General features: G+C 39.8%; 55 protein-coding genes, 1 tRNA gene, 1 pseudogene and 1 riboswitch (2 of these 58 cut by a window edge). Of the genes and pseudogenes, 25 read left to right on the top strand and 32 right to left on the bottom strand.

The window, feature by feature from the left end; genetic code table 11:
- The 3 genes from FD725_RS13525 to FD725_RS13515 all read left to right on the top strand — a co-directional run.
- Positions 1 to 1,199: the 3' portion of an NAD(P)/FAD-dependent oxidoreductase gene (locus FD725_RS13525; RefSeq protein WP_179048600.1), read on the top strand. The gene continues 505 nt to the left of window position 1, outside the view; the window shows 1,199 of its 1,704 coding nt (coding positions 506-1,704); the start codon falls outside the window, past its left edge; the stop codon is at positions 1,197 to 1,199.
- A 198-nt stretch (positions 1,200 to 1,397) separates the two neighbouring features.
- Positions 1,398 to 2,885 carry an NAD(P)/FAD-dependent oxidoreductase gene (locus tag FD725_RS13520; protein ID WP_179048599.1) on the top strand — a complete coding sequence of 496 codons (1,488 nt, stop codon included), beginning with the start codon at positions 1,398 to 1,400 and terminating at the stop codon, positions 2,883 to 2,885.
- A gap of 820 nt (positions 2,886 to 3,705) precedes the next feature.
- Complete coding sequence (locus FD725_RS13515; protein WP_218653167.1) at positions 3,706 to 4,566, top strand: PEP-CTERM sorting domain-containing protein; 861 nt, start codon at positions 3,706 to 3,708, stop codon at positions 4,564 to 4,566.
- A gap of 233 nt (positions 4,567 to 4,799) precedes the next feature.
- Here the strand turns inward: FD725_RS13515 and FD725_RS13510 are convergent, their stop codons facing one another.
- Positions 4,800 to 6,587, bottom strand: a complete 1,788-nt coding sequence (locus FD725_RS13510; RefSeq protein WP_179048598.1) for a DUF1565 domain-containing protein — start codon at positions 6,585 to 6,587, stop codon at positions 4,800 to 4,802.
- Between the two features lie 211 nt (positions 6,588 to 6,798).
- On the opposite strand from FD725_RS13510, the gene FD725_RS13505 reads away from it, so the two are divergent.
- The 9 genes from FD725_RS13505 to FD725_RS13465 all read left to right on the top strand — a co-directional run bounded on the left by FD725_RS13505 (position 6,799) and on the right by FD725_RS13465 (position 15,143).
- Entirely contained in the window at positions 6,799 to 7,254 is a 456-nt protein-coding gene (locus tag FD725_RS13505) for a hypothetical protein (RefSeq protein ID WP_179051531.1), read from the top strand.
- 177 nt (positions 7,255 to 7,431) lie between these two features.
- Positions 7,432 to 8,337 carry a nucleotidyl transferase AbiEii/AbiGii toxin family protein gene (locus FD725_RS13500; RefSeq protein WP_179048597.1) on the top strand — a complete coding sequence of 302 codons (906 nt, stop codon included), beginning with the start codon at positions 7,432 to 7,434 and terminating at the stop codon, positions 8,335 to 8,337.
- A 28-nt stretch (positions 8,338 to 8,365) separates the two neighbouring features.
- Complete coding sequence (locus FD725_RS13495; RefSeq protein ID WP_179051530.1) at positions 8,366 to 9,235, top strand: polyphosphate kinase 2 family protein; 870 nt, start codon at positions 8,366 to 8,368, stop codon at positions 9,233 to 9,235.
- A 73-nt stretch (positions 9,236 to 9,308) separates the two neighbouring features.
- Positions 9,309 to 9,602, top strand: a complete 294-nt coding sequence (locus FD725_RS13490) for an HNH endonuclease (RefSeq protein WP_179048596.1) — start codon at positions 9,309 to 9,311, stop codon at positions 9,600 to 9,602.
- 95 nt (positions 9,603 to 9,697) lie between these two features.
- Positions 9,698 to 11,716 carry a pectinesterase family protein gene (locus tag FD725_RS13485; RefSeq protein WP_179048595.1) on the top strand — a complete coding sequence of 673 codons (2,019 nt, stop codon included), beginning with the start codon at positions 9,698 to 9,700 and terminating at the stop codon, positions 11,714 to 11,716.
- 128 nt (positions 11,717 to 11,844) lie between these two features.
- Entirely contained in the window at positions 11,845 to 12,324 is a 480-nt protein-coding gene (bcp, locus tag FD725_RS13480; RefSeq protein ID WP_179048594.1) for a thioredoxin-dependent thiol peroxidase, read from the top strand.
- Between the two features lie 375 nt (positions 12,325 to 12,699).
- On the top strand, positions 12,700 to 13,314 hold the full coding sequence (locus FD725_RS13475) for a type I restriction endonuclease (RefSeq protein WP_179048593.1): 615 nt from the start codon (positions 12,700 to 12,702) through the stop codon (positions 13,312 to 13,314).
- A 33-nt stretch (positions 13,315 to 13,347) separates the two neighbouring features.
- Positions 13,348 to 13,974, top strand: coding sequence for a restriction endonuclease subunit R (locus FD725_RS13470; protein ID WP_179048592.1), 627 nt, complete (start codon positions 13,348 to 13,350; stop codon positions 13,972 to 13,974).
- 2 nt (positions 13,975 to 13,976) lie between these two features.
- Positions 13,977 to 15,143: a cysteine desulfurase family protein gene (locus FD725_RS13465; RefSeq protein WP_179051529.1), complete on the top strand. Its 1,167-nt coding sequence runs from the start codon at positions 13,977 to 13,979 to the stop codon at positions 15,141 to 15,143.
- A gap of 128 nt (positions 15,144 to 15,271) precedes the next feature.
- Here FD725_RS13465 and FD725_RS13460 read toward each other — a convergent pair whose 3' ends face one another.
- The 4 genes from FD725_RS13460 to lepA form a co-directional block, all read right to left on the bottom strand.
- Positions 15,272 to 16,249: a cyanophycinase gene (locus FD725_RS13460; RefSeq protein ID WP_179048591.1), complete on the bottom strand. Its 978-nt coding sequence runs from the start codon at positions 16,247 to 16,249 to the stop codon at positions 15,272 to 15,274.
- A 25-nt stretch (positions 16,250 to 16,274) separates the two neighbouring features.
- Positions 16,275 to 16,409, bottom strand: coding sequence for a hypothetical protein (locus FD725_RS32465; protein WP_256871909.1), 135 nt, complete (start codon positions 16,407 to 16,409; stop codon positions 16,275 to 16,277).
- A gap of 4 nt (positions 16,410 to 16,413) precedes the next feature.
- Positions 16,414 to 17,601, bottom strand: coding sequence for a glycosyltransferase family 4 protein (locus FD725_RS13455; protein ID WP_179048590.1), 1,188 nt, complete (start codon positions 17,599 to 17,601; stop codon positions 16,414 to 16,416).
- A gap of 495 nt (positions 17,602 to 18,096) precedes the next feature.
- Entirely contained in the window at positions 18,097 to 19,908 is a 1,812-nt protein-coding gene (gene lepA, locus FD725_RS13450) for a translation elongation factor 4 (protein WP_179048589.1), read from the bottom strand.
- Between the two features lie 653 nt (positions 19,909 to 20,561).
- Here lepA and FD725_RS13445 point away from each other — a divergent pair.
- Both FD725_RS13445 and FD725_RS13440 read left to right on the top strand, forming a co-directional pair.
- Complete coding sequence (locus tag FD725_RS13445; RefSeq protein ID WP_179048588.1) at positions 20,562 to 20,798, top strand: hypothetical protein; 237 nt, start codon at positions 20,562 to 20,564, stop codon at positions 20,796 to 20,798.
- A gap of 181 nt (positions 20,799 to 20,979) precedes the next feature.
- A complete protein-coding gene (locus tag FD725_RS13440) occupies positions 20,980 to 22,737 on the top strand; it encodes an ATP-binding protein (RefSeq protein WP_179048587.1) in 1,758 nt (585 codons plus the stop codon).
- A 107-nt stretch (positions 22,738 to 22,844) separates the two neighbouring features.
- On the opposite strand, the gene FD725_RS13435 is transcribed toward FD725_RS13440, so the two are convergent.
- The 4 genes and pseudogenes from FD725_RS13435 to cobG form a co-directional block, all read right to left on the bottom strand.
- Positions 22,845 to 23,117 (bottom strand): DUF1877 family protein, encoded by a 273-nt coding sequence (locus tag FD725_RS13435; RefSeq protein ID WP_179048586.1) that lies wholly within the window; start codon positions 23,115 to 23,117, stop codon positions 22,845 to 22,847.
- Positions 23,118 to 23,131: 14 nt separating this feature from the next.
- Positions 23,132 to 23,836, bottom strand: a complete 705-nt coding sequence (locus FD725_RS13430) for a precorrin-2 C(20)-methyltransferase (protein WP_179048585.1) — start codon at positions 23,834 to 23,836, stop codon at positions 23,132 to 23,134.
- Between the two features lie 2 nt (positions 23,837 to 23,838).
- On the bottom strand, positions 23,839 to 24,465 hold the full coding sequence (locus FD725_RS32970) for a precorrin-8X methylmutase (RefSeq protein ID WP_306296907.1): 627 nt from the start codon (positions 24,463 to 24,465) through the stop codon (positions 23,839 to 23,841).
- A gap of 78 nt (positions 24,466 to 24,543) precedes the next feature.
- Positions 24,544 to 25,866, bottom strand: a pseudogene (gene cobG / locus FD725_RS32965) (precorrin-3B synthase); the annotation flags it as partial.
- A gap of 97 nt (positions 25,867 to 25,963) precedes the next feature.
- Positions 25,964 to 26,120, bottom strand: a riboswitch (cobalamin riboswitch).
- Positions 26,121 to 26,286: 166 nt separating this feature from the next.
- Here cobG and FD725_RS13420 point away from each other — a divergent pair.
- Together FD725_RS13420 and cbiE are read left to right on the top strand one after the other, a co-directional pair.
- Entirely contained in the window at positions 26,287 to 27,069 is a 783-nt protein-coding gene (locus FD725_RS13420) for a class I SAM-dependent methyltransferase (RefSeq protein WP_179048583.1), read from the top strand.
- 25 nt (positions 27,070 to 27,094) lie between these two features.
- The gene (cbiE, locus tag FD725_RS13415) at positions 27,095 to 28,312 is read left to right on the top strand and encodes a precorrin-6y C5,15-methyltransferase (decarboxylating) subunit CbiE (protein ID WP_179048582.1); all 1,218 of its coding nucleotides are present in this window, start codon (positions 27,095 to 27,097) and stop codon (positions 28,310 to 28,312) included.
- A gap of 1 nt (position 28,313) precedes the next feature.
- On the opposite strand, the gene FD725_RS13410 is transcribed toward cbiE, so the two are convergent.
- Both FD725_RS13410 and FD725_RS13405 read right to left on the bottom strand, forming a co-directional pair.
- Positions 28,314 to 28,868, bottom strand: coding sequence for a peroxiredoxin (locus tag FD725_RS13410; RefSeq protein ID WP_179048581.1), 555 nt, complete (start codon positions 28,866 to 28,868; stop codon positions 28,314 to 28,316).
- A 61-nt stretch (positions 28,869 to 28,929) separates the two neighbouring features.
- Positions 28,930 to 30,156 (bottom strand): lipopolysaccharide assembly protein LapB, encoded by a 1,227-nt coding sequence (locus FD725_RS13405; protein ID WP_179048580.1) that lies wholly within the window; start codon positions 30,154 to 30,156, stop codon positions 28,930 to 28,932.
- A gap of 161 nt (positions 30,157 to 30,317) precedes the next feature.
- Between FD725_RS13405 and FD725_RS13400 the strand changes: the two genes are divergently transcribed.
- Positions 30,318 to 30,914: a chromophore lyase CpcT/CpeT gene (locus FD725_RS13400; protein WP_179048579.1), complete on the top strand. Its 597-nt coding sequence runs from the start codon at positions 30,318 to 30,320 to the stop codon at positions 30,912 to 30,914.
- 56 nt (positions 30,915 to 30,970) lie between these two features.
- On the opposite strand, the gene cpdA is transcribed toward FD725_RS13400, so the two are convergent.
- A complete protein-coding gene (cpdA, locus tag FD725_RS13395; RefSeq protein ID WP_256871908.1) occupies positions 30,971 to 31,801 on the bottom strand; it encodes a 3',5'-cyclic-AMP phosphodiesterase in 831 nt (276 codons plus the stop codon).
- 350 nt (positions 31,802 to 32,151) lie between these two features.
- Between cpdA and FD725_RS13390 the strand changes: the two genes are divergently transcribed.
- Positions 32,152 to 32,223, top strand: a tRNA-Cys gene (locus FD725_RS13390).
- Between the two features lie 63 nt (positions 32,224 to 32,286).
- Positions 32,287 to 32,409, top strand: coding sequence for a hypothetical protein (locus FD725_RS32460; RefSeq protein ID WP_256871907.1), 123 nt, complete (start codon positions 32,287 to 32,289; stop codon positions 32,407 to 32,409).
- Positions 32,410 to 33,199: 790 nt separating this feature from the next.
- Here the strand turns inward: FD725_RS32460 and FD725_RS13385 are convergent.
- Positions 33,200 to 33,844, bottom strand: coding sequence for a hypothetical protein (locus tag FD725_RS13385; protein ID WP_179048577.1), 645 nt, complete (start codon positions 33,842 to 33,844; stop codon positions 33,200 to 33,202).
- Positions 33,845 to 33,986: 142 nt separating this feature from the next.
- Positions 33,987 to 34,568: an NADPH-dependent FMN reductase gene (locus FD725_RS13380; protein WP_179048576.1), complete on the bottom strand. Its 582-nt coding sequence runs from the start codon at positions 34,566 to 34,568 to the stop codon at positions 33,987 to 33,989.
- A gap of 329 nt (positions 34,569 to 34,897) precedes the next feature.
- Between FD725_RS13380 and FD725_RS13375 the strand changes: the two genes are divergently transcribed.
- Positions 34,898 to 35,587: a hypothetical protein gene (locus FD725_RS13375; RefSeq protein ID WP_179048575.1), complete on the top strand. Its 690-nt coding sequence runs from the start codon at positions 34,898 to 34,900 to the stop codon at positions 35,585 to 35,587.
- Between the two features lie 89 nt (positions 35,588 to 35,676).
- Here FD725_RS13375 and FD725_RS13370 read toward each other — a convergent pair whose 3' ends face one another.
- The 7 genes from FD725_RS13370 to FD725_RS13340 all read right to left on the bottom strand — a co-directional run bounded on the left by FD725_RS13370 (position 35,677) and on the right by FD725_RS13340 (position 39,999).
- Positions 35,677 to 36,201: a tetratricopeptide repeat protein gene (locus FD725_RS13370; protein WP_179048574.1), complete on the bottom strand. Its 525-nt coding sequence runs from the start codon at positions 36,199 to 36,201 to the stop codon at positions 35,677 to 35,679.
- 122 nt (positions 36,202 to 36,323) lie between these two features.
- The gene (locus tag FD725_RS13365; protein ID WP_179048573.1) at positions 36,324 to 37,148 is read right to left on the bottom strand and encodes a transporter substrate-binding domain-containing protein; all 825 of its coding nucleotides are present in this window, start codon (positions 37,146 to 37,148) and stop codon (positions 36,324 to 36,326) included.
- A 12-nt stretch (positions 37,149 to 37,160) separates the two neighbouring features.
- Positions 37,161 to 37,517 (bottom strand): 50S ribosomal protein L20, encoded by a 357-nt coding sequence (gene rplT / locus FD725_RS13360; protein WP_179048572.1) that lies wholly within the window; start codon positions 37,515 to 37,517, stop codon positions 37,161 to 37,163.
- Positions 37,518 to 37,544: 27 nt separating this feature from the next.
- Positions 37,545 to 37,742 carry a 50S ribosomal protein L35 gene (gene rpmI / locus FD725_RS13355; RefSeq protein WP_179048571.1) on the bottom strand — a complete coding sequence of 66 codons (198 nt, stop codon included), beginning with the start codon at positions 37,740 to 37,742 and terminating at the stop codon, positions 37,545 to 37,547.
- 76 nt (positions 37,743 to 37,818) lie between these two features.
- Entirely contained in the window at positions 37,819 to 38,547 is a 729-nt protein-coding gene (locus FD725_RS13350) for a hypothetical protein (RefSeq protein WP_179048570.1), read from the bottom strand.
- A 459-nt stretch (positions 38,548 to 39,006) separates the two neighbouring features.
- Complete coding sequence (locus tag FD725_RS13345; RefSeq protein WP_179048569.1) at positions 39,007 to 39,255, bottom strand: helix-turn-helix domain-containing protein; 249 nt, start codon at positions 39,253 to 39,255, stop codon at positions 39,007 to 39,009.
- 294 nt (positions 39,256 to 39,549) lie between these two features.
- Positions 39,550 to 39,999: an Hsp20/alpha crystallin family protein gene (locus tag FD725_RS13340; protein ID WP_179048568.1), complete on the bottom strand. Its 450-nt coding sequence runs from the start codon at positions 39,997 to 39,999 to the stop codon at positions 39,550 to 39,552.
- 725 nt (positions 40,000 to 40,724) lie between these two features.
- On the opposite strand from FD725_RS13340, the gene FD725_RS13335 reads away from it, so the two are divergent.
- The 4 genes from FD725_RS13335 (at position 40,725) to FD725_RS13320 (ending at position 47,458) form a co-directional block, all read left to right on the top strand.
- Entirely contained in the window at positions 40,725 to 41,045 is a 321-nt protein-coding gene (locus FD725_RS13335) for a multidrug efflux SMR transporter (protein WP_179048567.1), read from the top strand.
- Between the two features lie 637 nt (positions 41,046 to 41,682).
- Complete coding sequence (locus FD725_RS13330) at positions 41,683 to 46,899, top strand: caspase family protein (RefSeq protein ID WP_179051528.1); 5,217 nt, start codon at positions 41,683 to 41,685, stop codon at positions 46,897 to 46,899.
- Positions 46,900 to 46,987: 88 nt separating this feature from the next.
- The gene (locus tag FD725_RS13325; protein ID WP_256871906.1) at positions 46,988 to 47,230 is read left to right on the top strand and encodes a hypothetical protein; all 243 of its coding nucleotides are present in this window, start codon (positions 46,988 to 46,990) and stop codon (positions 47,228 to 47,230) included.
- A 36-nt stretch (positions 47,231 to 47,266) separates the two neighbouring features.
- Positions 47,267 to 47,458: a hypothetical protein gene (locus tag FD725_RS13320; RefSeq protein ID WP_179048566.1), complete on the top strand. Its 192-nt coding sequence runs from the start codon at positions 47,267 to 47,269 to the stop codon at positions 47,456 to 47,458.
- Between the two features lie 29 nt (positions 47,459 to 47,487).
- Here FD725_RS13320 and FD725_RS13315 read toward each other — a convergent pair whose 3' ends face one another.
- Genes FD725_RS13315 through FD725_RS13305 form a run of 3 tightly spaced genes read right to left on the bottom strand, consistent with a single transcriptional unit; the run spans position 47,488 to position 51,001 of the window.
- On the bottom strand, positions 47,488 to 48,879 hold the full coding sequence (locus FD725_RS13315; RefSeq protein ID WP_179048565.1) for a serine/threonine-protein kinase: 1,392 nt from the start codon (positions 48,877 to 48,879) through the stop codon (positions 47,488 to 47,490).
- Between the two features lie 17 nt (positions 48,880 to 48,896).
- A complete protein-coding gene (locus FD725_RS13310; protein WP_179048564.1) occupies positions 48,897 to 50,624 on the bottom strand; it encodes an ankyrin repeat domain-containing protein in 1,728 nt (575 codons plus the stop codon).
- Between the two features lie 35 nt (positions 50,625 to 50,659).
- The gene (locus tag FD725_RS13305) at positions 50,660 to 51,001 is read right to left on the bottom strand and encodes a dynamin family protein (RefSeq protein ID WP_179048563.1); all 342 of its coding nucleotides are present in this window, start codon (positions 50,999 to 51,001) and stop codon (positions 50,660 to 50,662) included.
- 418 nt (positions 51,002 to 51,419) lie between these two features.
- On the opposite strand from FD725_RS13305, the gene FD725_RS13300 reads away from it, so the two are divergent.
- Entirely contained in the window at positions 51,420 to 52,085 is a 666-nt protein-coding gene (locus tag FD725_RS13300) for a hypothetical protein (RefSeq protein ID WP_179048562.1), read from the top strand.
- 105 nt (positions 52,086 to 52,190) lie between these two features.
- Here FD725_RS13300 and FD725_RS13295 read toward each other — a convergent pair whose 3' ends face one another.
- The 8 genes from FD725_RS13295 to FD725_RS13260 all read right to left on the bottom strand — a co-directional run.
- Positions 52,191 to 53,762, bottom strand: coding sequence for a ThiF family adenylyltransferase (locus FD725_RS13295; protein ID WP_179048561.1), 1,572 nt, complete (start codon positions 53,760 to 53,762; stop codon positions 52,191 to 52,193).
- Positions 53,763 to 53,887: 125 nt separating this feature from the next.
- Positions 53,888 to 54,337, bottom strand: coding sequence for an E2/UBC family protein (locus FD725_RS13290; protein WP_256871905.1), 450 nt, complete (start codon positions 54,335 to 54,337; stop codon positions 53,888 to 53,890).
- Positions 54,334 to 55,403, bottom strand: a protein-coding gene (locus FD725_RS13285) for an ISKra4 family transposase (protein WP_179047673.1) whose coding sequence is annotated in 2 segments (ribosomal slippage) — positions 54,334 to 55,247 and positions 55,247 to 55,403 — 1,071 coding nt in all. Because the reading frame shifts where the segments join, the coding sequence is not laid out codon by codon here. Before FD725_RS13285 ends, FD725_RS13290 begins: the two co-directional genes overlap by 4 nt.
- Positions 55,390 to 55,554: a hypothetical protein gene (locus tag FD725_RS13280; RefSeq protein WP_179046228.1), complete on the bottom strand. Its 165-nt coding sequence runs from the start codon at positions 55,552 to 55,554 to the stop codon at positions 55,390 to 55,392. The genes FD725_RS13285 and FD725_RS13280 overlap by 14 nt, the downstream gene beginning before the upstream one ends.
- Before the next feature lie 116 nt (positions 55,555 to 55,670).
- Positions 55,671 to 55,895: a hypothetical protein gene (locus FD725_RS13275; protein WP_179048560.1), complete on the bottom strand. Its 225-nt coding sequence runs from the start codon at positions 55,893 to 55,895 to the stop codon at positions 55,671 to 55,673.
- A gap of 40 nt (positions 55,896 to 55,935) precedes the next feature.
- Positions 55,936 to 56,259: a hypothetical protein gene (locus FD725_RS13270; RefSeq protein ID WP_179048559.1), complete on the bottom strand. Its 324-nt coding sequence runs from the start codon at positions 56,257 to 56,259 to the stop codon at positions 55,936 to 55,938.
- 47 nt (positions 56,260 to 56,306) lie between these two features.
- Positions 56,307 to 56,879 (bottom strand): NYN domain-containing protein, encoded by a 573-nt coding sequence (locus tag FD725_RS13265; protein ID WP_179048558.1) that lies wholly within the window; start codon positions 56,877 to 56,879, stop codon positions 56,307 to 56,309.
- A 392-nt stretch (positions 56,880 to 57,271) separates the two neighbouring features.
- Positions 57,272 to 57,671 carry the 3' portion of a hypothetical protein gene (locus FD725_RS13260; protein WP_179048557.1) on the bottom strand. Its footprint extends 56 nt past the window's final position, so the window shows 400 of its 456 coding nt (coding positions 57-456); the start codon falls outside the window, past its right edge; the stop codon is at positions 57,272 to 57,274.

The following is a 57,671-nucleotide window of genomic DNA, read 5'->3' as shown; positions in this document are numbered from 1 at the left end:
ATGCTGACGCTTCTGGTCATGTAGGTATATTACGCAAGGCTTTGGGTGTACAAACAGAATGTCCTACACAACTACAGAATATTGCCATCTGGGACTATTGGAATAATGCAGATTGGGCTGTAGAAATTGGTGTCGGTGGTACACGCATCCAAATCATGAGCTTGGGCTATGGGTGGATTTGGTTTATTCCATTAGGTCCAACCCGTACTAGCGTTGGCTTTGTCTGTCCCGCCAGCTATTACAAGGAAGCGAAAAAGTCAGCCGCAGAGATTTATCAAGACGCGCTCAAGCAAGAGCCATTGATTTCCAAATTACTGGCTAATGCTACTAGTAGAGACAAAATCGAGATTACGAAAGATTGGTCATTCTTAGCCGAGAGAACCGTTGGGGAAAACTGGTTTTTAGTAGGAGAAGCCGCCGGTTTTGCCGATCCGATTTTATCTGCTGGATTGACATTAACTCATGTTGGTGCTAAAGAACTAGCCTACACATTACTAGATTTACACAAGGGCGAACATGATGTTAATTGGTTGAAAAATCAATACGACCAAAATCAGCGTCGTCGTGTGCAACAACATATCCGCTTTGCTGATTATTGGTACGCGGCTAATGGGCAATTTACAGATTTATACGCCCATTGCCAAACCATTGCTAAAGAAGCTGGACTCAATCTCAGTCCCCCAGAGGCTTTTCGTTGGTTAGCTCAAGGTGGTTTCACCAATGATATCGTTGGTCAAGCGGTGATTGGTGGGTTTGACCTGGGAGCCATGAAACAGATGGTACAGCGTTTTGCCAAAGAAGAGTTACCTTGGGAAATCAGTGGGTATAATGTTTTCCAACTTGACTTGGCAGACACCACAGAAGATTTTGTCGCTGTTTACACTCATGGGAAGATTGACCAAGTTAAATGTTACCTCAAACAAAACGGCGATCGCTTACCGATTACAGGTCTTTACGGTCTACTCATCGATGTTCTCAGTCGTACCTCAGATATAGAGCAAATCTATCAATATCTGATTGCTTTGTTTAAAACCCGCGTTCCACCTGAACATCTACGTATCGCTATCCAGCACACGATGTTTTGTCTAGAGGTGATGACTTTAGAAGGTTGGGTCAAACCATCATTAAATCCAGACAAACCACCTCTGACAATTTCTATGCCAGTAGAAGGTCAGCTACACTACAGTGGGCGTAGTTAATTTCACTGCCTCAGATTATCTGATGAGATAGTAGCTTCCGGCTGCTGAAGAATCAGGTGTAAGACCTATCATTGAGCCTCTAGTAGGGGTGTACGTCCGTACGTCCCTACAATCATCAAGGAAAATTCTTGGACGATTGACAAAAAAGTATGAAAAATCTGTGATGTATGCAGGGGAAGTCTACAAAGGGTTATGTAAATGGTAATAGAGAAGCAGGTATGTATTGTTGGTGCGGGTATTAGTGGTTTGGTTGCTGCTAAGACTTTTCTAGAAGCAGGATACAACGTCAGTGTATTTGAAAAACAAACAGCTTTAGGTGGTGTTTGGGAAAAATCTCGTACTTACCCCGGACTCACTACCCAAAACCCCCGTGATACCTATGCTTTCTCTGATTATCCTATGCCATCTACTTATCCAGAGTGGCCTAGTGCAGCACAAATGCAAGCTTATTTAGAGTCTTACGCACAGCATTTTGGTGTCACACCAAAAATTCGTTGGCAAACGGAAGTAATCAAAATTGACAGGAAAATTGGTGCAGATCAAGGATGGGTAGTTAGCATTAATTGTCAGGATGATGATACTAATCAAACAAAACAAGAAATACATGAGTTTGATTTTGTACTGATTTGTAATGGTATTTTTAATATTCCCCATCAGCCATTATTACCTGGTCAAGAAGCATTCATCGCGGCTGGTGGTAAAGTATTGCATTCAACTGAGTTTAATGATATTTCGGATATTCAAGGCAAACGATTGCTGATAGTAGGTTTTGGTAAATCAGCTACTGATATTGCCACTATGGCTGTAAATATAGCGGCTGAATGTACCCTCATCTTTCGCAGAATATCTTGGAAAGTTCCTAAGTTTTTTCTTGGTTTGATTAATGTTAAATATATTCTCTTAACTCGCTTTGCTGAGATTTGGATACCTTATCGACATTTGCAAGGTGTAGAGTTATTTTTACACACTATCGGTAAACCGATAGTCCGGTTATTTTGGTGGCTATGTGAAAGGATTTTGCGTTTACAATTTAAGCTAGATGCTTGTGGGATGTTACCTGATAGACCTTTGCATCAATCTCTTGATTGTAGTGGCGTGAGTATTGCACCTACAGACTTTTACAAGTATGTGCGATCGCAAAAAATTCGGACTGTAAAAACAGCGATCGCTCAGTTTATTCCCAACGGTGCAAATTTAGAAAATGGTCAACAGTTATTAGCAGATGTCGTAATTTTCGCTACAGGGTTTCGGCAAAATATCTCATTTTTAGCAGAAAAGTATTATCAATTAATCATCAACTATCAAGGTAATTTTCACCTGTATCGCCATCTGATTCATCCTGATATTCCCCAATTGGGTTTTGTTGGTTATAACTCCAGTTTTTATTGCCAGTTAACATCAGAAATTGCTGCTAAATGGCTAGTTGAATATTTTCAAGGTAATCTAGTCTTACCTTCTCCTGGGGAAATGCACCAGGAAATAATTGCAGAATCGCAATGGAGGCAAATGCAATCGTACTATAATCAAGATAACGGTACTTGTATTGCACCATTTCACCTACATCACATTGAACAACTGATTAATGATATGGGTGTAAAAAGACCGAAAAAAATCTGGCAACGGATTGCAGAGATCATGTTACCAGTTGATCCTTCTGCTTATAAAATATCTGGCGTTGCTGAATGAAATACAGTGATACTGGCAAATGCCATTAAATAATACTATAACTTCGTTGGCTGTAAAATAGCGTTCTTGTTCTGTCGCCAGAGATTTGATGACAGCACCCATTAAATTTCGGGAACATAGCCAGAATATTTAGTATTGTAACAACATTTTTAATATTTTTTAACTTTTAAATTTATCAAAAATTATTTTAAATAAAGCATTTTTGTGTATTATAATTTTATTTACTGGAATAATTAAAGTTTAGGTAAATTTTACTGGTTTTATATAGACAAGTATCTGTAAAGCCTATGAGATGTTGTACTGTAAAAAACAACAAGCAAACGCTTAAGAGCATCTTTTAAAAGTTCCCTACTCCTGAAATAGGAGAAATGCGATTAGCGCCAAATTTCTCCAGAAACTTAACATAATCAGCCATCATTTAACAACTTAAATAAAGGTGCTATTTGAGTACCTAGTTGGTAAAACATGACCAACTAAAAATTCGGCTATAGCTTTAGTTAAATAAAACTTGCTGTAACCTTCTATCTAATGTATTAGAAGGCTGAAAGCTTGGTCTATCTACTTGAAAAATCCATTTTGAGTGCATTGTCACTGAATGGATCATATCTGCATGAATGAAAACTTGAGAGCGATCGCATATTGTAATCGCCTTCACAGCTACGCAATACCTAGCTGAGTTTTAGGAATAGAGTATTTTGGGCTTTAATATCGTTTTTGGTGTTGGGTGGCGCTGTTTTTGACCAAGGTATAAGAGGGTCGAGTTAACAAGATAGAAGATACCTCATATTACCTTTTCTCTAACATTTAAGGAGTAATGAATATGTTTCAATATAAATTATTAAGCAACAACTTTTTAAAAAATTTTGTATCAGGAGTATTACGGGGAGGACTAATTGCTCTAGTTAGTTGTCTTAGTATCAGCGTACAATCTAAATCTGTTGAAGCTAGTCAAATATTTAGAGATCAATTTGACAATGGTATTGTCGATACATCTCTATATTCTTCTATTAATAATGCTGTTATATCTGAATCAAATGGAAGAATGGATGTTGCAATGAATAACGTCGGAGACGGAATGTTAATTTCTCTCGATAATACTAATTTTGCAGTCAATTGTTTTGAATTGTTTTTTGAAGCAGATTTATTTAGTGTAGGGCAAGGAATTAATATTGATTTTCTTTTATCTGGAGTACAAGAAGGTGACGATCTAAATGTTTCATTTTCCATAACTAAAACTGCTTCAATAGTTGCTCAAGTAGTTATTATAGATAAAGATGGAAAGATTATTGGAGTAAGTGCCAAAAAATTTCCGGATTTAAATATAAACGGAGTACATACCGTAAGGTATGATCCTAAAATATTTAGTGCTGGTTGGAAAGTAGATGATAAAGGTGGTGCGCCTGTGGATGTTTTGGAATTTTTTAAAAATTTTTTAAATCAAAATATCTCCGATCAAGATATAAAAGATAAAAGAATTAAACAAGTTGTTATCGATTTAATATCAACAACAAATCGAGATCCAATTATTAGTATAGATACGCTTCAAGTAGAGGATACTCATCCTGTCCCTGAACCCAACTCCAGCCTAGCTTTCCTCCTTCTGCTAGGCGCAGCTTCAACCCTCAAACGCAAACTAAAGCCCTTTAAATCCACTGTGAGAGAACTAGAAAAAGCATCCTAATTTTCTGTTGCAAAATTTCCAGTTCCAACAAATGCGATGACTGTAGACTATTGGCTCGGCTTTCCAAAAACTCCAAAGAAAGGTCTACTTCAATTTTTATCTCTGAGTCTCCGTGTCTTTGTGGTTAAATAAATTATTTGTTCACCACAAAGACATAGAGGAATTCATCACTAGAAATTAGGATTGGAGCATTCACCTTGATAGGATTAATCCCTACACTTACCGCTTATTAATCAAGCAGAAACAATATAAGGTGAGTCAATCGCCGCTACACGATTTGCATCTACCAAAGCTTGATAAACGATCGCTACTACTTCCCCGCGTGTAGCATCTCGTGTAGGATTAAGTTGTTTGAGAGTTGGATAATTGACGATAATTTCCTTCTCTATGGCCTTAGCTACCTCATCTTTGGCATAATCCGGAATTTTCGCTTGATCCGCAAACACTTTCAGGGCTTTAGCAACATCGGCAGATAAGCCCAATCCTAATCCATTGACGAGGGAGACTATCACCTGCACACGCTGAATATTCTGATTAGGATGGAAGGTGTTATCAGGATAACCAGACAGAAATAAACCTTGATACGCCTGTAAAATAGCTTTCGCTGCCCAAAAGTTTTCTGGTACATCTTTAAATTTAATCACAGCCCGATTTGGTGATGGGTTGAAGGCTTTGACGATTAAAGCAGCATATTGCGCCCTCGTCATTGTTGCATCGGGTTTAAATGTGCGATCTGGAAAACCATTAACTATTCCCTGTCTGACTAGTTCCCGGATAAAAGGTGCAGCCCAGTGATTACCAATATCTTTTAAGTCTATAGCACTGGGGGTTGGGGTAGGCGTGGGTGTTGGAGTGGGTACAGGTATGGGAGTTGGTGTTGGTACGGGTATAGGTGTTGGCGTTGGTATAGGTGTTGGTTCTGGTTCGTCAACAGGTATTGTCGGTACTGGTATAGGTGATGGGGTTGGCGTTGGGATGGGTGTTGGGGTTGGCGCTGGTATGGGTGTTGGTGCTGGTATGGGTATAGGTGTTGGGTTTGGCGCTGGTATGGGTGTTGGTGCTGGTATAGGTGTTGGTACTGGTGTTGGTGTTGGGATGGGGGTTGGCGCTGGTACTGGCGTTGGTATAGGTGTTGGCGTTGGTGTAGGAACTTGACTAACAATCAGCTCTACATTGCCGCTAACCTTAGTTGTATCTAACTGATTACCAACAGAAACCAACCTATTAGAACTAACATTTTGTAAATCGAATTTAACGTTGTTACGGAGAACGTTACCGCCTGGGCTACTGTTGCTACCGATATCTGGTGCAGAACTACCAATTACTGTTAAACCATCCTCGGTGTTGTTTTCGATGAGATTGTTCCGCAATATAGGACGCGCACTACCTGAGATGACTATGCCAGAACGGTTTTCATAAATTTTGTTATTGGTGAGTATGGGTGATGCTGTATCACTGATGGCGATACCAAAACCTGTTTTAAAACAGCTATTATCTTGTATCTGCCCTTTAGAATTTTTGGCGATCGCCATTCCGTTAGCGGCGTTCTGTGTAAATATATTACCAATAATCACAGGGTTAGCATCGCCTGTAGCAAATACTCCCTCGCGCTTACAGTTAATAAATGTGGAATTAGCTACGGTGGGGGTAGTTGATTCTATCCAAGCACCACTACCGCGACTGGCGGGGTTTGTCACAGTTACACCGCGAAGTTCGGCATTATTCAGTAAGACAAAAGTGACATTTTGTGCTGCAAAAGTGCGGCTGAGATAGCTACCACCACCTTCTATGAAAATATTGCTGCCTTTGTTCGCTTCATTGCCGATAACTTTAACACCAACAGGAACTGTGAGAGGAAAAACCTCACCACTATCGGTACTGTACTTACCATCTGCCAATTGAATTATCGTGTCAGGTGCGGCAACTTTCAAAGCTTGGGTGATGGTTTTGAATGGTGCTTGTTGATTACCGGGGTTGGTATCGATGCCTGTACCTGGATTTACGTAAAAAGTTTGAGCCATATTTATACTGTTAAAAAATACATAGCCATACTAACGCTAACTGTAGAAATCGCTAGCGATCGCTAAATTTTGCAACATTGACTACCAATTTTTCCTAATCCATTCCCGAAAATCCTCTACAGACGTTGCATACAAGGTTTCTACAATGGGATTGCAACGTCTGTTGGGTATTGCTACGCTATTTGTAATCCTCTCATTTCTCAGGCGTGTTATGGATTTTGAAGACAAAACCATCGCCCCAGCTCACACATTGAGCAAGCCACTAGTATTGTTAAGAGATACTGAAGCTTTACTGCGCCGTCCCACCGTTGCTAGACTGACAACAATTTTGCCATCAAAACTGAGCGATCGCCTACAAGTAGCCTCAAATTTAGCAGATGAATCTTTACAAGAATTAGCAGAAATTAACGTAGAGCAAATTAGCGATCTTGAATTACATCCTGCCAGAATTTTTGTGGGGTTAAGTTTTACTGGTTTTGGTGCATTAATGGTACTGTTATTGCTACTTTACCTCAACACATTGCATCCTGAATTAAACACAGTTGAGCAAATTCACCAATACTGGTATCCATATGTTTTTTGTGTCAATTTAGGTGTAGCAGGAATGTTTATTTTAGGGCGAGAAGCGATGCGTCCTCACATTAAGAAACACAAAATAAAACCCTAACTAAGGAAACAAATCCTCATAATTATAGCGTTTCTTAGTCTACTGAGGTACAAATTTATCTGCGTTTATCTGCGTTTAATTATTCTAGACTGTACCTCGCTGGGGTGAGAAATGCCATATCATTTTCTAACTGCTGGGACAAGCTAGGCTTTCTTTATTTGCCTATTAATATTACCTATGTTAATTAAAAATCAAATCACAATACCAGAAAAATTACCTTTTTTAGAAAGATTATGTTGGCAAAGAGCAGATATAAAAAATCTTACTCTTTTAGAGATGCTCAGGATATATGAAAGAGGATGGCATTACCGAGGAGTATTAGATGATTTAAGCCAGACGGAAGCTTTATTTGTCCAACAATTATCTCAATATTATAATTCATGGTTATTATCGCCAATGCTTACCAGGGATTTTCATCAAAAAATTGTCCATGTACTTCATCAACTAAATGCTAATTTCTTATTAGAATGCGGGGCATATTTTGGTGGTGGAACTCTGGTCAGTTTAAATCATGGCGAATATAGATTGAGTAAAGATATAGATTTTCTCTGTTCTACTGGTACTGGCTACCGTCTGTTACGACAGAAAATTGCCCAAACCCAATATAATAGTCTATTTAAGACTCAAAATAATATTAAATTACCCACAGAAATTAAAGCTGACCAATATGGTGTAAGATTTGCAATTATGGTGGATGAAACTCTCATTAAATTTGAGATTATTATGGAAGGGCGGATCGAATTGGGAAAACCAGATTATCCCAGTTGGTCGCCTGTCCCATGTTTGAATGAAATTGATAGTTTTGCTGAGAAGCTATTAGCGAATTCTGACAGATGGAACGATTCCTCAGTTGCATCCAGAGATTTAATTGATTTAGCTGTACAAAGGCTCAAGTCTCCCATTCCTAGAGAAGCAATTGAGAAGGCAGAAACAGCCTATCCGGTAATTGAACCTTTGAAAAAAGCCATCTCTTTTTTCCAAAATCATCCCAACTATCGAGAGAAATGTTTTACTGCATTGAAGATTGTTGATCACAATAAAATTATTGATGGTATTGATTTATTGGCAGCAGATTTTTGCTAAGAAAAATAGTGAGAATATAATCAACATGATAAAACATGACGCTTTTATTTTTCCCCCAGGTTCAAATGCTTCTTTGCGAAAAAATTATGACCCAGCTTATCAGGATGGCTATCATGAAAAAGCTGATTCTGTCGCAAAATTACAGGCAAATATTCAACAAATAGCCGAGTATCAAGATATTCTTTATGCTCAAAATACTCATGCCTTGCTAATTATCTTTCAAGCAATGGATGCGGCTGGCAAAGATAGCACCATTAAACACGTCATGTCTGGTGTCAATCCCCAGGGATTCCAGGTGTTTAGTTTTAAATCTCCCAGCGAGGAAGAATTAGACCATGACTATTTGTGGCGTAACATGAAAGCACTACCAGAACGGGGACGTATTGGGATTTTCAACCGTTCATATTATGAAGAAGTATTGGTAGTGCGGGTACATCCAGAAATTTTGCAAAAGCAACAACTTCCACCTGATGCTAAAGGTAATCAGATATGGAAACAACGTTTTACAGAAATCAATAATTTTGAACAATATTTAGTTAACAATGGCATTATTGTTCTCAAATTTTTCCTCAATGTTTCTAAATCAGAGCAGAAAAAGCGCTTTTTAGAAAGGATTAAATATCCAGAAAAGAATTGGAAATTTTCTGTGAGTGATGTGCAAGAAAGAGCCTTTTGGGATGATTATATGGCAGCTTATGAAGCAGTCTTTCAGAATACCAGCACTGACCATGCACCTTGGTATATCATCCCTAGCGATCGCAAATGGTTTACACGTCTGATAGTATCTGATATTATCTGCACTAAGTTACAAGCATTAAACCTCAAATACCCCACAGTTAGTGAAGAACATCGGCAACAACTTTTACAAGCTAAGTCTATCTTAGAACAAGAAGATTAATTTTTGTTTCATTTATTTTTACAGCGAAAAAGTATTAAAATCCTACAAGCTCTGCAATATTTAACTGACAATAATGTTCACTTATTCTCTGTATCCAGATAATTGGTCAGAAATTGCCACCTCAGTTAAGCAACAAGCCCAGTGGCGTTGTCAAAAGTGTGGGTTACACTGCATCCCCCCTGGTAAAAATACATCAGAGTTCACACCCAGAAAACGTAGAGCATACACACTTCAAGTTCATCACTGGAACCGCAACCCAAGAGATAATCGACGAGAGAATTTAGTCGCTTTGTGTAGTGCCTGTCACCTTTATTACCATCAAGGGGGAAAATCAAATGTTTCGCCGGGACAGTTATCTTTGTGGTGAATGAGATAGCCCTTAACCCGATTTTAAAAAATTTCATCTGATATTTACACTCACTAACGTTAAACTATCAGATACAAACCTTACTTGCCGAAGCGATGAGCCTCTGCATAAATCCTCAATGCTCACAACCACAAAACCCTGATAACGTCCTATTTTGTCAAACTTGTGGCTCAGAGTTACTCCTAGAAGGGCGCTACCGAGTGCTGAGTATTCTAGGCGGTGGTGGCTTTGGTAAAACATTTGCAGTCAGTGACGCTTACACTCAAACTTCCAAAGTTCTCAAAGTCCTCATTAATAACCATCCCAAAGCAGTAGAACTGTTTCAGCGAGAAGCAGAGGTTTTGACTCGGTTACAACATCCAGGAATACCCAAAGTCGAAGCCAACGGTTATTTTGTCTATTTTCCTCGCAATAGCCAAGAACCAATACACTGTTTGGTAATGGAAAAAATTGAGGGGTTAGATTTATGCGAATATTTGAGACAGAGAGATAATCGCCCCATTGATCAAAAGTTAGCTCTGCAATGGTTAAAAGAAGTTGTCACCATTCTCCAACAAGTCCATCAACAAGATTTGTTCCATCGAGATATTAAACCATCTAATATTATGCTCAGAGCAGATGGACGTTTAGCTCTGATTGACTTCGGTACAGCACGAGCAGTTACAGGAACTTACATTGCCAAACAAGCAATTGGACAAGTCACAGGAGTCATTTCCGCAGGTTACACCCCATCAGAACAAGTTAATGGACAAGCTGTACAGCAGTCAGATTTCTTCGCCTTGGGACGAACTTTTGTCTACTTACTCACAGGACAAGAACCATCTCACCCCAAAATCTACAACAGTTACACTGATGAGTTAAACTGGCGTGATTACCTCAAGCAAAGCAAAACCCATCCCACCAATATCTCTCCCCAGTTTGCAGATTTACTCGATCAAATGATGGCGCGTTTACCTCATCAGCGCCCACAAAATACCCAAGTAATTTTACAACGGTTGGCAGAGATTGACCAAGTTACCCAACCATTTCCACCGCCACCGCCACCACCGCCACCACCAAAGCCAAAAGCATGGACAAGACGACGCATATTTAAGATAGTGGGTTTTAGTACCCTGGGGTTAGCTGGTGCAGCAGTTCTTTCTCAATTACTGCCAAAATCAACTTTAGTTGTGTCTAAATTGGGTGGTGGAGATTACAAAACCATCACTGAAGCGATTAATAATGCTCAACCAGGTACACGCATTCTTGTGCGTCCAGGGGTTTATCAAGAAAGTCTGGTGGTAGACAAAAAATTAACCATTGTTGGTGATGGTGCAAAAGCAGAAATTATTGTTGAAAGTACAGACGCAAGTTGCTTACTTATGCAAACTGATAACGCCGAAGTTAGAGGTTTAACTTTACGTTGTCGAGCTGGAGAACAAAACCAGCAATATTTTGCTGTGAATATTCCCCAAGGACAAGCAATTTTAGCAGACTGTGATATTACATCTGATTCATTATCTAGTGTCGCTATTCATGGCTCTACAGCTAACCCAACCATTCAACAATGTCAAATCCACGATAGTAAACAAAGTGGTATTTATATTTACGACAACGGCCGAGGAATCATCGAAGATTGTGATATTTTCAGGAATACAACCACAGAAATTACGATTGACACCAATGCTCAACCTGTAATTCGTCGTTGCAAAATTCATGATGGTAAAGAAGGTGGTCTTCTCATCCGAGAACGAGGTTTGGGAACTGTGGAAGATTGCGAGATTTTCAACAATACCCTATCAGGTATCGAAATTAAGGAAGATAGTAATCCCACCATTCAACGATGCAAAATTTATGATAGTAAACAGGGTGGGGGACTATTAATTCATAAGAAAGGTCGGGGAACAATTGAAGATTGTGATATCTACAATAATGCTTTATCTGGAGTAGAGATTAGAGAAGGTGGTAATCCCCTAATTCGCCAGTGCCGAATTAATAAAAATAAATATAATGCTTTATACGTTCATGAAAATGGTTTAGGTACAGTGGAAAACTCTGATTTAACAGGCAACCTGCGTCAAACCATTAATATCGATTCTACATCTCAGTTACAGCGTAGTGGCAATGTAGAGTAGTTTTAACCATGTTTCATCTCTTACCTAACTCTGTGGCTCCGTAGTAAAAATAAATCTATGCAACCACAAAGGCACAAAGTTAAGAGTTAGAAAAAATTTCTGCCCTAAAATTCTTACCCAGTAATATCATGAGCAGCATTCCTGAAGTCGGACAACCAGCACCAGCTTTCTCAACACCAGATCAAAATAATAATTTAGTTAGCCTCAATGATTTTGATAGTCAGTGGATTGTGATCTATTTTTATCCTAAAGATAATACACCAGGCTGCACTACAGAAGCTAAAGATTTTACCGAATTAAATCAACAATTTAGTCAACTGGGAGCAAAAGTTTTAGGCGTAAGTCCAGATTTAGGCAAAGCGCACTGCAAATTTATTGACAAGCATAACCTATCAATTACTCTATTAAGTGACCCAGAACACCAACTGATAGAAGCTTATGGTGCTTGGCGTTTAAAAAAGTTTATGGGTAAAGAATATATGGGTGTAGCTCGGTCAACTTTTTTGATTTCACCTGACAAAATTATTGCCTATACTTGGCCTAATGTCAAAGCTAAAGGTCATGCCCAAGCAGTGTTAGCTAAATTACAGGAATTAGCAAATACTTAAATTATTTTTTTCAAGAAATACCAGCGCAGTCAACAATTTTATCCTCCTGCGCTTTACAAAATTTAACAATGTATGCCATAGTATAAAAATTTCACTTACAATAACTAATATATTCACTATTTAATTAAATATGATTCCCATTATTCAAGCTCAAAATATTACATTTGCTTACTTAAATAAAAACTTTGCGTTATACCATTTCACTTTAATAATGATACAAATACGTGAGTCCGTCAGTCCGTCAGGGATTGTAAATCCCTGTCTCATAGCTAAAGTCCTCTCAAAAGGACTGAATATCAGAGTCCATTTTAATGGACTTAAGCTATGAGACCACCGTTTTAACGGTGGGCGGACAATACCCAACGAGTAAGCTATATGTATCAGGATTTTTGTGAATTGGTATTACGAAAGTCTGATGATCAGTATTTCTTTCGAGAAGCAATTGAGAATTTAACTGATATTTCTGAATTAGAAAAACAATATTTAGATAGAGTTAAAAGTAATTACCTTAGCCTACTAGAAAACTCTCCTCTTTTAGAAGATGCAGTTAAATTAGTAGTTTTATCCCCCTTGCTAGATTTGGCTGGCTTTTACCATTCTCCTTTTCATATATCTACAGAAGAAAGTATAGAAATTAGTGAAGAAATAATTATAGAATTTCAAGCGGAAATTAAAGAAATCATCAAAGGTAAAATAGATGTATTAGTTTTGCAAGCTCAATTGTGGCTAATCATAATTGAATCTAAAAGGTCTACCTTTTCTCTAGCTAAAGCAATTCCTCAAGCACTGACTTATATGTTGGCAAATCCTAATGATAATTTTACTGTATATTCATTAGTCATGAATGGAGAAGATTTCCAATTTATTAAATTAAATAAACAAAACCAACCTATGTATGCCTTGTCGGAAAGGTTTACTTTGTATAGAAATGAAAACAAGTTATACACAGTTTTAAAAATATTAAGAAATCTAGGTAAAATCTTGAATTGATGTCTAGATAATTAAGAGTGTAGCTAGGTGAATATGGTTCCAATTATCCAAGACCAAAATATTGGTATCGCCTATTTAGAAGAACGATTTGGCTTACAATTAGCTGAAGAAGAGACGTTTTTTGCAGAATGGGGGGAAAACTTACCAGAACTTACAGATTTAGAAAAGCAAGATTTAGATAGGATTAAAAACAATTTTTTGCGTTTAGTTAAATATCCTCCCCTATCAGAAGAAACTGTTAAGTTAGTAGTTTTATCTCCTTTGCTTGATTTAGCTGGATTTTATGATGAGCCTTTTTTTATCAGAAGTGAGCAATCTATAGAAATTTCTACCGAGGATGAAGGTAAAATTATTAGAGGGAGAATTGATGTTTTAGTAGTTCAACAACAATTATCGTTGTTAATCATAGGATCTAAAAAGTCTAGTTGGTCTTTATTAGCAGCTATACCTCAAGCACTGACTTATATGATAGCTAATCCTGAGCAAAATAAACCTGTATTTGGATTAGTCATGAATGGCAATGATTTTATTTTTATCAAACTAATAAAAAATTCTCAACTAGAGTATGCTTTATCTGATCAATTTACTCTGTGGAAACGAGAAAATGAACTCTATAAAGTTCTGGGAATATTAAAAAAACTCAGTCAAATATTAAGCTAATGATGTCGAATCGTCCTATATATCTAGATTGTCACGCTACTACACCTGTGGATGAGCGTGTGTTATCGGCAATGCTACCTTACTTTACAGAAAAATTTGGCAATCCATCTAGTATTAATCATGTTTATGGTTGGGAAGCAGAGGCGGCTGTTAAACAAGCACGAGAAATATTAGCAACGGCAATTAATGCTACACCTGAAGAAATTGTCTTTACTAGTGGGGCGACGGAAGCGAATAATTTAGCCATTAAAGGTGTGGCTGAAGCTTATTTTCAAAAAGGTCAACATATCATTACTGTAGCCACAGAACATAATGCAGTACTTGATCCTTGTGAGTATTTAAAAACTTTGGGTTTTGAGATTACTATTTTGCCAGTTCAAGCAGATGGATTAATTGATTTAACAGCATTAGCAAAAGCTTTGCGTCCAGAAACAATTTTAGTATCAGTGATGGCTGCTAATAATGAAATTGGGGTGTTGCAACCATTAGCAGAAATTGGGGAAATGTGCCGCGATCGCCATATAATTTTTCATACAGATGCTGCTCAAGCTATTGGTAAAATCCCCTTGGATGTGCAAGCTATGCAGATAGATTTGATGTCTCTGACAGCTCATAAAGTATATGGGCCAAAGGGTATTGGTGCATTATATGTCCGCAGACGTAACCCCAGGGTGCAACTTGCACCCCAACAAAATGGTGGTGGACATGAACGGGGTATGCGTTCGGGAACTTTGTACACGCCGCAAATTGTCGGCTTTGGTAAAGCTGTAGAAATTGCTTTAGCAGAACAAGCCCCTGAAAATATACGTTTAACTCAGCTTAGACAAAGATTGTGGGAACAGCTTGCTCAAATTCCTGGAATCCATCTCAACGGACATCCTACTCAAAGATTAGCAGGAAACTTGAATATCAGCGTTGCAGGTGTAGATGGTACGGCGCTGTTATTAGGCTTACAGTCAATTATGGCTGTTTCGTCTGGTTCGGCTTGTTCTTCAGTCAAAACCGCACCTTCCCACGTCCTCACAGCTTTAGGACATTCGGAAAAGCTAGCTTACGCCTCAATTCGCTTTGGAATGGGACGCTTTAATACAGAAGCGGAAATTGATCTAGTGAGCAAACAGGCGATCGCTACCATTGAAAGTTTACGCCAACAGGCAAGTTTAGTCTAGAAAACACATCAATTCAAAATGGAAGAAGGGGACAAGGAAGGGGACGAGGGGACAAATCAATTCAAAATGAAAGAAGGGGACAAGGAGAAAATACTTGTATAGGTTCTTTCCCCCCATCCCCCCATCCTTCAATAAGGATCGGAATTAAACCTTCCCCTAACTACACTGCGAAAATAATAACCCCTGCTGGGTGGGTTATTCAGATCAAAAGTTTCACCATTGGTGACTCGCCAGATTTTGTAGTCGTGGTAAGTTAAAGGTGTCCGGGGTTTACATACTTCTGGGGGATGATCTCCTAAGACAAAGTATGCTGCATTTCGCCCCATAACTTTTGCTTGACCATATTTATCGACAACCACAGATGTCTCCTCACTAATGGCTATCCCCAAAGCACTGCGAGAAACACCGTCTTGAATTTGTCGGGCGACAAAAGCCATAATTCTCCCCATGCGTTTACGGCTGTCGAAATGGGTATCGATGATAGTTCCTTGCAAATGATGCCAGCGAAAAAAGTTGTAGGTAAAAGTGACATTATAGTAAGGATCTTCCAGAATATCTTTTGTTTCTACAGCCTCTTCACTAGCGCAAGCATCGAAGATAAAATCGCTTAAAATCATTGACCCGGCGCTAGTACCACCAATAGCCCCACCTCTTTGATAAACTGACTGTACAGCCGCCTCTAGTTGTGTATCTTTCCAGCTACGAATATATTGACATTGGTCACCACCAGCAAAAAACACTACCTCAGCATTGCGGATTTTGTTGACAATATCATACCTGTTAGCATCTTGACGATTGCTGACAATCAAAGTCTCTACAGAGTTTACGCCTTTCATACCATAAATGAGGCGATTGTAATCGTCACTACCATAAGTCCGAATTACGACAACATCAACTGCGGCGCTACCTCTAACTTGGTTAATCATCCACTGGATAGCGGCTTCCACATCTGGCCCTCCGCCACCCAAGCTGAAGACAGGCCCTGCCAAGGTGGGCAGAGGACTAACTTCGACAATGTTGCCCTGGAAGAAGTCTTTCAGGTATGCTGTAATTCGGGATATTAAATTCTTCCACCACTTTGCTAAATTTGAGAATGCTCGTGCCATACTAACCTTCTAGAGCAAGCTGCAACTATTGCTTAATGTCGCACGCTCCAGGCGGTAATTCCCAGCGTACAAGGCTTGTACTGTTTGTTAACGCCCAATAATGCAGGGTAATAATTGATGATGCTGCTGCATCTGAGAAAACCTCAGCCAGACTCAGCATTTTTTTACCATACAACTTGCGATCGCTCTTTGACCACTCGTTGATAAATTGTCTCGGTTTGTTTGGCTAATTTTGGCCAGCTAAAGCGACGCTGCAAATCCTCATAGGCGTTATCAATTAGCCATTGACGATAACCGGGATTTTTTAAAACTTCCAAAATTCCCCAAGCCAAAGAATCGGCATTATTTACCCAAGTTACTAAACCCGTCTTAGTATGTTGCACTACTTCCGGGAAGCCACCTGTATCTGACACCACTACGGGAACTCGTGAGGCGAAGCTTTCTAAAGCTACAATGCCAAAGGGTTCGTAAAGGCTGGGGAATACAGCACAGTCAGCCACAGTTTGGAACTTATCTAAATATTCATCGGAAAGAAAGCCTGTAAAGTAACACTTATCCCAAATTCCCAAATCCCCAGCCTGACGTTTGAGATTGTCAGTATTACCACCACCAACAATCACAAATTTTACGTAGCCACCCATCTCCCACAACACTTTCGGTGCAGCGTTGAGTAAAACTGATACACCTTTTTCGTAAGTCATCCGCCCCACATAGTAGACAATCTTCTCATGGTCTTGGGCAAATTGGCGACGAAAATTTTGAGCATGAAAATCTTCATGGTGTTGTTTCTTTTCTGCACGAATGCCATTATGAACGACATCGATTTTATTCCCCGGACTTGAGAGCGCTCTCTCTACCTCTTGGCGCATATAATTTGTACAGACAATAATCCGCCAAGCATTGTAAGCCAGTAAGCTTTCCTTGCCGTGGATATACCGTTGGGTATCATTGTGAATTCCGTTATAGCGTCCATATTCAGTGGCGTGGATGGTAGCAACCAGGGGAATTTTAAAGGTATGCTTGAGAGCGATCGCTGCATCTCCCACTAACCAATCATGGGCATGGATTAAGTCAAATGAGCCTTCCTCACTGATTAACTTGCCACCATGATGACCCATACTCTGATTGAAATTGACTACCCAGTGAAAAAAGTCATGACTATGAGACACTGGTACTCGATGTATATGTATACCCTCCACCACTTCATACATTGATGCTTGACCAACTTCTACCGTAATTAGGTGGATTTCATGCCCTAGTTTTACTAGTTCGGGGTATAATTCAGCCACATGACGCGCAATACCGCCAACGATTCTCGGTGGAAACTCCCAACTCAGTACCAGTATCTTCATTAACTAGACTCCCCAATGCTTTATCAATATCTAAAAATATGAGGGCGGTATTTGCAGCAAATTTGCTTACTAAAATTTTTGGATTTTTTTACATTTTTTTTGATGTTAGGTTTTAAAAGTTATTAGGTTTGAGTACATTAGCGGATACTTGATTAAACTTCTTACATTAGCTGATCAAAGCTTAAGTGAAATGAAGTACCTTACCCCTCACAGCTTAGTAAAATTCACAATTTAGAGTACAGATTTTAAAAAACTTATAGTATCAGTCTTTCAAATAGCAACTATCAAAAGTGACAGAAATTATATAGGAGGTAATTATAACGTTTCTGGTTTCAATATAGGAGTAAGGCAGGCATTTTCTCTGTGTCTTTGTGCCTCTGTGGTAAAAAATAATTTATTAAACACACAGACAAGCATCCTAGACTCCTGGAATTGACAAAACCCCGGCTTTGGTAGCAAACCGAGGTTCTAAGTTTATAGCTATCTAAACTATCATCAACTTTGATCTAAACGCAGCACTGCCATAAAAGCTTCCTGCGGTACATCTACCGTACCAACGGCTTTCATCCGCTTTTTACCCTTGGCTTGTTTCTGCAACAGTTTCTTCTTCCGGCTAATGTCACCACCGTAGCATTTAGCTAGTACATCTTTCCTTAAAGCGGGAATATGTTCACTAGCGATGACTTTGCTACCGATAGAGGCTTGAATGGGTACTTTAAATTGATGACGGGGAATCAGTTCTTTGAGTTTTTCCGCCATTGAACGTCCTACACCATAAGCTTTATCACGGTGGACAATCATCGCTAAGGAATCCACCGGATCACCATTAATCATGATATCCAATTTCACCAAAGGATTTTCGCGGTAGCCAATCAGATGATATTCCATACTGGCATAACCACGCGATCGCGATTTCATCTGGTCAAAAAAGTCTGTCACAACTTCCGCCAGAGGTAACTCATAAGTTAAGGTGGTACGTCCTTGGGTCAAATATTTCATATCCTTGAACACACCCCGGCGGTTTTGCGACAACTCCATCAACGTCCCGACAAAGGTTTCCGGCGTAATCATTTCTACTTTGACGTAGGGTTCCTCAATCCTTTCGCGCTCGTTGGGGGCTGGTAAATGGCTAGGATTATCAATATACAGTTCTTCACCCTTAACAGTGATGACTTTATAAACCACTGAAGGGGCTGTAATAATCAGATCCAGATTATACTCTCGCTCTAAGCGTTCTTGAACAATCTCCATGTGCAGCAAGCCCAAGAATCCACAACGGAAACCAAAACCCATAGCACTAGAAGTTTCTGGTTCGTATTGCAATGCTGCATCATTGAGTTTGAGCTTTTCTAAAGCTTCTCGTAAATCTTCAAATTGGTCAGCATCAATGGGGAACATTCCACAAAAAACCATTGGGTTAGCTTCCGTGTACCCTGGTAAGGCTGCTGTCGCTTTCGCACTAGATAAAGTAATCGTATCACCCACCCGCGCATCAGCCACCGCCCGAATTGAGGCTGCCAAATAACCCACTTCCCCAGCGTGGAGTTCATTAACTTGCTTTTGAGTGGGAGAGAGGATACCCAACTCATCAATATCATATTCTTTCCCGGATGCCATCAAATAGATGCGATCGCCTTTTTTCACCGTCCCATCCATCACCCGGAAATAGACAATTACACCCCTGTAGCTGTCATAATAGCTATCAAAGATTAACGCTCGTAAACGTTGATCAACTGTGTTGGCAGCTGGTGGTACACGCTCCACAATCGCTTCGAGAATCTCACTAATCCCAATACCTTCTTTTGCCGAAGCTAGAATTGCCCCACTGCAATCTAGACCGATAATTTCTTCAATCTCACCAATAACTCGGTCTGGTTCTGCTCCTGGTAAGTCAATTTTATTAAGAACAGGGATAATTTCTAAATTATGCTCCAGTGCTAAGTAGACATTTGCCAAAGTCTGCGCCTCTACACCTTGAGACGCATCCACTACCAACAAAGCCCCCTCACAAGCAGCCAAACTCCGCGACACTTCATAGGAAAAATCTACGTGTCCCGGCGTATCAATTAAATTTAATACATATTGCTGACCATCTTTTGCCTGATAGTTCATCCGGGCCGCTTGCAGCTTAATTGTAATACCGCGCTCCCGTTCTAGATCCATATTGTCTAGAAACTGTTCCTTCATTTGCCGATCATCAACAGTACCAGTGGCTTGCAGTAAGCGATCAGCCAAGGTAGATTTCCCATGATCGATGTGAGCAATAATACAAAAATTGCGAATGCGAACTGCGGGGACATCAGTCATATACTAATCTTTGCTGAAGCAGCAACCAAGGTGAAAAAGCAATTTACTTCATGTATTGTAATGCCTTATTAGCCAAGATGCTGCTACAGGAAAGTCAAAAGTCAATGGTCAATGGTCAATGGTCAATGGTCAATGGTCAATGGTCATTAGCATTTCTTCTTCTCCCCTGCATCCCTACCAGATCAGTTACCAGTTAATAAACGTTCACTGTTCACACCCTTCACTCCCCCACTCAGCACGGGCTAAACGCCCCGCTACCGCTAACAGCACTCTCTCACTCCCTCACTCCCCCACTCACTACTCAGCACTCCCTCACTCCCCTTCTTAAAAATCTCTATAAAGTCTATTTTTATGTGCTAGTATCATCAACCTGAAGCGTACAATAAAAATATATAAGTACATAGTGTAGATATGATAGGCAATTACCACCCGTAAATGCCCGTAATACCTAGTTTACTGACAAAACTTCTAGCCTTATGGACTAGAAATGCCCATGAAAATTGCCACTTGCTACCTGCTGCTGTTAGTTTGGTGAAATTTCGGGGAACTATGTAACTATAAAGTTTTAATATTTTGTCAGTAAATTAACCCGAACAGTGAATGCAACTGCTTTATAAAGCTTGTGACAAGAAATTCTCTGAGTATATAAACCTATGAATATGAAAGAAAGAGCTACCGATGCGGAATCCAGACAAGCCGACAAGGTAGAAGTCTCTGTGCAATTGGATTCGGAGTTACTGGAACAAATCCAGCATCTGACTAACGATCCGAGTAAAGTGATTGAAGTAGCTATTCGTCAATGGTTACGGGGGGAAGTTCTCAGAGATGATGAACTGACGCGCAACCCACATCGAGTTCCAGTTCCTCCCCGTGGGGAATGGAATGATTGACATTTATGAATAGGCTGTAAAGAAATAGCCAAAAAATGTAAATTTTGTCAATCTAGATCCCAGAACAGCTAAAATACGCAATACTCAGTATGTCAAAGCTGTAAAATTTTACCTGAAGCTTTGCCAAGCCTTAGCAAAACTGTTTTGAGTTGCCTTTGTCCATCCAACTCGATTCGATGTAATGACTATTACTGCCAATTCCCAATTGCCAAATAGATTTCCTCCAACCTTGGAATCGATTAACCATAAGGCTGACGGCTTATTACCAACTCTCGGTGCTGAGTTGGTATATACGCAAGATGGGACAGGACGTTACCTGTCTTTTTATTGGCAGAAAAGTGAACTTTTGCAGTCCAACCCACAGCAAATAATCACTGAATGCAATGGGCAAGAAATCTTTACCCCAGTGGATAAGGTTTCTTACATGGAACGATTGCATCGAGTGTTGACAAATTTGGTTCCGGAAAAGTTTCCCTGCTGGTTTAGCTGTTGCCATAACTTATTCGAGTTGGAATTAGTCATCTGTCCCATGATGCCTCCCTTGGGAACTGCGGCAACTACGGTTCTGGTATTAGGCAGATTGTTACAAGTTAAGGTGAGCAACCAAGAAGTCAACGTCGCTATTACTACTCCTACACAGATAGATTTAACAGCGCGATCGCAACAACACCAAAGACTGGTAAATAAAATTACCAGAAACATCCGGCGGACGTTGGATTTAGATATAATTTGGCAACAAACAGTAGATAGTTTAGGTAAAGCACTGCGGCTAGAGCGTTGTATTATTTGTCCCTATCAGCCTTCTAGCTCCAAGGTGCGAGTTATCGCTGAGTATCATCAACCAAATCGGAGTTCGATGCTGGGTTTGGAAATAGATGTCAGTTCTGAACCCGCATTTGCTCAAGCCTTGGCCACCTTGGAACCGATCATGATGGAAGTTCCAGGTTATAATATATGCCCGCAGCAAAAAATTTTAGTAGTCGCTACCTGCTATCAAGACCAAGCTAATGGGTTAATAGCGATTAATTTACCAGATGAGTGCTACCCCCTAACAAACGCCGAAATAGAACTCACAAAAGAAGTAGCAGATCAATTAGGCACAGCGATCGCTCATGCTACTCTATACAAAGAATTAGAAGCCGCACGCCAAAAAGCCGAAGAAGCCTCCCGCCTCAAGAGTGAATTTCTCGCCAATGTCTCCCATGAAATTCGCACTCCCCTCAACGGGATGATTGGCTTTTTGAAGCTGATTCTCGAAGACATGGTAGATGACGCGGAAGAAAGAAATCAGTTTTTAGCGGAAGCCCATCAATTATCATTACACCTACTCAACGTCATTAATGACATCTTAGACATAGCCAAAATTGAAGCCGGCAAAATGGAGCTAGTTTGCGCTCCAGTGAAACTAGCAGAGCTATTCTGGGATGTAGATAGTTTTATGCGTACGCCAGCAGAAGGCAAAAACCTCAGCTTCCGAATGCAATTGCCCTTAACCTCAGACGAAATCGTTGTTCAAGGCAATTATCAACGGCTATTGCAAGTTATGTTAAATATAGTCAATAATGCCATTAAATTCACTCACGAAGGTGGTATTACAGTCAGTGCCGATGTGGTACTGAAAAAAAGCAAATCTCCAGACCACCAATTCCCCGGCATGGTCAGAGTCAGGGTAGCAGACACGGGTATTGGAGTTTCTCTAGATAAACAGGATAAACTATTTCAACTATTTTCTCAAGTAGATGGTTCCCGCACCCGTCAATACGGTGGTACAGGTTTGGGACTAGCCATATCGCAAAAACTTATAGAAGCGATGGGTGGAGAAGTCCATTTTTACAGCCTGGGCGAAGGACTCGGTTCCACCGTCACATTTACAGTACCCCTATATCAACAACCTGTGATGCTGTCATCTAGTGACGCTGATTTAGACGTTATTTGTTAAATCAAGAAACTACCTCGTCTGCGGTTTAACACTCCAGAAATCTTGTGATTGAAAGTTGGTTTAAGCTAGTAAGGATATAAGGATATGCTGAGAAAATGTCATATTTCTTAATCAAGAAGGGAGTTGAGCCAGTCACGCACATCTCCTTTACCAACTTGGTTTCCAAATATTACCCATGACAAAGGGGGTTCACCAACAAGTTCACCCGTTAACAAGAAATTGATACCATCCCACGCTTTATCAATATTTAAATAGTCTCCAGTGGTATCTAGTTCTCCATCAACATATAAAAGAGAAACGATCGCATCTTCAGTTGAACACTCAAGAAATTTTGTTAATTCTTCTGTGGTGATGGCTTGAAGATGACCAATCATACCCATATTTTATGCACTTCCTATAGCCGATTCTTACTTGGGATAACAATCATGGCAAAATAAGGTACTTCATTTGGATCAACCTCATCTAAAGGTATAATTTTTTGTTGTGCCATTGTTGCCCTTTCAATGTATAATGCCCGTGATGCTAATCCTAATTGATGTAGGATATCTCGCACTTTGGTAAAGTGTCGTCCTAGTTTCATGATGGCGGCTGCATCGGTGGTCAATAATTGGGTGGTGAGTTCTTCGGCTGGCAGAGGTGCAGGGAGGACGGTGAGAATGTCGTTGTAGTAGGTGAAGGGTACACCCAGGGACACGGGACAAGCCATAAGAGAGGAAACGCCGGGGACAACTTCAGTTACGTATTCTTCAGATAAGCGTGTGAAGACATACATAAATGAACCGTAGAAAAACGGGTCGCCTTCACATAAGACTACTACATCGCGTCCGGCGGCTAGGTGTTCGGCAATTGGTGCTACTTCTTTGTCGTAAATATCTTTGGCTTTTTCTGGTTCTAAGGCACGGGGGAGGTGAAAGGGGACTTCAATTTGTCCACCTGTTAAATAGGGAGAGGCGATCGCTCGCGCTATACTGTCCTTATCTGTGGCTGATTGATAGGCAATGACAGGGGCAGACTGTAATAGTCGCAATGCTTTGAGGGTTAACAGTTCTGGATCTCCTGGCCCGACACCAACACCGTAAAGACGACCTTTAGCTGTCATAATTATTCTTCCTCCGTTGCCAGGGCGTTAACTGCGGCGGCGGCGATCGCACTCCCACCCCGCCGACCATGTAAAGTCATATATGGGACGTTCCTGCTGTCTGCGGCTAATGCTGCTTTAGATTCGGCTGCACCCACAAACCCCACGGGAAAACCCAGTATCAAAGCAGGTTTGGCACATCCGTCATCTAACATTTCTAACAGCCGAAATAGGGCAGTCGGTGCATTGCCAATGGCGACAATAGCCCCGGCTAGTTGAGGTTTCCACAATTCTAGGGCTGCTGCTGATCTGGTAGTTGCTAATTTTTTCGCTAGTTCTGGTACTTCTGGCTCATTTAGAGTGCAGATAACTGGATTATTAGCAGGTAATCGCCGCCTTGTCACACCATCTGCCACCATCCGACAATCACAGAGAATTGGTGCGCCTGCGATGAGTGCATTCCTGCCTGACTGTGCGGCTGTAGGTGAATATCCCAAGTCTGTGACGATATCCGTCATTCCACAGGCATGGATTAGACGCACAGCCACTTTTGCGACATCTGCGGGAAGTATATCTAAATTGGCTTCCGACCGAATGATAGCAAAGGAATGGCGATAGATTTCATTAGCATCACGGATATAATCAGACATTGGCAAAGACAGAGAAAATGATGTTTTTAATTGATCAATAGTATATTTATTAACAAAATCTCCAAAAGATTCATCTGAATTTAAACGTCTTATTTTGTATAAATTCAGCATCTTTTCTATCAACATGGGTACTTCAGCAACAGCTACATTTTGGTAGAGTTGACGACCAAATTTTTCCTGATTTTCACTGTCATGAACATAAATGTGATACTTCTCCCCAGTGCCATCATTGACACCGAGTAAGGCAATATCACTCATATGATGTTGAGCGCAGGATTTGTCACAACCGCTAAAGTGGATATTGATTGAATGTTCTATAGTAACGCGAGATTGGAGATACTTAGCTAATCTTAGTGCATCACCTTTAGTATCTGTTGCCGCCACCGCACAACCGCGATTACCAGAACAAGCTACTAACCCACTTTTGATATTTGTACTGGAGAAATCTAATCCTAAATCAATAATTTCACTCTGAACATCTGTTAGTAATCGTTGGGGAATATCAGTTACGAGTAGGTTTTGCCAAGGTGTCAGTCTGAGTGTACTACTGCCATACTTTTGTGCCAAATTAGCTAACCCTCTGAGTTGTCTAGATTCAAGACGACCGAGAGGCAATACAACACCAATGTAAAATAACTCTGGTTGGCATTGGGGATGAATACCGATGGGGGGCTTAGGGGCCCCCTCTGGGGTTGGGGGGAGGGGGAGAGGGGGGGGAATTTTATCTCCTTGTCTCTTTGTCAAAGAAAAAGATAAATATTTCTCAGCTGCTTGTAGATAATTTGCCAAACTTAGACTATTCACCACCTCCCGCAGTCGGGGTTTGCGTTGACTGTTAGCATCAATATGAGCGAGATAGACATTGGCTAAAGCTGCTAATGCTGGTAAACATTGCTCTGGTAGTAGGAAAATTCCTGTGTCTACAGGTAGTTCTCCCTTTGCGCCTATACTGACGTAAAGATGGAAATAAACTTGACTTGTGATTAAAACGGCAACAAAAGTGATATCGTTAGGGCGATCGCTGACTTTAACCTTTCCACTACCATCAAAACAGACACTAAATTTGGCAGATAGTCCCGATAAAGCTGGATGTTCAGTTATGTAATTATCCCAACTTTTAACCAAAAACCGCGTATCAATTAATTCTTGAGGATCAATCCCAGCCGTAGGACTGGTCATAATATTGCGGATTTGGTCTACACTCGGATTATGAGAACCTAAATTTAAAGCCTGGAGTTGTGCAAAAACTGCTGGGTCTATTTCTGTGTGAATTTCGCGGATTTGCAAATTAGCTCGATTAGTCACATCAACATAACCACCGCCGTAATTATCAGCTATATCTGCGATCGCTTGACACTGTATAGTATTAATTATCCCACCTGGTATTCTGATGCGAGACAATGTACCATCTTGGGCAGGTGTGGCATAAAATAATCCTGGGCAAGGCGTAAGACCAGACAACAAAACAGTAACTCCTTCTCTGTGTGACGCAGAGAGTAGACAGCAGACTATTTGGGGTTGGCATTCTGACTTGGAAAGTCAAAGAAAAATCTCTTTCTTTTGCCTTTCCTTTACAGCTGCGGCACAGTCCCGGAATTACACCGAAGTTTCCCAACACCAAGCTTTAATAATTTACCACGAGTAGCTAGTCAGAATCTTGAAGACTTCATATTTTGCATTAACTTAATGAAGTTTGTTAATTAGGGTGAATATCAATTCAACAGAAGTCAATACTTTGTTATTGTTCTCTCTGGTTTGTCAACATTCAGAAATTTTCGTCATATTCAGAAATAGTTTGTAAAGTTTAGAGGATGCAAACACATGGCTATTTATGAGCAAATTGGTAAAGAATATGATTTAACCCGTTGTGCTGATTCTTATATTACTGGTCAATTAATTCAACACTTAAAGTTAAAGCCAGATAATCTATATCTTGATGTGGCTTGTGGCACAGGTAACTATACACTAGCTTTAGCAGAAAATGGCGGAATTTGGCATGGAGTAGATCAATCACATTTAATGATTGACACTGCTAAAAACAAAAGTAACGCTGTTGCTTGGCAAGTTGCATCTGTGGAAAATTTACCTTATGCTGATAAATCTTTTTCAGGTGTATTGTGTACTCTAGCTATTCATCATTTTTCTGATTTATTGTCGGCATTCACGGAAATTTACCGTGTTTTAGCATCTGGTTACTTTGTGTTATTTACAGCCACACCAGAGCAAATGCGAAAGTATTGGTTAGTTGAGTATTTTCCAGAAGCTATACATCAAGCATCTGAACAAATGCCAAGTTTAGAAGCTGTACATTATGCTTTGAGTCAGGCTAGTTTTAAGTTGATAAAAACTGAGCTTTATAATGTACAGCCAGACCTAAAGGACTTATTCTTATATAGTGGTAAATACCATCCAGAACTATATTTAAATGAAAATATACGTTCAGCTATTTCTACTTTTTCTGTACTTGCTTCCCCGGATGAAATTGTGGCTGGATGCCAAAAACTAACAGTAGATATTGATACTGGTTTGATTAACAAAGTGATGCAAAAATATGAACACAATCAAGGAGACTACCTATTTATTATTGCTCAGAAATTAACATAATTCAGGAAAATTGATTTTAATTTATATGACGAAAAAATGGTTATCGATTATCGGCATTGGTGAAGATGGATTACCAGGATTAAGTGCGATCGCTCGTTCTTTAGTTGATCATGCTGAAATTATTATAGGGGGCGATCGCCATTTAGCAATGTTACCAACTGATGACGAACGTCAAAAAATTCTTTGGACTTCCCCGATTACTGATTCAATAGAAGCAATTATTCAATATCGGGGTAAATCTGTCTGTGTTTTAGCGAGTGGTGATCCTTTATGGTACGGTATTGGTACTACGCTGACGCGACGTATTCCCGTAGCGGAAATGACGATTATTCCTGCACCATCATCTTTTAGCCTTGCTTGCGCTAGATTGGGATGGTCTTTAACTGAGGTAGAAACTCTGAGTTTGTGTGGTCGTCCGCCTGCCTTACTCCCAGCTTACATCTATCCGGGAGCAAGATTATTAATTTTGAGTGAGGGAAAAAATACACCTAGCATGGTGGCAAAAATTCTCAGACAGCGAGGGTTTGGGGATAGTCAAATGACGGTGTTGGAAAGGATGGGAGGCATTCATGAAAGCATGATACAAGGAATAGCCGCATCTTGGCAGGAAACAGAATTAGCAGATTTAAATGCGATCGCTGTACATTGTCTTGGTGATGCGGGGATTGTTCCTTTATCCAGAGTACCAGGATTGCCCGACGAAGCATATCACCACGATGGACAACTTACCAAGCGAGAAGTGAGAGCTGTTACCCTATCAACTTTAGCACCTATTCCAGGACAACTACTTTGGGATGTAGGCGCAGGTTGTGGTTCCATATCGATAGAATGGCTACGGACTCATCCACGATGTCAGGCGATCGCCATTGAACAAAATGCTGCTAGACTCCAGTATATTGCTGATAATGCTGCGGCTTTGGGTACTCCTAACCTAAAAATTATCGCTGGCACTGCACCATTAGTTTTACAAGACTTACCCACACCCGATGCTATTTTCATTGGTGGTGGAGTCACAGCAGCTAATTTATTTGATACTTGTTGGCAAGCATTGCGTTCTGGTGGACGGTTAATTGCCAATGTCGTCACCATCGAAGGTGAGCAAACTTTATACCAATGGTACGAAAAAGTTGGTGGTAGTTTTACTCGCATGGCAATTCAACGAGCCGAACCTATTGGTAAATTTTTAGGATGGCGTGCAATGTCTCCTGTTACTCAATGGATAGGGATAAAAGGCTTTAGCTAATTTAAGCTTGAGACTGCAACTGTTCCAGTTTAGCTAGCACCTCTGTACTGTGAACAGATGGGTTAACTTTGACGAAAGTTTCCCGCAGGACACCTTGAGGATCAATAATAAAGCTATGACGCATGGAGACATAACCAATCCAAGAACCGTAAGCTTTACTAACTGCACCGTCTGTATCTGCTAACAAAGGAAATTTTAGCCCTTCCGAATCACAAAATTCGGCATGAGAATCTATATCATCAGCGCTAACACCAATAATCTGAGCGTTCTTTTCTAAATATTTCGGTAGGTCTTGTTGAAATCGTCGTGCTTCAATAGTACACCCAGCAGTAAAGTCTTTGGGATAGAAATACAGCACTACCCACTTACCCCGCAAATCTGAGAGAGAAAGTTTACCATCACCTGTGTTGGTGGCTAGGGTAAAATCGGGTGCGGGTTGATTAATTGCTGGTAGTTTACCCCCAAGTGCATTAGCCGTTGGCACCAAATTTAGCCAACTGATGATAGCAAAACAGCTAACAAGCAATATATGCAAAAAATTGCGGCGGGAAACCATAAATTTGGATAAAAATAACTACTTTACATAATTTTACAATTCTTTGTGGTTTTCGGAAAAATTAAAACTTTACTTGAGGAACTTTTTCAATTTGTTGTGTAAAATAAGCTTCTTGATGCTTTAACTGTTTAGCTAATTCTAATCCTCGTTGAAAAGCAGCGATCGCTTGTGAATATTCTTTCTGCACCAAATATAATTGCCCGATTTGGTCGTAAGCTTGCATCATCCCGTAAAAATTGGCAGCTAATGACTCAGTTTCTACAAGAATTTTACCAGCTTGTAATGCTTCATTGATTTGTCCTTGGGAACGATACAAGGGAATTAATTTTTGTATAGCTTCAGCCGCACGAGTATACTGTTGTAATTGCCAAGCAGTAGTATATGCTTCTTGGTAGTTTCTAAAAGCTGCTTGTAGTAAGATGGGATTTTCCCGTGCTAAGGTTTCATAATTTGCCCCAATCTCTAATTGCAAACTAGGCAATCGAGTGAGATTATTTTGTTGAGCATAAATTGTTTTTAACTTGCTCAATACATCAATTGATTTTTCTGGCTGCTTAGTCTGTTGATAAATATAAGCTAGCTTTTGCAAGTATGTTAACTCATCTTGAGCCGTAGCCGACTTTAATAATTCCTCATAAATGGTAGCCGCAGGAGGATAATCAAACCAACTTAAATGTAGTTCACCAATTGTTTTGAGAGTGTCTACTTCCCCAACAGCATTTTGTTGCTGTCGCATGACGGCTAGAACTTGATTGTAAATTGCTATAGCAGGTTTAGGCGATCGCAATTTTTGATAAGCATCACCCAAAGCCTGCAAAAGTTCTAAATCAACACTGCTTTGAGCATTCTTGTTTTTTCGTTGCGCTTGTTTTTCAATTGCCTGCAACCTTTGATTGATGTATTGTACCTCCTGGCGATCGCTTTGTCTCCAAGCAATATCCCCCACTCTTGAGAGTGCTTGCACTTCCGCCACAACACCCAAATATCGCCGCAAGCGCAATTCCCGGTTCCAAATCTCAAACGCAGTTACTTTATCTCCAGCTTGTAATGTCGCCGCCGCTTGTTGATTGAGTTCATCTAATGCTGCCTCTAATTTTAACCGTTCTGGAAGAGTCAGAGGTCGTTTACCACGCAAAGATGGTAAAAGCGGATCAGGTGTAGTAATCTCTAAAGGACTAGGAGGAAACTTGTCAGCTTGTTGCGGATCTTTAGTCTCAGCTAACGTTGAGAAACTAGCAAGTTGCCAGAAGATAGCGACTGTAACAATAACACTGAATTGCCGTAACATAGGTATTCTATAATTATGTGAGCCAGGAGAAAGGCAAAAACGCAAGACACACTTATCATTTCTTCTTATCCTAAGTCCCCAATCACCAGTCCCCAGTTCCCAATCACCAGTCCCCATTACACATTAAAATACTTGCAGATAATTTTTAAGCAAATTTGGTAATGACTCATTCTACAGATATCGCTACCTTAGCACGCTGGATGGCATCTGATTTTAGCAATCAAGCACAAGCTTTCGAAAATCCGCCTTTTTATGCTCATATTCGGGTATGTATGCGTCCCCTTCCTTGGGAAGTATTATCTGGGGTGGGATTTTTTGTGGAACAAGCCTATGATTATATGCTGAATGAACCCTATCGCCTACGAGTATTAAAATTGATGACGATAGCCGATCGCATCCACATCGAAAACTACACTGTTAAGCAAGAAGAAAACTTCTATGGTGCATCTCGTAAGCCCCAACTCCTGAAAACTTTAAGCAGCGATGCTCTAGAAAAACTCCCTGGCTGTAACATGATTGTCGAGTGGACTGGTAATAGCTTTCAAGGCAAAGTAGAACCAGGAAAAGGTTGCATAGTCTTTCGCAAAGGACAAAAAACCTATCTAGATAGTGAATTTGAAATTGACGAAGAGAAATTTATTAGTCTTGACCGTGGACGAGATTTAGAAACAGATGAGCATATCTGGGGTTCCGTTGCTGGGCCTTTTTATTTTACCCGCCGCCAGAGTTTTGCTGATGAAGTGAGGTTGGGTGATTAGTCAGTCGTCATTAGTCATTGGTCATTGGTCATAATTCACATTAGGCGTAAATTACTTCATGATAATGTCGTCATCGCTGATTCTATCGTGTCAGCGTAGGGAACTCGCTCAATCTCGGTTTCCCATGTGCCGTTAGCATATAGTTTTAATAACCGAAATCCAGGATATTCTTGATTAATCGCAAAAGCTGGACTTTCAGATTGGAACTGAAAGCAAGTTGATGGAGTACCTAAATAATCAACATTGTGGCGATGGTGTTGAAATTCCTGGTGGATATGACCAAATAAAACTAACTTGACTTGTGGGTGACGATCAACAATGTCAAAAAACTCTTCAGAATTTTTCAAACAAGTAGCATCTATCCATGTGGAGTTCACAGAAAAAGGAGCATGATGTAAAGCAACTAGAGTAGGATTGTTGCCTAATATTTTTAGCTCATAATCAAGCCACTCTAAACTTGTAGCCGACAGATAACCATGCAAAAATTCCGGAGTGCAAGAATTCAGCATGACAAAATTCCAATTCCCACGCTGAAAAGACTTACGTCGAGAAACCATCCCCAGATTTAATATTTTATCCATAGCGATCGCACAATCATGGTTTCCTGGCAGCCAGTAAGTCGGGATTTGCAGTAAATTCAAGTAATATTGTAGATTTTCATAGGATGCTGGTGTACTATCTCCAGACAAATCTCCCGTTAACAAAAGTAAATCAATTTCTGAGCGTAGTTCTTCTAGCCTCTTCATCACAGCCAAGAAAGACTTTGTTGTGAATATACCTTGTAACCGTTGATTTTCTGAAGCCAACAGATGCGTATCTGTGATCTGAGCAATTTTTATCGGAGACATTTGATTCATTTTTAAATTCAGCAACTTGTGCGGATTCATATATAAGACTCATATTTAATTTTTCCAAAACTCCGTATACCTCTACCTCTCTTGTTTTCTGTTCTCTGTTCTCTTTCTATGCAAATAACTTTAGTAATTACATCAAATGTTTATTTTAAACGTTTTAATAAGTTTTAACTTTTTCATCTATCTTAAGGAGTAAATTATGATTTTTTTGTATTTTACGACACTCATTAACAGAAGTGTAAACGCTATTGTAAATAAAGTTAGATAATCTTTGTCTATATTCATAGCCTTTACTTTCATCCTTCCACAAGCATAGACAAGATTTTTCTGTAGTAGGATGCAAAGTTCAAGAAAACTGTGTTATAGTTGTTCACTGTGGATACGGCGACATAGCCAAGTGGTAAGGCAGAGGTCTGCAAAACCTTTATCCCCCGGTTCAAATCCGGGTGTCGCCTTTAGTTGTACATTAACTAATTATTTGTCACTGTCAACAGATTGTGTATTACCTGGGTTTTGATTTGGCTAGTGAAAAGGTCAAAACCCTGAAAGACAAAGAGCTTGAGTTGTTTAAATCTGGTGAGGGAAAGCGTTTGATGCTGTTGGGAGCAGTAAAGAAAAAAGCTGCCAAGGCAGAAGACTGATACTTTCGCTTGTGGAGTTTGACCGAGAAAAAGCGATCGCTTCCAACAAGGTCAACCAGTGATTTCTATGTGGTTAGATCAGATTTATCAAGGGTTAGTAGTTAAGTTAAAAAAGCAATCTGTGAAGTAACTAGCCATAAGTCTTTTAATTGGCATCAGTAGCTGATATTTTTTCTACAAGGAGTAACAGAACAATCAAAAGACACGGTAATTCGGTTATTGAACATCAATTCATTGAAATCATTGCAGTACCTACTTTCCAGTATAAGAGGGTGTTTGAAAAGTTTTAGTAGGTATAAAAATGTCATTCTTCCTGACGCTCCGCGTCAGGAAGAATCTAGGTTTTGTGGCACATACCGAGATGTTTCATTCCGCTACGCTGCATTCAACATGACAAAGAAACAGACTTTTCCAACGTCCTCTAATACCAATTCAAAATTCAAAATGACGCGACGCTCCTGCGTCGCTAACGCTGCGCTATCGCGGACTCGCTCTAATACCATTTCACGTTAATCATGATACACATAAATTATGTAGAGACGTTGCAATGCAACGTCTCTACTGTTCACATTTAAAGGAAATTGGTATAAGCGTTCGCGTAGCGTCTCGTAGAGAAGCTATGCCGTTCGCGTTAGCGTCTCTGAAAGAGAAGGCTTTACGCTGCGCTAACAAAATTCAAAATTAAGAAAGCCTTGTTCTACAAGGGTTTCCGTGTTTGGACCTGTATCAGATTTTTAGTGAATTGGTATAAGGCAGTGATGCTTACGGGGAGTAGGGCGATCGCTCTCAACTAGGCACTTTTAATGGAATTTGATGAGTTGAGAATAGCCACTAATATTTGCATTAGTTCCTGCAAATCGGTTGGGATACGATAGAGCATTAAATCTTGAGTTATCAGCCGACTAGCTCGTTGGAAACTACCAAACTGCCAAATATCGCCTGTTGTCACTGCACCATACAATATAGGTTCATCCGCTTCTATCCAGGAATCTATGGCAATTAATTCCACAGCTAGTTGTGTAAATCCTCTTGTTAAATCCGCTTGTTTTGCTTCTACAATCAGTATTTGATGTTGAGACTGTAAGTAATAGTCCAAATCTCCTCGGAGGAATTGATTTACTTCAATGGGATATTCGATATTGACTATTGCTTCAGTAATATGAGCCACTTCTAACAAGATGGGGGCAATCAAAACTTCTCTTCTTGCTGCTTCACTAGTGAGACTGACACGAGTAATTGCTTCTTCTAATCGCTGTTTTAACTCAGCTAATCTAGTGATTTGATGATTACTAACTGGGAAATTTATATGCGCTTTGGTTAAACTTGCACCTAATTCGCGCAAGATGTCGGCTGGAGCGAATCTTAAATCAAAGTATTTGCGAAATGTGTAAGTTTCTGACGGTTTGAGGATAGGTGGACGGTGCGGTATAGTCATAAATTAAGTAAGTTTGGACTTCCCTATTTTTTGTTTGGTTTTAATATCCAACAATAGCCAAAGCAATTTAGTTAAATGAGATCGAGCTAATTTTTTGCTAAAGTTACTTTCCTGCAGGCTGACTAACAATATCCTGAGTTGATTAGAAGGGACTTCCTTTTTCTTTTCTTTGCCGTTGCAATGCTTCTTCGTACCACTCTAATTCATCCAAAAATTGACTGACTCTCTTAGTCAAAGCTGCTTCCTGTGAAACACCTGCTTCATCTAAAGAGTCCGCAATTTTGGAAATAGCAAAAATGCTGGAAATAGTAGGCATTCCCATTTCTGACAGAAAAGCGCGTAATTGGATGGCTGCTCGGACTCCGCCAAAGCTACTAACTGAGTAAGAAACAATCCCAGCCGGACGGAAAAAGTATTCTTCTAAATAGTGATCCATGAGATTGCTTAATCCTGGCTGAATAGAATGGTTATATTCTCCCGCAACAACTACAAAACCATCTGCTGTTCGGATATGCTCTGCCAGTTCTGCCATCTTTGCAGGAGCCTGACCTTTGCCATATTCTTTATACATCCGGTCTAAGATACCAAAGTCATACTCCTTTGCATCGGCAAAAATTACCTCATGGTTTCTTTGCCTAAGCTGATCAATCATGAATGTAGCAGCTTTGATGCCCTGGCGATCGCTCCTGTAGGAACCATAGAAGACTACTGTTTTAAAGCTCATGATGAATGATTTTTAATTAAATAAATAGTTCAAAGTCTAGCCATACATCGAATTTATCATCTACTGGCTGTAAGGTGAAATTGGTGCAGGAGATGAGATTGAAGTAGTACGTCGGGATGAAAACAATGTTACAGTTGCCGATATCGATATATTGAGAGAAAGAATTTGTTTAAAGGAACGCTTGGTACGTGAGAAAGAACATTATTTCGCTATTGGTTGTATCGGGAGGATTTATAAGTGCATATATTGGTTTATTTACCCCCGCAAATATTTATTTGCTCAACTATCGTGAAATGAGCATTAACGGGTGGTTTTACTTGGGAATAAATATGGGGCTATCGCTATATCTTCTTGGTATCTGTGCAACTGCTGTAATATTTCAAGGAATGTCTTCTCAAGCATCTAAAATCGAGCCATCATTTCTGGTGTTAGGTGGCACGATTGGTTTGCTAGTTGGTAGCTCACCCATCCTCTTAAATTTACTACTCCAGACATCATACTATCCCATTTCACCTTTGATCATTTTGCCTTTTGCGTTTTTGCTATCCATTGTAGGGATTCGTATTGCTTGTGAATTTCCACGCAGGAAATCTAGTTCCCATCAGAGAGTTTTATTATCAAGAATCTCAACTTTAATTGGATGGCTAGTTGCTTTACTTGCCTTAACTGTTATCTGGATTAACAATAGCAGTTTTCCGGGAATAAATGCTGCGTCAGTGGTTCGGGAGCAATGGGCAAATCAAGAATTTAACGGATACAAAGGAGTCGTGGAGACAATCAAAACCTGTCAGCCTATTATAAAGCAAGTGGGCAGAGTTAAGTATGTTGCACCAACATCTGGTAAAAACTATGTCATATCTGATCATGGTAGTTCTGGTCATAGGGGGGAATTTACTTTAGAAGTCGTGGGTGAACAAGGTATAGGTGTGACGAACTTTAACTTTCATATTGATACTGTAGTTTCGTCTGGCCAACTGACTTACCAAGGTAAGACCCAAGAAATAGTTTGTCGAGTTTAGATTTATTTATCTAACAATCAGTAGAGACATAGCATTGCTACATCTCTAGCGGGGATCTCTCGCACCGTGGAAGAATTAATTTTTCCAAATCACGCAGATACTAAGCGACGTAAGGATTCAGCGCGACGTTTAGCGGTGGAATTATTAGGAGCAAATTTGAGTGCTTCTTCGTACATTTGTAGTGCTTGAGTATTCAATTTTTTCCGCTCATAGGAATGACCCAAATTATTTAAAGCTACTACATAATCGGGTTTTAATTTCAATGCTTCTTTGTACTGACGAATTGCCAAATCATACTGCTCTTGAGCAAAATAAGCATAACCCAAACCATTGTATATAGGAGCAATACTTTCCTCTCCTTCTACTTCCGCTTGTTTAAGAGCTTTTTGGAATAATGGTATAGCCTGAGCAAACACTTTTTTCTCAGAATAAATACAACCTAGTTCGTAGTATTCTTGAGCTGTACCTGTGTCTTTACTCAACTTATTCCGTAATCGTGATAACGCACTTTCACGCTTACGAGTTTTGAACAACTGGCGGAAAACACTCACAACTGCAAATGTCAGCAAACCCACCAAAACAGAAAGATACACAACAGCGAGATTGTTATCCATTGCCTACAAATCAAAATATTAAAGTTATTTCTACATCTATTATCGGTCTTTTGGGGACTGAGAGGGAGGGAGTGAGGGAGTGCTGAGTATAGAACTAATGACTAATGACTAATGACTAATGACTAATGACTAATGACTAATCCCCAATACTTGATACGTTCATTTAACCAACCTTGAGCAATGTAACGAGCGATCGCTTCGTTAACTTCTCTCCTCATCTCATCGTACTGCAATCCTTTGGGCATGACTACAGATAGGGGTGCTGTGGATAGTTTCGTTGGCAGTAGTCGATATTGGGGGTTTTCTCGCACCCAACCGCTAAGAACGCTAGCATCGGCGGCGAAAGCGGCGACTTGATTGTTTTCTATGGCTGCTTGTGCTGCTTGGTAAGAATCGACTCCTACTAAGTCGGCATTGGGTATGTAGTAGCGGACTTCCGATATTGTGCTGGAGTGGTTGAGTACAGCAATTTTCCGTTTTGCTAAATCATCTAACTGCTGTATACCAGCATCTTTAGTGACTAAAAAAGTCCCATCCATATAATAGGGGACGCTAAAACTGACCAAACGAGCGCGAGACTCTGTAGCTGTGACTCTGGCGATCGCTATATCTACTTTGTGATTAAATACTACAGATAAGCGATCGCGGTTATTTACAGGTTGTAACTTAACAGCGTTGGCTTTCCCTAACAAATCTGCTGCTAGTTGTTGTGCTAAATCGATTTCTAACCCCTGTAACTTGCCACTAGTATCTTTAAATCCTAAAAGGGGCAAGTTGTCTTTAACCGCTACAGTTAGATAACCTTGGCGTTTAATTTCTGACATTTGTGCAGCAGATGCCGCGAATTCTGTTTTTAAAAACAAAAAACAGCAAATACAAATCACAGTGGCGGATAATACCAGATGTAACCGAGTGATTATTTGCCGTCTGTTACATCCGTTATTCATCCGTTACCACCTTTAACCTTTAGCTTGACTTGCCAACTGTGCCACTTTGCCGAAGCTAGCAGGATCGAGTACTGCCAACTGTGCCAACATTTTCCGGTTAAGTTGGATGTCGGCTTTTTTCAAATTACCGATTAGCTGACTGTAGCTTAAACCATGTTGTCTAGCAGCAGCATTAATGCGGGTAATCCACAGACGGCGAAAATCGCGCTTTTTCTTTTTGCGATCGCGGTAAGCGCTGCGGAGGGCCTTCATTACTTGTTGGTTGGCGGTTCTAAACAAAGTTGAGTGAGAACCACGAAAACCTTTAGCTAGTTTGAGAATTTTATTGCGGCGTTTACGAGCTACGTTACCGCGTTTTACCCGTGTCATATTTTATTCCTGGAAGACTTAACAGATTTACAAATAAGGAAGCATCAAACGCACGTTTTCTTCGTCGCGTTCGTTTACTATTGCCATTTTGGAAAATTTACGCTTTTTGTCAGAGCTTTTATGCTCTAACAAGTGGTTTTTGAAAGCTTTGCGACGGACGATTTTACCGCTACCTGTGGCGCGGAACCGCTTCGCTGCTGCTTTGCGTGTTTTAAGTTTAGGCATGGATTGGTTCTAATTCGACACAATCCCTCATTATATACTATTAGCTGCCTTTGGCGATAGTTGTCTCACTCGCAGATCAAGGCGTGATCAGTCCAGGATTTACCACCTGCGGATCGAGAACGATTTGGGAACCAGATTGATTGACATGATAAGTCCAAGATTGATTCCTGACCCTCACTACGACTTCCCAACCCTGGATGGGGTTAAATTCTCTAGTACAGATTTCCCCGAAGTTGAACTCACAGGGATTACCAAAGGTTTTTCGTGTAACTTGAGTGATTTCTATCTCCCGTCGAGTGACACCAGAACGTCTAACCGCATCATTGATAATTTTATTAGCGATCGCTCTCGGTAGTGAATTATTACCACCGACATTAATTTTAGGATCAAGAACGATTTGGGAACCAGATTGATTGACATGATAAGTCCAAGATTGATTCCTGACCCTCACCACAACTTCCCAACCCTGGATCGGACGATATTCTTTAGTACAGATTTCCCCAAAGTTGAACTCACAGGAATTACCAAAAGTTTTTTGTGTAACTTGAGTAATTTGTAAACTACTAATTACCACTCCAGAACGCCGTGAAGCATCCCTGAGTACTGCTCTAGCAATATATCTAGGTAAGCGATTTTGTGAGCTTTGTGCTAGTTGTATGACTTTTGTGGCAGAAGTAGCGATCGCACTATCATAACTAGCTAAACCAAGTCCAGAAGATAATAGACTAGTTAGTGCCAGAGTTAAAACTAATTTTGTCGAGAATTTACGAGTGATGTTAATAGATAGATATGATATAGATTTCATAAATACTTCTCCTATAATAAGTTAGTAAGATTAATCAAGTTCTTATAAGAAGACTATTGACAAGTATTAATGTTCCTAACTTTAATCTGGTATTTTCAAAAATCAATAAATATTAAAAAAATACCAAATTAGTATACAACAAAATATAATATTTAATTAATTTTTCATCTATTAGAATATTATTCATGCGCAGTCTACAGATTGTAGTTTCCAATTACTCAAAGACCTTTTTCTACCCATATTCTACTTGGATGTATTCATATTCTGTTTTCTCAATATAGCGTTTCTCTCTTTAGAGAAGTACATTTCGTTAAGTCTAGAGGCTAGAGAGTAGACTGTACCTCATCTGGCTGGGAACTGCTATAGTAAGACTACTACTAATTTCATTCCATTCTAGTTGATAATTTGCACTGATAATATTGTCAGCATTATTGAAATCCGAAAATTGAATAATAATAATTAATTCTCCTCTTTTTCTTCAAGCAATTTTTTTATAAATGTTTCCGGCTCAACCTGAAGTGCTTCTACTATTTCCAGGAATTCAATTAAATCCAAACGGCGTTCACCACGTTCATACTTTGATACGTATGACTGCGGACGCGAAAGCTTTGTAGATAGTTCAGCTTGAGTAAGCTTGGATGCTTGGCGAGCTTTGATGAGCAATTGGCGAAATCGATTATATCTTTCTGTAAAGACAGATTTAGACACATGAATTAGTTTGTTGTTTGCGACAATTTACTTACCCTATATGAGAGTAAGTCTCAAGTGTTAAATTTGAGGTTTATTTTATATAATAAAACCTAATATAGGATAAACCCAAAATCGGTTATTAAGTATCAGTTTATGATCGGTTTTTAAAATGTAGCATTTACAACTCTGCCTGCGGAATGTAGGTCATCAAAATCTTAAAAACCTCACCTCCCCCACCCCCTCTGAACCTATAGGGTGAGCATTGCTCACCCTACTTGAGTTTCCGCAATCAAATCTGGATTCTTGATAACATTAACCGACAGATTCTAGATTAATTTTGACAACCTTGTGTTTTTCATCTTCGGCTTTGGGTAGTAGCAAATTCAAAATACCATCTTTATATTCTGCTTTAACATTAGTATTTTGAATGCGTGTAGGTAGAGGAATTACTCGTTGGAACTTGCCGTAATGAAATTCGCTCTTAAAGACACCTTTTTCTTCAGTCTTAGTAGTAGATTTACGTTCACCACTAATGTATACCGCTTTGTCAGTGACTTGTAAATCAACGTCTTTAGCATCAACTCCAGGAATTTCCAGTCTGAGGTGAATTGCTTCTGCGGTTTCTTGCAATTCAGCAGCCGGAACTCTAGTTAAGCCTCTTTCTAATAATGTAGAAGGTTGCATATCTTCCTCAAATAACTGATTAATTTGACGTTGCAGAGTATTTAAATCTTGCCAAGGATTCCAACGTGCCATTGTCATATTCATACCTCCTATATTTGGTAATCAATTCAATGTTTTAATGTTTGATTTGTTCTCATGATATTCAGAAAACAAGCTGGTGTAAATTCGGTTATTATCACCTAGCAAATGATGATGACCGAACCACAATATGAGGTGTGCTAAGGTGCGGTAAACCAGTATTTTTGATATTCGGTAAACCCAACAACACCAGATATTTAAACCAGTTATCAGTTATCAGTATCAAGACTTTGTTGGGTTTCGCTGTCGCTCAACCCAACCTACTTTTCTGCTTAACTGAACCGTATTGAGTTATGTGTTTGCCTTTGGCGTTCCCATCGGTTTGCACTGCACAACCTGAGAAGATGTTTGAAAAGTATGGGGCGAATATAATTTGCTACTACACAGGCAAAGTCTGCCTCCGCAGACTAATACAAAATCAAGGATTTCCAACCCACGGAGGTGGGTTTTGTCTGTGTAGACGCGATTTCTAATCGCCCATAAGAGCAACATATTAGACTTTTCAAACAACCTCTGATACCATTTCACGCATGATACACATAAATTATGTAGAGACTTGGCAATGTTACGTCTCTACTGTTTTCCCTATCTACAAAAATTGCCGAAACACTGTTGTCCAGATAGCAGAAATATGGATAGCAAAATTCTAAGATTGCTGTCAGGCAGAAGCAGTTTGATATTGCTGCTGATATCACATCTTCGCTTGTCAAAAATTCATCACCCATATGTCAACAAGTTTGATTTACTTGCTTGTAGCAATCATTTTTGAAGTTTCTGGGACAACCTGCATGAAACTATCAGATGGTTTTAATAAATTAATGCCTTCGATTTTAATATTTGTATTTTATGGACTTTGTTTTACTTTTCAGACGCTATCACTACAAAAAATTGATATCAGTATTGCTTATTCTGTTTGGTCAGGCTTAGGTACAACTTTAATTGCTGGGATAGGGATGATTTGGTTTCAAGAATCGATGACATTTGTGAAATTTATTTCCATGCTGTTAATTATTGTTGGCGTAATTGGCATAAATTCAGGTAAATAGGCTAGAGGTTAGAGGTTAGAGGTTAGAGAGAAGAAGTATGAGAGGGAAGGAACTAATTAATGACTAATGACTAATGACCAATGACTAATGACTAATAAAAAACCTCGTTCATAGGAAAATGAACGAGGGAAAAACAGAGGAAATCAACAAAGGGTTACAAGTTTAAATGTTACTCTTGAAGCTACGAGAGTTTTTAGCGATCGCTATCACAAATTTGATAACAATCTTTGTAGAAATAAGCAGCAGACTGAAGTACATTAGTCTGCCGATGGTGCTTTTAGAAGTCTAGTCTCATGATGACAGTAAAGCCTGCAATCACTTGACACTTCATACATTAACAGAAACCAACTAGTTAGTGTAGCCAGTTTGGCTAATTGTTGGAGATATAAATAGATATAAATAGATATAAATAGAGAAAAACTTATAGAATATAGCTGTAGCCCCATAGTTTATGATATTTTGAAAGCGTAAATGTTAGTAATAGTAATACTTAGGGAGACGCTACGCGGACAAGTTCTCCTTTGGAGTACCCGTAGGGTATTAAGAATTACGTAGCTTGCTTCTCGCATTTGGCGAGAATTACGAACTACGAATTACGAATTCCGCCTTGCGTTACTATTCCCTAGCCTGTAGAAGAATGTCTCCATTCGGTGTTGCAACTAGTCACTCAACTTCTACCCTAGCGACAGGGGAAGCAAAACTTTGGCTATTGCTAGTAGGAGTTAATCAATACCAAGATGAAAGATTACCTGCATTGCGATACTCGGCGGTTGATTGTCAAGGTTTAGCCGCCGCTTTGAACGATGCAACTCAAAGGTTCCCAGAAAAAGCCGCGTGGGTTCATCATGATTTTGTTTCCCAATTGCCCACACTTGCCATCATCCGAGACAGTTTACATCAAGTTGTGAAAGCAGCTCAACCAGAGGATACAATATTATTTTATTTTTCTGGTCATGGAATGCTGGAAGCAAATTCCCAGCAAGCAATTTTGTGTCTAGCAGATACGCAAACAGATGACTTACTCAACACAGGTTTAGGATTACAAGAACTTTTACAATGTCTGGGAAACAGTCAAGCTGAGACACAGTTAGTTTGGTTGGATGCGTGTCATAGTGGTAGCCTCACATTTACAGGTGCAAGAAGTCACCTGACACGATCATCTCTGCCCAATCCTACACCGCAAATGGTGGAATTATTGCACCAACGAGCAAAACAAAGTAAAGGATTTTACGCTTTACTTTCCTGTGATAGCCATCAACAGTCTTGGGAATTTCCCGAATTAGGACATGGAGTATTTACATATTATTTGATGCGGGGGTTGCGAGGGGAAGCAGCCGATATTCAAGGTTTGATTGATGCTGACGGACTTTACCGCTATGTTTATCACCAGACACGACAGTATATTGAACAAACTAACCAGCAATTACGGCTAATCAATCAACAAAATCGCAGTCGGGGAGAAACTAAGGTTTATTCAGAATATCCCATGCAAACACCCAAGCGGATTGTCGAAGGTGTGGGAGAAGTGATTTTGGGAATCAAACCTGCGTTGGTTGCGTCTGTTGATTCTCGACAAGCTTTAATTATCGAAGGACTGGCGACGAATCAAACTACCCTAGCTTTGAGTAAACTTTTAGGGACTGTGGGTAGATTTGAGATTGAGTATTGGCCGAGAGCTAACAATAACCAAGATTTACATACTATAATTTCAGCCTGTCTACAAAGTACAGAACTAGAGACAAATCATCAACACCAGACTTTTGCCACAGTACTTTTATATTTGCGTGGACGACTAGCAGAAACCGAAGTCGGTGAACCCGTGTTAGTAGTGGGAGACAATATCCGACTGAGTCGTTCTTGGTTAAGACAGCAACTGAGGCGATCGCCATACACCCAACAAATTATCATCCTCGATTGTCCGATTCACAAACAAAGTCATATATCCTTACAAGATTGGGTAGAAGATTTACAACTGGGGTTTGAACAAGGACAATGTATCATCGCGGCAACTTCACCACCAGAAAATCTCGCACAATTCACCCAGGTTTTACACTCCAGCCTACAAGCAGCCCAAGCAGAACCTAGCTTATCAGCCGCAACATGGATTACTCAACTGCAACTATCTTGTACATTTCCCCTACATATCTGGCTATCGGGTACACAAGGCGTAATTGAAATTATTCCTGCGAGTACAGGTAATCAACCAAAATCCACCTTAGATTTGGGTATTTGTCCTTATCGGGGTTTACAAGCCTTTGGGGAAGATGATGTCCAGTATTTTTATGGGAGAGAAAATCTCACTCAGCAACTCATAACAGACTTGACAAATAAGTCATTTATTGCTTTGGTGGGGGCTTCTGGCAGTGGTAAATCTTCCGTAGTGCAAGCTGGTGTCATTGCACAACTGCGACGTGGTCAGCAATTAATCGGGAGTGAAGACTGGTGGATAAATAGCTTGCGTCCTGGTGTCAACCCCTTGGCAGCCTTATTTATGTGCATGGTAGATGGTGGTACTGCTAGAGAACAAGCTTACCAACAGCTGCAACTAGAAGGGATGTTGTATCAAGGGGTACAAGGATTTACTCATTGGGTACAGCAACGACCAGAACCAATGGTAGTTTTGGTAGTAGACCAGTTTGAAGAATTATTCACCCTTACCCCTAGTGAAGATAGACAAAAGTTTTTAGACATTATTTTCGGGGTATTGGAGTTAGCCGCAGACAAGTTTAAATTAATTATTACTTTAAGGGCAGATTTCATCGCTGCTTGTTTAGAAATCCCTAATTTAGCCAAGCTGTTGCAACAGTCGAGTGTGTTGCTACCACCTTGTTTAACCTTAGAAGAATATAGACGGATTATTCTCAATCCCGCCGAACAAGTCGGGTTAACAGTAGAATCAGAATTAGTAGAAGTATTATTACAAGAGTTACACCACTCCCCCGGCGATTTACCGTTACTAGAATTTGTTCTCGAACAGTTATGGGAATATCGAGACAATGGTGTGATTACTTTACAAGCGTACCAGCAATATTTAGGGGGAATTAAAGGTGCATTAGAAGGAAAAGCCCAAGCTGTCTATGATAGTTTAGACAGCGAAGCCCAAGAATGTACTCGCTGGATTTTCTTATCCCTGACACAATTAGGTGAAGGCACAGAAGACACAAGACGACGAGTGTTAAAGTCTGAATTAATTGTCAAAAAATATCCCGTTGCTTTAGTAGAAAGAACATTGGACGTATTGACTAACGCGAAGTTGGTAGTAGTAAATGGGGAGTGGGAAATAAGAGGACAAGGGGACAAATCAATTCAAAATGACGCTCGCGGACTCGCTAACGCTGCGCTAACAAAATTCAAAATTCAAAATGGGATAAGGGGAGAAGGAGAAAATTACTCCATCCCCCCCTCTCCCCATCTCCCTATCTCCCCACTCCTCACTCCCCCAGTCACAATAGAAGTAGCCCACGAAATCATCATCCGCTACTGGTCAACATTGCGCTGGTGGTTGGAAGAGAATCGTAGTAGACTGCGATCGCGTCGTCAAATTGAACAAGCCGCAGCATTATGGCAACAAAATGACCAACAAGCTGACTTTTTATTGTCAGGTGTACGTTTAGCAGAAGCGGAAGAAATTTATATCAACTACACCGATGAGTTGTCTGGTGATGTGCAAAATTTCCTCGAAGCTTGTCTCAACGAAAGACGACGACAGCAGCAAAAGGAACAAAATCGCCTCAAACAAGCACAACGGGCAATAGCTATTATTAGTACTTTGGGGTTAACTGCTTTTGGTCTAGCTGTTCTGGCGTACCAACAAACGCAAAAAGCCCAATTCCAAGAAATTCAAGCCCTAAATTCTCTCTCAGAAAACTTTCTCCTCTCTCACCAACAATTAGAAGCACTTTTAACTAGTGTTCAAGCTGGAAGGGAATTACAAAAAATTAGTCCCGCAATTCCCGTCAATACCCGCATGAAGACGGCAAATATTCTGCAACAAGCTGTTTATAGCACCCAAGAACGCAACCGATTGTTACACAACTCTTGGGTGACAAGTGTAAGTTTTTCTCCCGATGGTGAGATTATCGCCTCTGGGAGTGCAGACAACACGATCAAACTTTGGCAACGCAACGGTAAATTTATCACCACTCTTACAGGTCATAGTGATGCAGTCAACAGTGTCAGTTTCTCCCCTGATGGAGAAATTATCGCCTCTGGGAGTGCAGACAACACCATCAAACTTTGGCAACGCAACGGTAAATTTATCACCACTCTCAATGGACATAGCCAAGGTGTGAATAGTGTCAATTTTTCCCCCAATGGTAAAATTATTGCCTCTGGGGGTAGTGATAGTACTGTGCAGCTTTGGACTCGTGAAGGCAAGTTACTCTTAACTTTGAACGGACATAGCCAAGGTGTAAATAGTGTCAGCTTTTCCCCAGAGGGTGATACAGTTGCCTCCGCCAGTGATGACGGGACAATTAAACTCTGGAGTTTAGACGGTCGCTTACTCACAACTATCCCTGCGCATACTCAAGAAGTCAGGGGTGTGAGTTTTAGTCGTGATGGACAAACAATTGCTTCTACTAGCGCTGATCATACCGTGAAACTTTGGAGTCGTAACGGAACTTTACTGCGAACCTTAGAGGGACATAACGGAGGCGTATGGAAAGTCATTTTTTCACCCGATGGTCAGTTAATTGCTACCGCCAGCGCTGATAAAAGTATTATGTTATGGTCGCGTGATGGCAATGTGCTAGGAACTTTTTTTGGACATACTCATGAAGTCAACAGTTTGAGTTTTAGTCCTGATGGCAAAATTTTAGCTTCCGGTAGTGATGATAATACCGTCAGATTGTGGAACGTGAATAGGACACTACCAAAAACTTTTTATGGGCATAAGGATAGTGTTAATTATGTGAGTTTCATCGCTAATGGTCAAAATATTGCCTCTCTGGGCGCTGATAATACAATGAAAATCTGGGGTTTAGATGGGAAATTACTGAAAAGTTTCACATCTCCCATTCCTGATGTTACCAGTATCAGCTTCTCTAGCGATCGCCAAACCGTCGCCTTGGCTAGTGCTAACCAAACTATCCAAATTCGCAACCGTGACGGTTTGTTACTCCGTACCCTACCAGGACATAATAATTGGGTCATGAGTATGAGCTTCAGTCCCGATGGTAAGATTTTAGTCTCTGGGAGTGCTGACAAAACCATCAAAATCTGGGCTTTAGATGGTCGGCTACTCAACACCCTGACAGGACATAATGGTTGGGTAACTGATGTAAAATTTAGTCCAGATAGTAAAACTATCGTCTCTGCCAGTGCTGACAAAACCATCAAACTTTGGAACTTGGATGGGAAACTCATCAAGACGCTGCAAGGACACAGTGCAAGTGTTTGGAGTGTAAATTTCTCCCCTGATGGCAAAACCCTAGCTTCAGCCAGTCAAGATGAAACCATCAAACTTTGGAATTTAGACGGTGAATTACTCTACACCCTCCCAGGACATAATGATTTAGTTAACAACGTCAGTTTTTCTCCCGATGGTCAAACCATTGTTTCAGCTAGCGATGACGGCACAATTAAATTATGGAATGTTGCCAACGGTAACTTGTTGCAAACCTTGCAAGGACATCGCGGTGCTGTCAAAACCGCCGTTTTTAGTCCTAATGGAAAAACCCTGGTGTCTGGTGGACAAGATGGGACAGTTAAACTGTGGAATCTGACAGGAATAGAACTACAAACCTTGAATTTAGATGAATTGTTGCAGCAAGGTTGCGATCGCTTACACAATTATCTCACAACCAACCCTAATATTACCACAGAAGAATACCAACTTTGTTTCGGTGAATAATCAAGGAATGGGAAGTGGGGAGTGAGAGGATATGGGGCTGGGATTTTCTCTCAACCCCAGATCAAGTAATACCAATTCAAAATTCAAAATGACGCGACGCTCTTCCACCGGTTCGAGGCGACAGTCTTTTAACTATCACCCACCTCAGCTAGAACTGCAAGCATATCAGGGAGAAAATTTAGCTAAAAGATTGGGTGTCGATTTGGCAACTTTAGAGCGAGAGCAGAGTACCCAGACTCCCAAGGATTTTGAAAGGTGGTGTAGGTCGAGAGATCCAGGTTCTGTGGCGTGGCAAAAGCGCGATGATGGATTGTACCACCCCATTAAATGATGGTCATCATTAGCAAAAGTTGCCAAGACCCGGTTTGTGAGATGGACTGTCTCCCCATTAGACATCTCCGAAAATGAATGTAGAGACGTTGCACTGCAACGTCTCTACAAGGATTTCAGGCAACGCAGAATTAATTTCTGGAGATGTCTATTGCTAAAGCCAGGAGCTTGCGCTGCATGGATTATCGGTCATTCTCTCCTCGGTGGGGCGGCGAAACAAGCTATTTAGCCCTGTTGTCACCCATTAAGGTCTTTAATTTAGGACAATTTATCTAAAAATGCCATAATTTCCCAAGCTATCCATTTTTTTTCAGATGTGCTTAATAATGAAGCAAAGCGATATTTTCTGAGTGTTTTATTAAATACCGAAACCGTAATTGGCTGCATAGGCTTGGCAACAACACGCTGAATATCTAATACATATTCATGACAATTTTGAAAAGACCAACCTAACAACCAACGCTTTAACCAAAATCCATTTTGGTTAATTTTAATTCTAGTTTTTGCAATAGGACTGAGGACAAAATCGGCAATCATTGGCAAAATTACGAATAAATAGGTGTAGAAAAAAAAGGACATAAAAATAAATCCAAATAAATTAAGAACAGATAAGTATTCAAAAAATAATATCCAGAAAGTGAGTAAAAATAATCCATTTCCTAACAAGAGAATAATGGGAATAAACCAACTAGCATAGTTACGTAATTGCTTGGGAGGAATTTCTATAGTTAATTCTGCTTCGGTTTTATGAAAGATAATAGAACTGTTTTTTGGTCGCTGGGGTCTTGTTAAAGAAAAATGGGATATAACATCTTGAATCTGTTTTTCACCTCGCAGTACAGCTAAGGCTAAATTAGCTGAGGGAAATCTGTCATCACTAACTGGCTCCAGCATAACGTCCAACCAGTGAGCAAAATCTGGGGAAATGCGAACATGGGGACGGAAATCTATTTTGAGATGGCGCTGTGGTAAATCTGCTGGGGATTTTCCCGTCAGCAAGAAAAGTAGTGTAGTTCCCAAGCCATATAAATCTGTTGCTAACACAGCTTGTCCACGAAACTGTTCGGGAGCCATATAGCCGTAGGTTCCTACTACTGTGCTGCCACCTGTGACTGTATTGTGATAGGTATCTTGTACTGCGCCAAAATCTACTAAAAATATATCTCCCCGATCTTTTGCTGTTGGGGAAAAGTTGAGGATAATATTCTGGGGCTTAATATCGCGGTGAATAACTGGGGGTTTGAGGGATTGTAAGTAAATCAGAATTTCTAAAACTTGTGTGGCGATGTGTCGAACTTGTTTTTCTGGGGGTTGCCAACCATTTTCTATTAATGTCGCTAGAGATTTACCTGGCGCAAGTTGTTGAGCAATATAAAAGAATCTGTCAGAGCCTGTGTCTACTTGAAAATAATCGAGATAGCGAGGAATTGCTGGATGATGGAGTTGGGAGAGAATTTTTGCTTCTCTTTCAAACAATTCTATTTTTTTCCACTCACTCATCCGCCGGAATGACAAAGCTTTCAGCGCTACGGAATCGCCACTCTCTAAATCTTCGGCTGCATACGTAATACCTACCCCACCTTGTCCCAAAATTTCTAAGATGCGGTAGCGTTGTTGAATTATGTCTCCTGGTTGATGTAGCAATTCCATACTTGTTTGATTGGTTGTTACTTCTTTGCACCGTTCTTTTTCAAAATGTCAGCGATCGCCTGCTTCTCTGAAGAGATTACTAGATCTTTTCGATCACCAATAAAGTTTTTAGCGATCAGTTGCAATGGTGTATTACCATCTTTATCCTCAGCATTGATATTCGCTTTCTGTTTCAGTAGCTGTTCTATAGCTATTTTTTTGTAACTTAATACTGCTTGATGCAGTGGAGTTCTGCCTTTATTATCTGTGGCGTTGATATTCACTCCCTCTTTAATTAGCTGTTGGATAATCTCTTGAGTGTATATGCTAACTCTGCTATAGGCTGGATGATTAGTTTTAGATATGGCTAAATGTAGTAAAGTTGCACCAGTGCGATCGCGCTGATTGATATCTCCACCTGATTTGAGCAGTAGTTTGATGATTTGCGGTTGAGAGTTTTGTACTGCTAATTGTAGAGGGGTTTTACCTTTTTGATTCTGAATGTTAATATCTGCACCTTTAGCAATTAACATTTCGGCTATTTCGTAGTCATCTTCTGGAATATATGGATCAAATGGATCAATAAATAGTAGGTGTAAGGGTGTATTACCCTGACGATCTGCAAGTTTAACATCCGCACCTTGAGTGATTAAAAATTTCGTTCCCTCAAAGTTATGACGACGAATTGTGCATACCAACAAAGACATCCGTTCATTGTCACCATTTGGTGATGACTCCATCACTAAAGCATTGGCATTATCTACTTGGTGATAATAGTCTTTGATGGCATCAATATTTTCACACATATTAGAAAGTGGTATAATGCCGAACATACCCAAAACTAGCCATTTGTGAGCATTCAGCAGAGCGATCGCCATTGTCGATGTAGCAATAGTTGCTCCTACTCCAGCGATAGTTTTCCAAGATACAGGAGTACTGACCTTAGCGGCGATCGCCTGCTCACCACTCAGAGCCGCTAAAGCTTCAATAGCAGAACTAAAACGTTCTTCCACATCTGGCTCTAACATTTTCTCTAACCAGTCAGCAAATTCATCACTAATCTGTACATGGTGACGAAAATCAATCTTCAACCGTTCCATCGGCAAATCAGCCGGGGAACGGTGCGTTAGTAAGAAAAGTATCGTTGCGCCCAAACCATACAAATCAGTAGCAGGTACAGCTTGCCCCCGAAACTGCTCTGGAGCCATATAACCATATGTTCCTACTACCGTACTACCACGCATGAAAGTATTATAATAGGTATTTTGTACTGCACCAAAATCTACTAAGTATACCTTGCCATCATCACGGCGGATAATATTTTGGGGTTTGATGTCCCGATGGATAACAACAGGATCGAGTGAGTGGAGATAGACGAGAATTTCTAAGATTTGCGTGGCTATATATCTAACTTCATCTTCTGTAGTGCGCCAACCATCAGCAATTAAGGCTGCTAAAGATTTTCCTGGCGCTTGTGCTTGGACTATGTAGAAACAATGCTCTAATGTAGTTTCTATATGAAAATAGCCCAGATAACGGGGAATTGCCTGATGATAGAGTTGTGAGAGAATTTTCGCTTCCCGTTCAAACAACTCCATCAGCTTCCAATCATTTAACCGATGCAGTGACAAGGCTTTTAGGGCTACCAACTGATGGCTATCTGTATCTTCAGCTAAGTATGTAGTACCGCTACCACCTTCCCCCAAAATTTTGATGATCCGGTATCGCTGGGCAACAATATCTTCTGGTTGATGCAGCAGTTCCATAGGATTTACACAGTTGGCATAGCGGAGTTGATAATTTATGCTACACCTTGGGTTTGGTAAATTCCAGTTACTAGTAGCGTGGTGTCAAAATCCATTGATTCCGGTGGTTTAGCATCATTAAAATAAATGGTTACTTGTTTATCTTCACCATAGCGAACAATAGTAAGAACTGCGGTGCAAGGATTGACACCTGTTGGTAAGATTTTTTCACCAATAATAGCATTTAATAAGGTACTTTTACCTCGTTTCATATCTCCTAGTATGAGCAAGCGAAATACACCTTTACGCAAGTTTTCACTAACATTATTAAGATATGCAATATCTTGCTCAAATCCCAATTTTCCAGAAGTATATTCACCTGCATTTTCAGCTTTCATCAGGATTTCAGATATTTTCTCTAAGAGGGTGTTTGAAAAGTCTCAGTAGGTATAAAAATGTCATTCTTCTTTACGCTCCGCGTCAGGAAGAATCTAGGTTTTATGGCACATACCGAGATGTTTCATTCCGCTACGCTGCATTCAACATGACAAAGAAACGAATATTCAGCGATCGCACATTACCAGTTCTTCCATAAAACTGTTCCCATACTGTTTTTCTACACTTTGTAACTTTGAAAAACGCCACTACAAAATAAACAGCATTAGATGATCATTTCGTCATTCGCACGTGACGTATTTTTATGGGACATAACTAATGTTAATTGTGGTATAGACCAAAGTTTCATTGGAACACAATCTTTGTGTTGGCTGAAATATCTTTGACAATTAATTATCCCAGTATTAAGGAAATAGCAAAATGAAGAAATTATTTGTAGGTATTGCGGCATTCAGCGTATGTATCACTTCTCCAAGTATTGCTAATGCACAGGAATTTACAGAATTTAAGCATCAAAATAATAGATATTATCATGAAACCCTCAATTCTCAAGGTGTTACTTACTATAAGTATAAAGTTCCGGCTTATAGCTTTGGAGTTTTTACGCTCAAAAATCATAGTCGTAGAGCGGATTTTGATATTTACATATATAACTACTCTGGAGGCTGGAAGCTATTAACTAAAGGGGAGAATACAGGAGTGACAACAGAGTTAGTTACTACACCAATGGTTTCGCAAGATAGATATGCGTATATCAAGATAGTCAATTATGGTTCACAACCATCTCAATATCTTTTTTATGCAAATCATGTAACTCCTGTCAATAATTTTGCTATTGCTTTAGCTGAAACTATCATTATATGTAGTCTCGAAAGAAAAAATATTAATAGTGAAACATCTTCTCGGTTAGTCACGGGGATTTCTTCAATACTCCAAGGTAATAATTTGGCAGGTTTGAGTCGAGACATTTTAATTAATGAAATAACCAGCAACATGAGAAAACAATTTGGTTATGGATGTACAGGCGACTTTGCGGTTAATTGGGTAGTTTCAATTATCAAGGATGTTTACAGGAACTATCCTTAAGTCAGTTCTCTTTTGCCACTTTGGTAGAGTCCCGTCGTCCAAGATTTTACAGAAAGTTAGCGTGATAAAATCCCACTCTTAAAAAGAGTGGGATTAGCTTATTCACTACCAATAACCCATATTTTCAACATCGCTTTCTGTCTCAATATTTTCAATCTCTGTTGTTAAGCCATCAAATTGAGAACAGAAATAACAATCAGGTGTTTCTAGATACTTTGTGTCTATTTGATGCCAAACAGAATTAGGAAACTCGTAAATCCAATCAATGCCAGTATCTAGGTTGAGAAAACCGCTTACCATACCGTGAATTACACCAACTCCAGTACTCGCACAAATACTATTTAACCAAAATACTGCTGGGTCATTGACTCCTTCTAAATAGCCTGCGCGATTCACCATCTGATTGATTTGTGTGGGTGCGGATTCTACGGCTGCTTTTTGCAGGTTGATAATATTACCACACATCAAACACCAACCACCCCCCAAAGGTGGAACGGTGACACGACAAAACATTCGTGGTGTGTTATCAGATGGGTTGATGTCGATGTGAGTACCCAGACAAACCAGAGGACGCATATATGTCAATGCTAATTCTTGGGCTTGTTTGCGGGAGAGATGATTATCTGTTGCTACTATGATTAAATCAGATCCGGCTATTTCTCTTTGAGCTATTTCGCTATTACATGATGTGGGGATAGCTTTGACATTGGAACCTGTGGGGTAGATTTTTTTTATTAAATATTTGACATAACCGACTTTATACCATTGTTGATCGACCATTTTTGGGGTAGCTCCTGGCATTCGATTGAGATTGACTGTTTCCAGGCGATCGCTGTCAATTAAGACCCAATTTTTTACCCCCAATCTCCCTAATGATTCGGCAAAACTTGCACCGATTCCACCGCAACCAATCAGGCTAATTTTGAGTTCGTGAAGTTGCTTTTGACAGGCATCACCAAATATTTTTTGTCTGGCAAACATCAAATTTTGATTATTAGAGTAATTTTGCTGCCCAAAAATTGATTTCGTCGTAGATTGCCTAAAATTTTTTGAGAAGGAATTGGCAGTTGTCTCATTATCAAATACATTTTGGTATTGACTATTAAATGGTTGCTCAAATTCTTCTTGTACTGTATTTAAAGCGAAATTAGCATCAAAATTACCTATTGTTAAGTATGAATTACAAAAATCAATATGATAATAATTTTTACCTTTTCTGTTCCAGATGCGGAATTTACTTTTTTGTAATGACTGGTTGAATACTCCAGAAATTAAACGGATTTTTTGAGAAAATTTATGAGTCAGAAAATTAGCATATTCTGATTCATAATAATCATCAACAGATGAAAATTCAGGTGTAGCCTCGCCAATATGGGTGTGAATATGAACCACATGCAGTCCATCTTGAAGATACTTTTCTAATATGTATGAATGGAATTTTTGGGCTAATACTAAGCCACTATTCGATTGTAATTCGTAACAATCTTGTAAAGGAACTACCCAAGCTTTAGGAATGTAGCGAAATTTTAGTTTAGATATTTGATGACTTTTACAAAAAAAGAAGCCAATAACCTCTTCATTAATACTTCGAGCTTCTAACATATTTTTGCAAAATTCTTGCCACATTTTTGGGGGTATATGTAGTAAATATTCTGGGAGTTGATTCTGAGATTCCATTGGATATTTTCGCTATTTTATTGAAGTGTGCCTAATTAAAACGAGAGCATCCCAAAGGTGCAAGTTTATTTTATAGTGCAGGCTTCTAGCCCGCTTCCTGAAAATTAGAGAGCAAGATACTCCCACTAATCGTCACTATTAATTGCATGACGGGCGGTAACAAATAGTGTCGCTAAATTATGTCCTTTATCAACTTTCTGACTGGGTTTCCATGAGTTTAACCAAACTTCGCGGTTAAATCCTCCTCCCAATCCAACACAATACCAATACCATCCCTCATTGCTTAAAAATGGCGCTCCATAATAGCTTTGTCTGGTGAAGTGATGATCTCCTTCTCCGGTGGTGTTCCAAGGGTAATTGAGATAGCAACCAATGGGTGGTAGTTGGGGATATTCAGGTGGTAGTAGAAATAAAACATCGCTGTTGGAAACAGTGAATTTTTGGGATGACAAGGGCATTCCTTTGATTAAAATTACCGTGTATCTGAGATTTTCAATTGTTTTATTACCAACGATAATATTCTTCGCTAGTTTTTCTAAAATTTGGGAGCATCCACTTTTGGCAGAAAGACTCAAATAGCTAATAAACCATTGAGATAAGCACAACGAATAGAGAGGATGTGATTAACACTATCAACATTCCACTGTGCGCCAGAAATTTTAATCCTCGCACCAATTTGTTTAATAGCAGATTCAACTGCGCCAGAACCAATAGAACAAAGTTGTTCAGCCTGGTAATAGGCATAATTGACAAGACGAGAGCGATGTTTTTCAAGATAAGCAATGAAGTTCTTCGCTTGTTTACCTCGGCAATGAAGAAATAAAGCTTGAGTTTCTTCTATCTGACCTTGCCATAACAGCGTTTCAGCAGCTTTAAGCCGTTTTAAAGAACCACCAACTTTATAGAGATTTTCTTTGAGGTGATACCAATCCAAGATTTCCCAACGCTCAAAATTTTCTGTTTTACCAAACTCTTTGACTAGATTCCACACGCCATCATGACCATCCCCCAAGCACACTAACGGGTTAACCAGACGTTGGCTATTGACATAATCAACTAATGATTGGTTGTCATCAAAAAACGCACCATAGTAAATCCCTTGCAGACGAACGGTTTTATAGTCTCGCCAGTAACAGCCTGCTTTCGGTTTACCTCTGAGTCGGACTTTTCCTCCATCTACACTGACTTCTGAAACTGCTTGTTTTGCAAATGGTAGTTGAAAATCTTGTGACAGCACTAATTTTTGTTGCGTTGAGTGACCCACTTTGACTCCTGTCAATGCCTCAACTTCAATTTCTGCTTTTTGGTATGATTCGTTAGCTGACAGCCTTAAACAACACTTTTGAAGTAATGGACTTAACCGGGTTCTTGGCTTCAAACCCAGTTTCTGTAACTGTTTGGCTTTAAGAGTCAGTTCCCCCACTAAGCTTTTAATTTTCCTGGTTTTACCTACTTTTGTTCCAGTTTTTTGTTCGATAAAAAAAGGGCTATTTCTGGACTGACTAGTTCTAATATTTGACTCCGAACTGTTTTTTCTATACTTTCGAGGTCTGTCAGCTTACTTTTATCTGCTTCTTCATACAGTAGTGTTGACAATTCTTGTAAACAGGCTTTGATTCTTTCTTGTTTATCCTGGTTCATGGTAAGTCATCCACACTGTTTTATCTGTTGTTATATTCTCCCAGAACCTGTATATCTTCCAAAAGTGGATGCTCCCTAAAATTTTGAGTTCTTCGATTAATCTTGAAGTTGGTTGAAATTCTAATTTATCCTGAGTAATTGTAATGGTCATAATTTACCTGTTTATGTTCCAATATAGTTCAGATAGGCATGAAAACCTTAACCTATGTAGGTTGGGCTGAAGAAGGAAGCCCAACAATTAACCCTTGATTTTGGGTTTCACTTAGTTCAACCCAACCTATAAATAAAATCTCCCATTCCTTTGACAATTTTGGGTACACTCCATACTTTTGAACCTTCTTTAAGGGCTTCATTATTTTTTAAAGGTTTAGTTCCACCAAAACCTTCTTCCATCACATCATCGTTACCAATTTCGGGAAACTTTTTCCGCAATTCTTCTACTGTTGTACCTTGAGGTAAATCAACTAATTTACCATTGATTACTGCTCGCATATTTTCTCCTTGATATGTATTTTTTGATTTAGCTGCCAGTTTATTTTTGTAGTTGCTGCACTGTTGGCTGGGCTGATTGTTTTGTAGGTTGATTATTTTGGTGGTTGCTATTAAACCAAAACCATAGGAAAAATAATCCCATCACACCGCAAATATTAATGAGGAGAAACTGGATAAATTGTTTGGAGATCGCCTCTTCGAGGAGGATACATCTTTTATCTAGTTTGCTGAGGTGATTTTGGATGTTGTTAATTTCCTGGTTAGATTGTTGATTTTGCTGTTCACTGAATTTCATTATTTGTTTTTCTATGTTATCTGGATCTTGTATTTCTTGGGTAATCAATTTGCCGTTGATTGTTCGCATGATTGCTATGATGTTGTGATTGAAAACTTGTTTAATTAATTGCAGGATTAATCAAATATAGTAGTGCTGCCAATTCTGTGGAATGTTTGATTACTATTTTGCGGATTAAATGAGTCAAATACTTCTATTAAGTCGATAATGCTGTTGGCTGCACTTTTTAACTCACTACCTAATGACTGTTCTACGGATGCAACTTCTACCCGCATTCCTCTGCGTCGCAATTTTTCGGCTAAATAGGCAAAATCTGAATCTCCTGTCACCAAGACAACGATATCGGGTTTGACTTCTAATGCTAACTCGATCGCATCCATGGCCATGACAACATCAATGTTGGTTTCATATTCTTCTCCTTTGGCTTTTCCTTCCTTTGCAACTACTAAAAAGCCGTTATTTCTAGCCCAATAGACAAATTTCTCTTTGGTTTTGCGTTGTTCTTCAAATCTTTCTCTGGCTGGTGGTAAACCAACATAAATCACCATTTCGATTAATTCTCTACCTTCTTTGGGATTGGCAAGGTACTGACATATTTTTTGCCAGTCGATTTTTCTGTTGAAGCTTTGTGCTGCTAGGTAGGTATTATCGCTGTCTGCAAAAATCAAGACACGACGAGATGTGAGCATAGGTTTTCCCCAACTGCTTTCTGTTTGGGTTTGGACTTTAATATGCTTTATTAAAACCTATGCTCGGAAACGCGGGTTTCCAAAAGTGGCGATCGCCCCATCCTGGATTTCTTAGAAGTGAGAAATTTGGGACTATGAGGCTATGTCTGGATTATCACCGTTGTTATACCAATTCACAAAAATCCTGATACATATAGCTTACTCGTTGGGTATTGTCCGCCCACCGTTAAAACGGTGGTCTCATAGCTTAAGTCCATTAAAATGGACTCTGATATTCAGTCCTTTTGAGAGGACTTTAGCTATGAGACAGGGATTTACAATCCCTGACGGACTGACGGACTCACGTATTTGTATCATTATTAAAGTGAAATGGTATTAGCATCTGACAAAATTTACAAGCTGATTTCGTCAATAAGTGCTGAAAATGCGTCGAGTGAAGGTATGGCGATCGCTTGTCTCAGGAGTACCCTCAGCAGAGATACATCATTTATGCCATTAATTTTTTCAAGAATCGGATTTGGTATTTCCCTAAACCGCACTTCCAGAACTTCGATTATGCTTTCTCTTGCAGTCTCGACTCTACCTTCTTCTCTACCTTCTTGTTTCGCTAAACGTTCAATGCTGGTTACATAACGCATTCTACCTGCCTCCTCTTCGGTTCTTAATTCTGTTTTAAAGTTGTTGGCTAATTCCTCTGGTAACGACATTATCCAATCGATAAATCGAAATAATCCAATTATTTCTTCGCGGTTATACCCTTTTTCAAACAACATTCTCACTAGTCTTAGCTTC

Origin of the sequence: Nostoc sp. TCL26-01, assembly GCF_013393945.1 — a bacterium.
Classification (GTDB): domain Bacteria; phylum Cyanobacteriota; class Cyanobacteriia; order Cyanobacteriales; family Nostocaceae; genus Trichormus.
Note: the sequence above shows the minus strand (reverse complement) of the source record. Positions and strands in the feature narration are given on the sequence as shown.

Excerpts from the sequence above, each read along its gene's own strand:
- FD725_RS13520 (WP_179048599.1), top strand. The coding sequence starts at position 1,398 with ATGGTAATAGAGAAGCAGGTATGTATTGTTGGTGCGGGTATTAGTGGT.
- FD725_RS13515 (WP_218653167.1), top strand. The coding sequence starts at position 3,706 with ATGTTTCAATATAAATTATTAAGCAACAACTTTTTAAAAAATTTTGTA.
- FD725_RS13510 (WP_179048598.1), bottom strand. The coding sequence starts at position 6,587 with ATGGCTCAAACTTTTTACGTAAATCCAGGTACAGGCATCGATACCAAC.
- FD725_RS13505 (WP_179051531.1), top strand. The coding sequence starts at position 6,799 with ATGGATTTTGAAGACAAAACCATCGCCCCAGCTCACACATTGAGCAAG.
- FD725_RS13500 (WP_179048597.1), top strand. The coding sequence starts at position 7,432 with ATGTTAATTAAAAATCAAATCACAATACCAGAAAAATTACCTTTTTTA.
- FD725_RS13490 (WP_179048596.1), top strand. The coding sequence starts at position 9,309 with ATGTTCACTTATTCTCTGTATCCAGATAATTGGTCAGAAATTGCCACC.
- FD725_RS13485 (WP_179048595.1), top strand. The coding sequence starts at position 9,698 with ATGAGCCTCTGCATAAATCCTCAATGCTCACAACCACAAAACCCTGAT.
- bcp (WP_179048594.1), top strand. The coding sequence starts at position 11,845 with ATGAGCAGCATTCCTGAAGTCGGACAACCAGCACCAGCTTTCTCAACA.
- FD725_RS13475 (WP_179048593.1), top strand. The coding sequence starts at position 12,700 with ATGTATCAGGATTTTTGTGAATTGGTATTACGAAAGTCTGATGATCAG.
- FD725_RS13470 (WP_179048592.1), top strand. The coding sequence starts at position 13,348 with ATGGTTCCAATTATCCAAGACCAAAATATTGGTATCGCCTATTTAGAA.
- FD725_RS13465 (WP_179051529.1), top strand. The coding sequence starts at position 13,977 with ATGTCGAATCGTCCTATATATCTAGATTGTCACGCTACTACACCTGTG.
- FD725_RS13460 (WP_179048591.1), bottom strand. The coding sequence starts at position 16,249 with ATGGCACGAGCATTCTCAAATTTAGCAAAGTGGTGGAAGAATTTAATA.
- FD725_RS32465 (WP_256871909.1), bottom strand. The coding sequence starts at position 16,409 with ATGCTGAGTCTGGCTGAGGTTTTCTCAGATGCAGCAGCATCATCAATT.
- FD725_RS13455 (WP_179048590.1), bottom strand. The coding sequence starts at position 17,601 with ATGAAGATACTGGTACTGAGTTGGGAGTTTCCACCGAGAATCGTTGGC.
- lepA (WP_179048589.1), bottom strand. The coding sequence starts at position 19,908 with ATGACTGATGTCCCCGCAGTTCGCATTCGCAATTTTTGTATTATTGCT.
- FD725_RS13445 (WP_179048588.1), top strand. The coding sequence starts at position 20,562 with ATGAATATGAAAGAAAGAGCTACCGATGCGGAATCCAGACAAGCCGAC.
- FD725_RS13440 (WP_179048587.1), top strand. The coding sequence starts at position 20,980 with ATGACTATTACTGCCAATTCCCAATTGCCAAATAGATTTCCTCCAACC.
- FD725_RS13435 (WP_179048586.1), bottom strand. The coding sequence starts at position 23,117 with ATGGGTATGATTGGTCATCTTCAAGCCATCACCACAGAAGAATTAACA.
- FD725_RS13430 (WP_179048585.1), bottom strand. The coding sequence starts at position 23,836 with ATGACAGCTAAAGGTCGTCTTTACGGTGTTGGTGTCGGGCCAGGAGAT.
- FD725_RS32970 (WP_306296907.1), bottom strand. The coding sequence starts at position 24,465 with ATGTCTGATTATATCCGTGATGCTAATGAAATCTATCGCCATTCCTTT.
- FD725_RS13420 (WP_179048583.1), top strand. The coding sequence starts at position 26,287 with ATGGCTATTTATGAGCAAATTGGTAAAGAATATGATTTAACCCGTTGT.
- cbiE (WP_179048582.1), top strand. The coding sequence starts at position 27,095 with ATGACGAAAAAATGGTTATCGATTATCGGCATTGGTGAAGATGGATTA.
- FD725_RS13410 (WP_179048581.1), bottom strand. The coding sequence starts at position 28,868 with ATGGTTTCCCGCCGCAATTTTTTGCATATATTGCTTGTTAGCTGTTTT.
- FD725_RS13405 (WP_179048580.1), bottom strand. The coding sequence starts at position 30,156 with ATGTTACGGCAATTCAGTGTTATTGTTACAGTCGCTATCTTCTGGCAA.
- FD725_RS13400 (WP_179048579.1), top strand. The coding sequence starts at position 30,318 with ATGACTCATTCTACAGATATCGCTACCTTAGCACGCTGGATGGCATCT.
- cpdA (WP_256871908.1), bottom strand. The coding sequence starts at position 31,801 with ATGAATCCGCACAAGTTGCTGAATTTAAAAATGAATCAAATGTCTCCG.
- FD725_RS13385 (WP_179048577.1), bottom strand. The coding sequence starts at position 33,844 with ATGACTATACCGCACCGTCCACCTATCCTCAAACCGTCAGAAACTTAC.
- FD725_RS13380 (WP_179048576.1), bottom strand. The coding sequence starts at position 34,568 with ATGAGCTTTAAAACAGTAGTCTTCTATGGTTCCTACAGGAGCGATCGC.
- FD725_RS13375 (WP_179048575.1), top strand. The coding sequence starts at position 34,898 with ATGGGGCTATCGCTATATCTTCTTGGTATCTGTGCAACTGCTGTAATA.
- FD725_RS13370 (WP_179048574.1), bottom strand. The coding sequence starts at position 36,201 with ATGGATAACAATCTCGCTGTTGTGTATCTTTCTGTTTTGGTGGGTTTG.
- FD725_RS13365 (WP_179048573.1), bottom strand. The coding sequence starts at position 37,148 with ATGAATAACGGATGTAACAGACGGCAAATAATCACTCGGTTACATCTG.
- rplT (WP_179048572.1), bottom strand. The coding sequence starts at position 37,517 with ATGACACGGGTAAAACGCGGTAACGTAGCTCGTAAACGCCGCAATAAA.
- rpmI (WP_179048571.1), bottom strand. The coding sequence starts at position 37,742 with ATGCCTAAACTTAAAACACGCAAAGCAGCAGCGAAGCGGTTCCGCGCC.
- FD725_RS13350 (WP_179048570.1), bottom strand. The coding sequence starts at position 38,547 with ATGAAATCTATATCATATCTATCTATTAACATCACTCGTAAATTCTCG.
- FD725_RS13340 (WP_179048568.1), bottom strand. The coding sequence starts at position 39,999 with ATGACAATGGCACGTTGGAATCCTTGGCAAGATTTAAATACTCTGCAA.
- FD725_RS13335 (WP_179048567.1), top strand. The coding sequence starts at position 40,725 with ATGTCAACAAGTTTGATTTACTTGCTTGTAGCAATCATTTTTGAAGTT.
- FD725_RS13330 (WP_179051528.1), top strand. The coding sequence starts at position 41,683 with ATGTCTCCATTCGGTGTTGCAACTAGTCACTCAACTTCTACCCTAGCG.
- FD725_RS13325 (WP_256871906.1), top strand. The coding sequence starts at position 46,988 with ATGACGCGACGCTCTTCCACCGGTTCGAGGCGACAGTCTTTTAACTAT.
- FD725_RS13315 (WP_179048565.1), bottom strand. The coding sequence starts at position 48,879 with ATGGAATTGCTACATCAACCAGGAGACATAATTCAACAACGCTACCGC.
- FD725_RS13310 (WP_179048564.1), bottom strand. The coding sequence starts at position 50,624 with ATGGAACTGCTGCATCAACCAGAAGATATTGTTGCCCAGCGATACCGG.
- FD725_RS13305 (WP_179048563.1), bottom strand. The coding sequence starts at position 51,001 with ATGAAAGCTGAAAATGCAGGTGAATATACTTCTGGAAAATTGGGATTT.
- FD725_RS13300 (WP_179048562.1), top strand. The coding sequence starts at position 51,420 with ATGAAGAAATTATTTGTAGGTATTGCGGCATTCAGCGTATGTATCACT.
- FD725_RS13295 (WP_179048561.1), bottom strand. The coding sequence starts at position 53,762 with ATGGAATCTCAGAATCAACTCCCAGAATATTTACTACATATACCCCCA.
- FD725_RS13280 (WP_179046228.1), bottom strand. The coding sequence starts at position 55,554 with ATGACCATTACAATTACTCAGGATAAATTAGAATTTCAACCAACTTCA.
- FD725_RS13275 (WP_179048560.1), bottom strand. The coding sequence starts at position 55,895 with ATGCGAGCAGTAATCAATGGTAAATTAGTTGATTTACCTCAAGGTACA.
- FD725_RS13270 (WP_179048559.1), bottom strand. The coding sequence starts at position 56,259 with ATGCGAACAATCAACGGCAAATTGATTACCCAAGAAATACAAGATCCA.
- FD725_RS13265 (WP_179048558.1), bottom strand. The coding sequence starts at position 56,879 with ATGCTCACATCTCGTCGTGTCTTGATTTTTGCAGACAGCGATAATACC.